This window comes from Candidatus Thermoplasmatota archaeon (assembly GCA_018814355.1).
Lineage (GTDB): Archaea > Thermoplasmatota > Thermoplasmata > UBA10834 > UBA10834 > COMBO-56-21.
The window spans coordinates 1-47,769 of record JAHIZT010000081.1; the positions used below are offsets into that span (position 1 = coordinate 1).

Consider the following 47,769-nt stretch of genomic DNA (forward strand, 5'->3'; position numbering starts at 1 on the left):
CGAAGTGGGCGGCCAGCCTAGCGGCTCCCTCCTGCGGGTGCCTCAGGACGATGACATCGCAGTAGGAATCGACCATCCGGATCGTGTCTGCCAGGGTTTCACCCTTAGCTACGGACGCTCCTGCTGGCTGGTCGAATCCAAGCACCCTTCCACCGAGGCGCGTCATGGCTGCATCGAAGGACAGTCTCGTCCTAGTCGACGGCTCATAGAACAGCGATCCCAGGACGTGTCCCTCCAGGAGCACGCTCCTTTCCTCCCCCTTCGCGATCGGCACCATCTTCTCTGCGAGCTTCAAGACATGCTCGATCTGCTCTCTTGAAAAATCACGGATGGAGACGATGTCCATCCCTTTGAAGTTAGTCGACATCGACAGATAATCAGCTGATAGAATTTAATCCTTTCATGAAAAAGAGTGACACGCACGGAGGAGTCGGGACGAATGCCGGGCGCCTTCACACGAGGTCAAAGTCGTCGATTGCGCTATTCATGTTGTCGAACCAATCATCAGCGCACTTGTGCAGCTTCGTCTTGAGAGCATCCGGCGATACGGCCGTGTACAAATGGTAGTATCCTCCGCGTTCGATCGATTTCGTATCCCTGAAAGCGAGCCCCGATGCCACCAGCTTCTGGAACGCGCGATAGACCGTGCTCCTGTCCCTCTTTACGACAGGGGCGAGGTCGTCCGCCCGGAGCGGCCCCTGTTTCACCAGCTTCTTGTAGATAGCCAGCTCAAAATCGGAAAGCCTGTAGAGGCACTTCACGATATCCCTACATGAGGCGTCTCCTGCGAGTATCTTCTGCGGATCGACCATATTGCACGGTATTGCCAAATTTATACTTAACCGTTTTCAATCCACGGCAGGCCAGCATCTGAGGATCGTGCAACGTGAAAACCTTTATCTAGAGGCTAGCAAATCGCCTATGCGCGGTATTGTCAATACCGTGGGAGAGATTCTCTTGGAAAAGCAAGCAACGCTTGATGCGAGAGGGCTCATGTGCCCCATGCCGATCGTGCATCTCGCAAAGAAGGTCAAGGAGATGAAGTCCGGCCAGGTGCTCGAACTCTTGGCCGACGATGTCGGAGCGAAGGAAGACGTCCCTGCCTGGTGCTCGAGGACCGGCAATCAGCTGGTCGGCACTGAGGAAGAGGGCAAGCTGCTCAAATTCTACGTAAGAATCAAGTGAGTCTTTGGTGTGAAAGGAGAAATGAACAGATGACAGACAAGTTTTGTATGGTAGTCAGCGAAGGGACTTTCGACAAGGCAATGATGCCGCTCATAATGGGAACGACCGCAGCCGCCATGGGCTCCGAAGTGCATGTGTTCTACACGTTCTTCGGAACCAAGCTCGTGACGGCCAAGGGTTCGAAACCCAAGCTCCCCGGCATGTTCAGGTTGTTCACCGGCATGTTCGTGAAGAAGATGAAGGCTGGGGGCATAGGCAGCTACGCAGAGACGATGCAGCAGGCAAAGGAGATGGGCATCAACTTCTACGCATGCAGCACCACGATGGGGCTCATGGGGATCAAGGAGAGCGACCTGCTCCCAGGTGTCAAGGTGCTTGGGGCCGCAGCATTCCTGAAGCTCGCATCGGAAGCGAAGACCACGCTGTTCATCGGCTGAGCGTGACAGAATGCCGAAAACCGCCTTCGTCGTCCTGAAATCCCCGCAGGAGCAGGACCCGACCCACTTCGTGAGACGATTCTCAGAGAAGCAGGACGCGAGCGTGATACTGCTCGAGGACGGCGTCTTTCAGGCGCTCGTGGCTCCAGCCGCAGACAGGCTGGCTAACGCAGCGGCCGAGGTCCTGGTCTCCAGAGGTGACATCGAGGCGAGAGGGTTCTCGGCATCGGACCTCAAGGTCGGCAAGTCAGCCGAATACGCAGACATCATAGACTGCATCATGGAGCGGACCGAGCGCACCGTGACCGTGTGAGGTGGAAAAATGCCAAAGACACTCACTATCCTGCTCAGGACCGGTTCCATGATGGCAATGGACGCGAATGTGGCGGTCGAACTAGCCAAGGCCGCCATGGCGAAAGGGTACAAGGTCAACCTGTTCGGCTACGGCGAGGGCGTCACGGCGGTGAAGAAAGGACAGAACCCGAAGAGGTTTCCAAACGTCGGAAAGGAACTGGAAGAGGCCCAGAAGGAAGGCGTCACCACTGCGATATGCGAGACTTGTTTCGCGGCCAGAGGCTTCGAGCGCGGAGAGGAGATACCAGGTGCCAAGGTCGGCAGCCTGACAAATGACTTTTTCAAGTTCGTGTCCGAGTCCGACAGGCTCGTGACCATTGCGAGGTGATCGAATGGCATCTTCAACTCTTGTGCTGATAACCAAGGCTCCATACGGCCTCGAGGATGCATTCGCCGGATTGAGACTTGGTCTCGCGATGAGTGTGAACGGCATGAAGACCTCGGTCATAATGCTCGAAGATGGCGTCTATAACGCGATCGGGAACCAGAAGCCTGAGGCCGTGCGGATGCCGTCCAACGTCGATGCCACCAAGGAGCTCTACGACTTCGATGTCCCAGTCTACGTAGTCAGGGAGGACCTGGCCGCAAGGGGGATTCCGGAATCGAAGCTCTTCGACGGGCTCAAGGTCGTTCCGGCGCAGAAGGCGAAGGAACTGCTCGCAGAGCACGAATTGATCACGACATTCTAATTTCTTGGGGAGGCTTTCCTCCCAGTCAATTCCTTTTATAGTTGCGTACACAATCACTTCGCGTGCATTTCGAGATCTTGGAACGGGACGGACTGGCCCGCATAGGCGTCATCGACATGGACGGTAAGAAGCACACGAGCCCGGTGCTGGCCCATATAGACACCGACCGCTACCCCGCGCCTGCTGGATCCCTCAGGCTGAAGCGCTCAGAAGAGGGAGGAAGGAGGGACCTGCTCATCAATCCTTCTGGCTTTGTGGAACCACGATCACCAGGGGAAAGACCCGCGGATCTCCATCCTGGATTCCGGGGGTCGCCATACGCAGATGCAACGCTAGAGGGCGGTCTAGCGGCAATCGAGGAAACCGCATCATCGCTTCTGGATTCCAGGAAGTTCGTCGACTCCATCTTGCGACTGAAGCATGGACAGAGACTGCTGCAGCCCGCCTTCTGCTCTGTCATGGGCCTCCCCAACAGGTTGGCATTCCTCTCATACTGCGGGTTCGACGTTTTCGACTCGCTCCCGCTGATAATGGCCGCCGAGAACGGCGGCTTCTTGACAGGGACAGGCATGCTCGACTATGGCAAGATCAAGGACCTTCCATGCTCCTGCCCTGCCTGCGCCTCAGGCAGGCGCGGGCGAGAAGAGCTCCTTCAGCACAATTACAGAACTGCCGAGATCGAGTTGAGACTGGTCAGGCACACCATATCGGAGGGACGGCTAAGGGAGCTGGTGGAGTCGAGGATCAGGAGCGACCCCTGGCTCGTGCAGAACTTGAGGCTACTCGACTTTGAGCACTACGACCTCCAAGAGCTGCACACGCCGATCAGGGGCGCACCTTTTCATGCGGGCTCGAAGGAGTCTCTCACACGGCCGGACATCGTCAGATGGAGGAGGCGGCTCGAGCAGAGGTTCAAGAAGCCAGCAGGGACGAAGGTCCTGCTCCTGATACCGTGTTCCGCCAGGAAGCCATATTCCCTATCACAGTCGCATGTCAGATTCAGACAGGCGATCTGGTCAAGCGGAAAGGCGGATTTCGTGCACGAGGTCATCGTCACTTCCCCGCTGGGCCTTGTGCCGAGGGAGCTAGAGCTTTTCTATCCGGCGCAGGACTACGACATACCAGTGACGGGGCACTGGGACCTGGACGAGAAGAGGATGGCGGAGGATATGGTCTCATGGCTCGTGTCCACACAGAAGTATGATCTCGTCATCTCCCATCTCGCAGATGAGAGGGAGCCCGTCAACTCCGTGCTCAAGGACTTCGTCGATACATCACTTGGTCATCCGGGATCGAAGGAGAGCCTGAAACGATTGGAGGACGAGCTGAGAGAACGCGTTTCGGACGCGACAATGAATCACCGCAGAGCGCGGGATCTCGAGGACATGCGGTCGCTTTGCAGGTTCCAGTTCGGCCAGGCTGGCGAAACTCTGTGCGACGATGCCAAGATAGTCGGTCGCTGGCCGAACCTGAAGATACTGAAAGGTCAGGAGCAACTGGGGATGCTGACGGGTGACCGCGGGATGATCTCTCTAACATTGGAGGGAGCCAAGGTGCTCGCCGCGTCCGGAACATACTCTGTTGAGATAGAGGACTTCAAACCCAAGGGCAACTTGTTCGCCGTCGGCGTGGAGAAGGTGAGTCCGGAGATTCGCATCGGAGACGACGTCGCTGTGGTGCACAAGGGTGATGTGAGAGCAGTAGGCGTTGCCACGATGAGCCCAGCGGAGATGGCGCTTGCGGATCGGGGAGAGGCCGTTCACATCAGGCATGCACTCTGAGACGCACTTTCCAGAGGCCAGACTACTTTCGCGCATCTCCTGATGTAAGGTTATTGACCTTCATTTCCACTAGAGGTCATTACAGGAAAGGTGACATGAATGGTGGATGCCGATCATTACAGCTGGGAAGAAGTCTACGACCTTCTAGGATGCGAGCCGGAGATCGAACCAGCAGCTGAATATTAACAAACATCCCGGATAGGTAGGATCACATGCTCCTCCTACCTATCACCCCATCTCTCTTTTTCTCTCATCCTTTTTCGCTTCTGACCCATGATGCTGATGAAGCCGCATCGGAATATTCCCAGAGCTATGATGAAGTTTGACGAGTTGTGCTGAACGTGATGCTCCTAGAGGAGACGGTGGTCTTTGGCTCACGAAAAACTTAAGACTGATAGTGAGTATCCCCGTCTGTCAGGAAATATGGGATGCGATGCTTCTGTGGTTCTGCAGGGCGTCTTCGAGAGCCATAGGCCTAGCACTATTCCTGTCTCAGGCGTGCCGATGAACCTGGACAAGCCCGAGGTGAGGGCGATGGACGCTAAGTCGGGTGGGTACACCACTCAACCTCAACCTAGCGGAAGCAAGGCCGTCGCGCGCGTGGTGGTCGTCGACGACCAGGACTTCATTAGGGAGCTCTACAAGGACTTCCTGGAATCAAAGGGTATCACGGTCTTCGCGGCAAGGGATGGAGATGAGGCAGTCCGTGTTTTCAAGTCCATGACAAACAGGCCTGACGCCATCATCATGGACCACAGGATGCCGGGTAAGGACGGCATAGAGACCACCAAGGAGATCCTCAGGATAGACCCTCGGGTCCCAATCATATTCTCTAGCGCAGATGAATCCGTAAGGGAGGATGCACTAGCAGCTGGAGCGGTCTCGTTCTGGGCGAAGCCGTTCCCAGTAAGCCTTCTCGTGAACGCGATGCTCGACATCGTGCAGGCCAGGAAGAGAACCTTCCAGTAGGCGATCAGGACATCCTGTACCTGAGCAATGCTGCAACTCCCCCGAGCGAATCCAATCTCCTGCCCGCTTCGTGCAGGGAACTCACGATCACGAACTCGCCCTTCGATCCCTCGACCATCCGAATAAGTCCGTCCGCAGCTGAGGACCTAACTTTCGTGTCAAGCACCAGCAAGACACTGACCGCTCCAGCCACAACTGCGGACTTGACGGATTCATCGCCATAGGCAAACATGCCGTTCTTGCCGATCTCGCTGAACAGCAGCTCCATGAGTCGAGTCTCCCTAGCGACCCTCGTCTCATCGAGCACTTTGCCCCCGATTCCTTGCTTCATGATCTCGTTGATGCCTGCCATCCCTGCCTGACCTGTGTGATGTATTACCATGGAGCTGGAGATACCGGGTGCTTTCTCTCGGAGCCGTTTTGCAAGCGCCTCCTTCACAAAACCAGGACCGAGGACAATCAGCGGTTCCCCGTGCATGACCATCTTCAACTTCTCCACGACCTCATCCAGGAACTCCAACTCATTCGGTTTAGAATCGTACATCTTCCCGCCGGGGTTGCGAGTGATGGTCGCAAATTCCTTGAGCCCGTACTCGCGCGCAGTCGCGATCACAGCGTCCGTGTCCTCTATGGCCACGAAGAACATGGACGGTTTCTCGGACATCTCGATCGCCCGCTTAATCCTGTCAAAGTGCTGAGGCTTCCAATCTGGTTTTATGATCGTCAATGGCTCCCCGACGGAGATCATTAGCGTGTGATGCTGTCCCATGTCCTGCGGGCCCTGCTCGATGGCCCCTAATATCCTGAGGACATCCTCGGATTCGTGGAATTCCACCTTCTGCACCCTGATTCCAAGCCGCATCCGTACCTTCTCGACCCTCTCCGCTCTGAGCTTGTCCGTCTTCTCCTCGCCCCGACGGTAAGTGCTCGCGAAGACGAGGTCTCTGTCATCCACTAGGTTATACAGATGCCAAAGATCGTCCAACGTCTCGGGGAACAGCTTGATCTCGTTGGTCCTGGTGTCCTGATGGAGAACCTTCATCCGTCTCTTTCGCACGCATTACTCTGGCCTGATATCAAAGCATCGTAGAGTCCCCAACTCGACCCGAGAAAGTTTATATTCTCATCCGGTCATGCTGAGTCAGTAGGTCAGATGGGAAGCTGGATTCAACATGGTCGAGTACTTGGCCCTTGAGGAGATTCTAGACGAGATCCGCTCTGTCCCTTCGATTTACGAAGCGACGGTCGTCTCGAGGAGCGGGATGCATATTGCCGGAGATGCCCCGAAGGGCGTCCATCTGGAGACATTCGTTGCCATGTCCGCAATCCTGCTTGGGGCAGCGGAGACGGCCACCGCCGAGCTCAAGGACAAGCTCCTGTATATCGCTGTGGAGCTCGCTAGGGGCAAGATGGTTCTTGTCAGTGCTGGTAGCAGGGCTCTGCTCGTCTTGACTGCGTCAAAGGATATGAAGACCAACGACCTAGCGGAGAAGGCAAAGGCGTTCGCCGCGAAGATCGATGACAAGATCTAGGCGTGAGTCAGAGTCTCTTGAAGTCCCCTCGAAGCCATTCTATCAGAGTCTCGATGGAATAGCGGGCGCCTTCCGATCGCGAACGGCTGCGTCCTCCGATCTGGGTCCGTCCTCTGCGAATACACTCGAGGACATCCTCCTCAGTCGATGCGGACTCGACAATGGTGAATGATTTCCCAACGCTCTCGATTTCGTGCGCGTCGCTGCCCGCTGTCACGGGCGATCTTTTCTTGTCGGCCATCCTTCGTGCAAGCGCGTTGTCTCGCCGGGACGATCCGCCGTTCAGGACCTCGATAGCATCGAACTTCGCCGCCTTCGCGGCTTTCAGGCCCATTCCGGATGGGAACCGCTTGGGGTGGGCGGCGACTGCGATCCCCCCAACGGAATGGATCTTCTCTATCGTGTCCGCTATCGGCAGTCCTTTGGGGATAGTATCAGCCACCCCATAGGCCAGAACGTGCCCTTCCATCGCAGAGATCTCGACCCCTCTGACGATGATGAATCCGGCCCTGGGTGCGAGGGCGAACGCCCTTAGAGAACCGCCGATGGCGTTGTGATCGGTTATCGCGATCCCGTCCAAGCCGTTTTTCACAGCGAATGCGATGATGTCCTCAGGTGTTGCCGTCCCGTCCCTGGAGAATGTCGAATGGATGTGAAGGTCGAGCTTCATCGTATCTTCGCACCGACCGGTATGTCCGAATCTAAGATGATCTTGACCTCGTCCGGCCCATGGAGGACGAGGGCCTTGTCACCCGATACGAAAGCGGCGTACTTCACGACAGGGTCGGGCTTGTCTACAGTGCACTTCAGCTTCCTCGAACCAAGATCCAGCATCGGGGGATCTCCAGCCGATACAATCCCAGCGCGGATATCGAGCTTCTGGAACTCCTTGAAGCTCACCTGCTTCTGCCCTGGCTCCATGCCACTCGATATCGGAGTGCCTGCCGCAAGGTCCTTCTCCGGGGTCAGGAGAGCGAGCTGCTTGCCCTCCTCGGCCGCCAGCAGCATCCCCTCCGATTTGACGCCTCTTATCGTCGCAGGTTCCAGGTTCGCCACGATGATCACGGTCTTCGTCTTCAGCTGGTCCGCGGTGTAGAACTCCTTGAGCCCGCTGACCATGGTGATTGGCTTGCCGATGTCGACCGTCATCAAGTAGAGCTTGTCTGCGTTTGGGTGAGGCTGGACGTCCAACACCTTTCCCACCTTGAGGTCCAGAGCCGCGAACTGCTGGAACCCGCCCGAGCTTGTCGCCTCGACCTTGGCGAACTGAGGCGATGGCTTCTCCATCTTCTCTCCCGCTTTGAGAGGAAGCTCGATGCCCTTCCATCCGACCTCCTCGATCGTAGCGTCCATCCTGAGCTGCTTCCATACGCTCTCGGAGGAGAACGGCATGAACGGGTGGGACATGACGGCCAAAGCCTTGCCGATGAGGAGGCTGACATGGAGCACCGTCCCGCACTTGACCTTGTTCGTGCCAACAAGGGACCACGGCGCAACGGAATCGAAGTACTGGTTTCCGAACTGCGCGAGATCCATGACGGCCTTGAGGGCCCTTCTGAACTCGCATCCGGACAACGCAGTCCTGACCTCCATGTCCGTTTCCGAAATCCTCGCAAGAGCGGCCTTGTCCCTTTCATCTAGGTCGGCCTTTGCGGGGATCTCGCCGTAGTTCTTGAAGGAGAAAGAGAGGGCTCTGTGAAGGAAGTTGCCGTAGGTCGCTACGAGTTCGTTGTTCACCCTGGTCGCGAGGTCGTCCCAGGAGAATTCGCTGTCCTTGGTCTCTGGCATATTCGCTGAAAGATAGTACCTTATCACATCGGGTTTGAACTTGGTCAGCATGTCCGGGATGTCAATGCTGACGCCCATGCTCTTGGAGAACTTCTGACCCTCAAGGGTCATAAACTGGTTCGCAGGCACATCGTACGGAAGGTTGAGACCGCCGTAGCCCAGGAGCATCGCGGGCCAGATGATGGTGTGAAAAACGATGTTGTCCTTACCGAGGAAATAATAGCTCTTGCACGAGCTGTCGGTCCAGTACTTCTTCCAATCGTCCGGCCTGTCCTCCAGCTTCGCCCACTCTCTGGTAGCCGACAGGTAGCCTATCACGGCGTCGAACCAGACATATATCCGCTTGCTCTCGAACCCCTTGACTGGCACGGGCACACCCCAGGAGATGTCCCGGGTGATTGGTCGATCAACAAGGCCCCCTTTTAGGACTTTCATGGTGAACATCCGCACATGCGGGCGCCAGTGGGCGCTCGCCTCAACGTATCTTACGAGCTCCTCGGAGAAGTCCGACAGCTTCAGGAAGAAATGCTCTGTCTCCTTGAGCTCGGGCGTGGAGCCACATATCTGGCATCTGGCATCTAGGAGCTCCTCCGCGTTCAGGTCCTTGCCGCAAGAGTCACACTGGTCTCCCCTCGCCCGCTCGTAGCTGCAGTGTGGGCACTTTCCCTCGACATACCTGTCCGGCAGGAATCGCCTGCAGTTGTCGCAGTAGAACTGCGGTGTCGACTTGCGCTCCAGATGGCCCTTCTCGAGGAGGCGGTTGAACATGTCCTGGGTGACGATCTCGTGGTTCCTTGTGTGGGTGCTCGTATAGAGGTCGAAACTGACCCCGAGGTCGGCGATCGCCTTCGCGTTGATTGCATGGTACCTGTTGGCGATGGTCTCGGGAGACACCTTCTCCTTGTCAGCGCTGACGGTGATAGGTGCCCCGTGCATGTCGGAGCCGGAGACCATGATGGTCTCGTTGCCGATCATGCGGTTGAACCGGACGAAGATGTCTGCTGGCATTAACGAACCGGCAACGTGACCGACGTGTATAGGCCCGTTGGCATAGGGCCAAGCGCAGCACACCAGTATCCTTGCCATTGTGACCAGCCGCCCATCATGGAATGTGGCACACTTAAATGTAGCGTGCTCCGTTGTTGTATGAAAGACAGCCAGACGAGGGAAATGAATATCAACGATGAGCGACATTATTCGTGCATGGCCCAGCTGGACATCGGCCGGCTAAGGGAGGATGTCGAGCCTTTCCAGAGCGAGCTCATGGAGGAGTTCTACCAGAACTACGCAGGCCTCAAGGACGACATGAGCACCGCGGCGATATACGACAAGTTCGCGCACTTGTTCTCAGAGGATGCACTGGGGGTCATTCAGGGCGCGATGGAGAGAATCGAAGGCTCGGATGACTCCCGATGGCTTCGTTATCTCAGGACCTTCTCCACGATGGGATACATGGACAGCGCCGTCAAGGCGCTCACCGACAAGGCCAACACCTTCGAGGCTAAGTCGGTCGTGGATGTCGGAGGAGAGAAGATACCGTACCGGTTCGTTCCGGTCAAGCTCAGGAACGAACCAAATCCCGAGAGGAGGCGCGAGCTCTTCGAAGCGAAACTCGTTCAGACTGACGAGCTGAACCTGGTACTGCACGAGCGCATGGCCACCGCCCATGACCTATCGGTCGTCCTTGGCTTCAAGAGCTATCGCGACCTGTGTCAAACCCTCAAAGGAGTAGACTACATGGCCCTCGAGGAGCAGATGGGGGAGATGCTCAGGAGGACCGAGAATCTGTACGTCGAAGTGATGGGAGAGCTTGTGGAAAGGCGCATTGGCGCACCGATCTCGGAGGCCTGGAGCTACGACATACCCTACGCGTTCAGGGGAGAGGAGTATGACAGGTTCTTCGACAAGGACAAGCTGGTGGCAGCGTTCAACGCTACCTTGAAGGGCCTGGGGCTTGACCCGGAGGAGACCCAGAACATACATCTGGACATCGAGGACAGGCCCAAGAAGACCCCGAGGGCGTTCTGCGCACCTGTGAGGGTGCCTGACGACGTCCGGCTTGTGATCCGACCTACTGGCGGATACAAGGACTATGACGCCTTCTTCCACGAAGGAGGGCACGCGTGGCACTTCGGATGCACCAAGAGGACCCATCCAGCAGAGTACAGGTACCTGGGAGACAACTCGGTCACTGAGGCTTTCGCGTTCGTGTTCAACTACCTGCCATCCGACAAGCTCTGGCTGAAGAAGACCCTTGGAATGGACGACACTGATGAGTATGTGAGGTTCACACTCGTCAACAAGCTCATGTTCCTTAGGAGATATGCGGCGAAGCTGATCTACGAGCTGAAGCTGCACGGCGCGAAGGTGTCCCCTGAGTTCCAGGATGTGTACAGGATTTGCCTTCAGAAATCGCTCAAGTTCAGGCACACGGGGAAGCACTATCTCGAGGACGTGGACGACGGGTTCTACTGCGCCGAGTACCTGAGAGCCTGGATACTAGACGGGCAGATCAGGGCGGCCCTGACCGACCAGTTCGGCGAGGACTGGTTTCAGAACGAGAAGGCAGGTGCGTTCCTGAGGGAGCTGTGGTCGTATGGACAGAAGTACACGGCTGACGAGCTCGTGAAGACCATCGGGTATGTCGACCTGGACATCGAGCCCTTGCTGCAGGAGATCGAGCGGGGCCTGAGGCAGTCCGGCTGATAGTTTTTTAAACGGTCCCTTCATTCTCCCGCACGATGAGGATAGCAGTCCTCCTGAAGGACCGTTGCCAGCCGAAGAAGTGCAGTCACGAGTGCATCCACTACTGTCCGCCAGTGAGGACGGGAGTGGATGCGATAGCAATGGGCGCCAAGGGCAAGCCCGTGATAGCTGAGGACCTGTGCGTAGGCTGCGGGATATGCGTTCACAAATGTCCTTTCGAGTCGATCAAGATCATAGGGCTTCCAAAGGAATTGGCCGGGGAGCTCGTCCATCAGTACGGCAAGAACTCCTTCCGCTTTTACAGGCTGCCCGTTCCCAGGAAAGGCCAGGTCATAGGGCTGCTGGGTCCGAACGGTATCGGGAAGACGACCGCGATGTCCATCCTCTCAGGCCAGATAGTTCCGAACCTGGGCGACTATGAGAAGCCAGGCGATTGGGTCAAGGTGCTCGAGAGATACTCCGGGACCGAGATACACGACTATTTCGAAGCTCTCTCGAAAGGGAAGCTAAAGACCGCCATGAAGCCGCAGTATGTGGACAAGCTCCCGGCGGTCCACAAGGGGCTCGTGAAGGATCTGCTCGGCAAGGTGGACGACCTCGGCAGGATGGCGGAGGTGGCCCAGAGGCTCGGGATCTCCGGCGTGCTTGCCCGAGATGTGAGCAAGCTGTCAGGCGGAGAACTGCAGAGGGTCGCACTGGCGGCCACCCTGTTGAAGGACGCCGACGTATACTTCTTCGACGAGCCGTCCTCCTACCTCGACATATACCAGAGGCTCGAGGTGGCTAAGGTCATCCAGGAGCTCAGCGAGCACAAGCAGGTGGTCGTGATAGAGCACGACCTGGCCGTGATGGACTTCCTGGCGGACCTCGTGCATATCATGTACGGTGACGAGGGAGCTTATGGTGTCATGGCCCAGCCGAGGGCCGTAAGAACCGCGATCAACGTATATCTCGACGGCTACCTACGCGAAGAGAACATCAGGTTCAGGGACACGCATATCGTATTCGAGAAACGGCCCCCGAGGAAAGACTGGCAGTCAGAGGTATTGATAAAGTTCCCAGCCCTTACGAAGAGGTTCAAGACGTTCACGCTGAAGGTCGGAGAGGGCGCGATCAAGAAGGGCGAGGTGGTGGGAGCCGTTGGCCCGAACGCAACCGGCAAGACCACATTCGTGAAGATGCTCGCGGGAGAGATCGAACCGACCACTGGCAAGGTCATGGGCGAGGTGTCCGTAAGCTACAAACCCCAGTACATCAAGCCCGAGTTCGAGGGTTCCGTGAGGGAGATGCTCGGATCCAGCATTGGCGGGGATTTCGAATCAGGCTTCTTCCAATCTGAGATCGCACACCCGCTCAATCTCAAGCATCTCATGGAGAAGGATGTGCAGACGCTCTCGGGAGGGGAGCTGCAGAGGGTTTCGATAGCTGAATGCCTCGGCAAGACAGCGGATATCTATCTGATAGACGAGCCGTCCGCGTACCTCGACTCGAACCAGAGGATGATCGCCTCGAAGACCATCAGACGGGCGATCGAGAAGATAGGCAAATCAGCACTGGTGGTCGACCACGATGTCTATATGATCGACCTCGTTTCAGATTCGCTCATGGTGTTCACTGGGGATCCTTCGGCCAAGGGTTTGGCGGAAGGGCCGATGGGCATGCGCAAGGGGATGAACCGATTCCTGAAGGACGTCCAGATAACTTTCAGGAGGGACCAGGACTCCAGCAGGCCGAGGATAAACAAGAAGGATTCGAGGCTTGACAGGGAACAGAAGTCGAAGGGCGAGTACTACTACGGCTGAGCGTTCCTACCATCGTTCCTGACCCTTCTCCAATAAAAGTAGCCGATCACGCCTGCAATGGTGATGAGTACAGCGTAGAGGTCGACGTTCCCAACGGTCTCCGCAAACCTGACCCACTCACCGAGTAGCAGGTAGCCCGCAACTGCCAGAACCGTGGTCCATATCAGAGCGCCCACGGTCGAGAATACGACGAAGTTCCTGACCCTCATCCTGCCTATGCCGGCGGGGAATGAGATGAACGACCTCACGCCAGGTATGGAGTGGCCGAGGAGAATGCCGACGTCGCCGTACTTCGCGAACCAACGCTCCGCAAGCCTGACGTCCTTCTCGCCGAGCATGATGTATCTTCCGTACTTAGTGATTAGGGGCCTTCCCACGCGGTATCCGATGTAGTACGCAACGGCATTCCCGAGCGCGGCACCGGCTGTCCCGACGAGGATCACCGGGAGGAGGCTCAGCTCGCCCTCTGCGGCAAGATATCCAGCGAAAGGTATGATGATCTCGCTCGGGATCGGCGTCAGAATCCCCTCAACGATCATCAGCATGAACACGCCCGGGTACCCGAGCTCACTGATAATCTCCAAGATCGTATCAGTGGCCCACCCGAGGAGGCTCATTGCGGACTGGCAACGCTATGGGTCTTCAAGAATCCTTCGGTGAACCCCATCGCTGGGGATCCTCGTTCTCACGGGATCGCCATTCTCTTCTGGACTCCTCACCGGGGATCGCACTGCCGAGACATCATGCACAACATCCGAATGAGCATCATGGACCGCTACGGAGGGTGACCCAGGTTTATGCAACAAGCCAAGTTCATCTTTGCAGTACCGGCTGGGAGGGACATGACCGTTCGGATCACAGGAAGCAGCCTGGCTTTGAAGGTAGCCTTGTCTCCCCAATTCTCGAACCACTCCTTCGCAGCGACGAGGTGCTTCTCCCGGATGAGGATGTACTTCCCGTACCGGAGTATCAAAGGTCTTCCAGCATGGAATCCGAAGAAGCAGGCAGCTATCGAACCAATCCTGCAACCCAAGGATCCAGCGATGGTGACGCCGAGAAGACTCGTGCCACTATCCCCCTGGGCGACAAGGAATCCCGCGAAGGGCATGACGATCTCACTCGGGACGGGCATGCAGGCGCTCTCGAGCGCCATGAGGAACATGATGCCCAGGTACTGGTAGATGGAGATCCAATCTGGGATCAGGTTGGTTCCCCACTCGATGATACTCTTCGGGCAACAGTAGGAATGGGCATCGTGAAGAGCCTTGGGTTCAATCTGATCAGGCATCTGGCCCCAGAAGTCTATTTGTAGTGTCACCCTGATTCTCGCGGTGATGAGGCCAGCCAATATCCTGGAAAGCTACGCTGTCATGATGACTCTGGGGCTGGCGCTTGGCCTTCTCACAGGTGGGTTCCCATCGAACACCAAGGAGATCTCGATGGCGTCACTCGCAGTCCTCATGACGCTATCCCTGTCCACCGTCAAGCTGGGGGATGCTAGGGGCAGGGAGCACCTGGAACACGCCTCGAAGTCGCTGTTCCTGAACTACGTGCTGCTCACAGGAGTGATACTCACAATCGGCTTGTTCTTCTCCAGAGACTACTGGTGGGGTTGGGTGTTGATGGCAGCGTCTCCCTCTGCGATCTCAGTAGTCCCTTTCACAAGAGTCCTCGGGGGAAAGACCACCAAAGCCCTCTTCTCAACTTCGGCGAACTACGTCGCCGCCCTGATCCTGATGCCCGGTTTGACGCTCCTGATGATCGGTTCATCGGTCTCCACAATCAGCCTCGTCTACTCACTTCTGATCCTGATCTTGCTGCCGATGGTGGCCTCCAGGTTTGTCATGAAGCTCCGGATAGGCAAGCCTGCAAACACATCAATGATAAACATCTCCTTCGCAGTTCTGATATTCGCAGTCACGGGCGCCAACAGAGAGGCGTTCATAGGGGACCCGTGGATAGTGCTCGCAATCTCCGCTGGGTGCATCATCAGGACCTTCGGGACCGGAATGGGCACCGAGCTCCTGCTCAGGAAGATGAGGATCCCCAAGGAGGAAAGGGTCGGCTACGTCCTCTTCGCGAGCTACAAGAACCTTGGACTCACCGCCACCTTGGCCATCGCACTCTTCGAACCTATCGTGGCGGTCCCCGCAACGATATGCATCGTTTTCGAGGTACTGTGGGTGATATTCCTCATCCGGTACTACCCAGGAGTTAGGAGATAGACTTCCTGAAACCCGATAGGATTGATCTCACCCGGCTGTGGAGATATGCTACGTACTTTCTGAAATCGGAATCCGGTCTCAACTCTCTCCAAGTTCTGTACTGAACGAATATGATACCAGTACAAGCACCAGCGAACACGACAGTTTCCAAGGGTGTGGAGTACTTGACCACCTCAATCTGCAAGTAGTCCATGCCGAGATGGACGCTCCAGAACAGCAAAGGGACCATGAACCTCCAGCCGATGGCCAGTGGGGCGACGAAGAAGAATCCGACCGGATAGTGAAGCAATGATTTCCAAGTATGGCCGGAACCGTCGTCCCACGTCGGGCTCAGTATGGCCGCGTAACCGTTGTCCGAGATGTACCTCGGAGCTGCGAACAAGTGATCACCGTCTATGAAGACCCCGAAAAGCAGCGCAACGAACCATTCGTCCCTGTTCAGGTTCAGGACGAGACCTATCAGGAGGAAGACCGCGATGTGCGTGGTCGTTAGCGTCAGATCACCTTTGGGCGGCAGACTGGTCCCTGCGGCACTGCCAATACGTCCGTGCGTCTATCTCTCTGTTTCTGCCGTGATATGATGCACCGGCTCCTCTTCGAGCCGTTAATAACGGTCCAGATACTAGGCTTCCCCGTTATTAACGATGGCGAAGATTTTATTAACAATGCATTAGCTGAATGTGCGGGTTCAGATGGCACATATCCACCTGGAGGACGGTGCATTCACACTGTTCTGGGTAGCGGTCTGGTCGCTCATTGCAGCGGGAATCATATCCGCAGCGCTATTCCGGCAGGGCGGCAACAAGATACCGACCCGAAAGCTGGCAATAGCCGCGATGTGCGTCGCGGTCGGGTTCGCGATCTTTCAGGTCGAGATCCCGGTCTTCGGCGGGGTCCACATAAACCTCACCCCACTGATGGGCATCCTGCTAGGACCATCCCTAGGGACTCTATCCGTGCTAGTGATTAACATATTCAGCGCCGCCATCGGCCACGGCGGCTGGGGGATGATCGGGGCCAACACCATAGTGAATGTGGTGGAGGTCGTCCTTGGATACTATGCGTACAAGCTGCTCAGGTCAGGTTTGAGACTAGGGCGATTCCCGTCAGGCTTCGGATCAGCAGCAATCGCTTTGACCGTAAGCGCATTCGTCGTCGTAGGAATTGTCAGCGTGTCCGAGCTGCAGGATTCCGCGCAGACCAGAGACCAGACATTCAATAACATGCTCGTGCTCGCGGCGGCGAACATCGTGACCGGCTTGGTGGAGGGGGTGGTGACAGGATACATGGTATCATTCATCGGCAGGGTCAGGCCAGACCTTCTGGAGGGGTCTGAGGGCGGCGGGCGGCAAGAAGGACCCACACAAGCTCCCGGGGAGGCAGCGCATGTCTAGGAGGTCTTACACAAGACACATTCCCGACTTCAGGCTCGTCACGTTCCTGGCGGAGAACGGCCGCAGCGCCGTCCACATGATGAGCCCGTGGACTAAGGGGGTCTTGCTGGTCATGATCATACTGCTCGTCATCGTCTTGACCGATCTCTACCTCCTCCTGATCATGTTCGGTGTCGTCCTCACCTTCTACATCATAGGGAGGCTCCCGATCCGCCTCCTCATAGGCTGGTACTCGATTCCAGTGCTGTTCGTGGTCACTCTCTCTGTCATGTTCATGTTCACTGAGCCGGGGACCATCATCGTCGGGACAAGATTCTTAGGGATCCACATCGCGCTGACTGACAATGGGGTGTTGCTGTTTGTGAAACTGCTGGTGAGAGCACTGGTTGTTGTCACGTTCTCCCTCGCGGTATTCATGACCACCAGGTACTCGTACATAGCCCACATCGCCTCGAGGACGCTCCCAAGAACCCTGGCAAACATCTTCCTCCTCTCTTACAGGTTCACTTTCGAGACCTCTGATGAGATGTCCGATGTTCTGGACGCACTGCATGCGAGGAGCGGAAACCTAGCGAAGGGAGCTTCGAAACAGACGAGGATGTTCGCGGGGATATTCGGACTCGCATTCGTGCATGCCTTCGAAAGGGCCGAGAGGATAGCCAAGGCGATGGAAGCGAGGGGATTCTCAGGCGAGTTCCCGAGATACGAGAAGCTCCCTCAGCCCGGCCCCGGAGGATACGCCCTGATAGCGCTGGCGGTCCTCGCATTTGGAATCGTCTCATACTCGAGATACGTGAACAATCTATTCGGATGGTGATATGAATGGTGTCAGATGCTGCCTGCGTGAAGTGTCCTCCCGGAGAGGCAAATGAGATTGTACATGTCGACTGCGTGACGCACAGGTATCCCGACGGGACGGAAGGGATACACAACATGTGTTTCAGAGTCTACGAGAGAGAAATCGTCGCCGTCTGCGGCCCCAACGGCGCTGGGAAATCTACTCTGATAGAACACATAAACGGCCTGATGATGCCCGATGTCGGCCGCGTGAGAGTGTTCGGGGTCGACATCGACAAGAAGAATGTCGGCGAGATCCGGAAGAAGGTAGGGCTGGTGTTCCAGGATGCGGACTCACAGCTCTTCTCTCCGACCGTCCTCGAGGATGTCATGTTCGGCCCGCTCAACCTCGGCATGTCGGTAGAGGACGCGAGGAAGCGTGCGGAATGGGCACTCGGAGTGGTCGGGATCAAGGAGCTGAACAAGATCCCACACTACCTGAGCGGGGGACAGCAGAGGCTCGTGGCAATCGCTGGAGTCCTCGCGATGGACCCGAAGATACTCGTGGTGGACGAACCAACGGGCGACCTCGACCCATCGAACGCGCTCAGGATAGAGGCGCTCCTCAGGTCGCTAAGAAACGAGCATGGGATCAGCGTTGTCGTCGCGCTGCATGACATGGACATGGCAGCCCGTCTCGCGGACAGGATCTGCATTGTGAAGGACGGCGCTGTCATCGCCGAGGGCAAGCCGGAGGATATACTCTACGACGAGAAGCTCCTGCACTCCGCGGGCCTCGAGCTCCCTGATGTGGCCAGATTGTACCGCGACCTCGGGCTCAAGGCGAAGGGCGCGAAGAAGCCTCTCAGCCTCGACGAGCTCGTCAGCACACTGAAGAAGTGAAAACTAGAGGTTTGGGAAAGGGTTTTCCTTAGGCGGTTCGCCTATCTCTTCCTTCTGGATGCGACGATCACAACGGCCGCGATGAGCATCACCGGGATAAGCAGAGTCGGGAACTCGGGTATCCAGCCGCTCACGTTGACGGTCATCGTGTCGCTATCGGAATTCCCATCACCGTCAGTCACGGTCAGCGTGACCAAGACGGTCTCCGGGTCGAGGCCGAAGATGAACGATACATTTTCGCCCCAGAGCGTGTGGTCCACGCCGTCTGACGTGAATGTCCAAGTCCAGTTGACAATCCCGACATTATCCGAAGATGCCGAAGCGTCGAAGTACACGAGTTCACCGGACATGACGAACTGGTCAAGCCCCGCCTCAGCTATTGGGGGCACGGTGTCCGAGGCCGTCACCGTCAGTGTATCGGAGTCCTCGTTGCCGGCTGCGTCCCACACGGTCAGCGTGACGTCATACGAGCCGCTCGCGTGGAAGGTAGTCGACACGGTCTCACCAAACAGCACGACTGTATCGCCGAGGTCGTCGACGTACTCCCACCTGTAGATGGCCACGCCGACGTTGTCACTGGAAGCGGTCCCATCTAGCAATGTGGGGATGTTCGTGTCGGCCGATTGATCAGGGCCAGCGTCAGCCACTGGTGGATCAGTGTCGACCGCTATCAGCCGACTGTCACCCATTCCGTGGTTGCCCCAGTCACTGACTCCGAACACCATCAGGTACTCTCCACTGGCGACTGTCGTGTCGAAGGTGAACTGCAGACCCGATACGCTCCATTGGCCTATCTGCTGGCTTCCAATCCACATCCACCACGAGCTGCCGGGATCCTTCTGCACTACCTGACCTTCAGGAGCGAACACGCCCGTCGGATCCGAGAGATCTGCTTGGCCTCCGCCCATGTCGAACTGGTAGGTATAAGGAGTACCAGTGTCTCTATCGAAGTACATCGTACCGCTCTGCCAGAAGGGTGCGGATGCGTTCATGTACGATCCCCTCAACGCGTCGTACGTGTCAGGACCCCAAGTGATGGTCCAACATGGCAGATACTGGCTGTCCGTGCTGTTCCAGAGCAACCCGCCTGTGGTCTGAGCTGACCATTCGTAGTGGATTGTGTAATGGTCTCCGACGACCGAATACGGTACACTGTCGCTCGGCCAAGCAAGAGGATCGAGATTGGTGTACAGGAACTGTACGTTGATGAAATAGTCCCACATGCCGTCGTTGTACCAGAAGCCGAAGTGCCACAGTTGAATCGAGGAAACATCCTCCTCGTCGAACTCGATGTCCGTGACGGAAGGCCTGACAGTTGAAACGTTCTCTAGCGGAGCCTGGTCCCAAAGCGTTACGTTCGGCATCCAGGTGTCTGGCACTAGCGAAGTGCTGACCTCGACCTCCGTGAGACCTGTTGCATTGAGAACCCCGCTCGCGTGTTCGTGGTCCGTCGCATTCGCAACCCATATGAGGGGTATCGCTGGGATCCACATCTCGTAGTAGCCAGAGCCATCGGTCATCATCGAATTCGTCTCGCTATGATCCTCTGGACCGATCCCGATTTCCATCTCCGCACCGCTCAAGGGACTGCCCGTATCACTGTCATTGATCCAGCCGTAGAGCTTGCATGTATCAGGGACATCCCAGGGAGTAAGTTCCACTACCCAGTAGTTTGCACCGGGGACAACAGTCACAGGCTCGTTGTAATCACGGTAATTCATCGCCCAAACCTGAAGCGTATAGTCACCTGAGACGAGTGATGTGAAGTTGTACTCGCCCATTCCGTCCGCATTTACCCAGTCTTCATAGACCATGGAGCGCACCTGAAGGTTGGCATTGGGAACCGGCAAACGGCTGTACTTGTCTATGACCGTCCCGTTCATCCACGCATCGACCGGCCAGAGGACGAAGTCCATCCAAAGGGTCTCTCCAGGAGCGATATCTATCATCGACCAGGTCCTGGAGTAGCCATCCGACTCAGCCCCAATCGCGATGTCAGTACCGTCGAACGTGTCCAGAGTATACTCTCCCAAAGAGTCTGTGATCGTCATTGACACATTGCCGAGGAAGTCATTCGTATAGACCCTGGCCATTCCGATACCTAGTCCTGTGCTCCCGTCCGTCACATTGCCCATGATTGTGGCGGAATGTGGAACTAACCATGCATCGAGGACGATGTCATCGCTCGGGTTGACGTCGATCTCCTCATACATATTCATGCTGTAGCCAGACCTGGAAAACCACACGTCCGCAGTCCCGTTCGTGACATTCATCTCGTAGTACCCAAAGGAATCCGTAAAGGTGAAGTTCGAGTACCCACCGCGTTCCATCCACTCATTGTAGGAATCATACTGAACTACCGCGTTTGCGAGAGGAAACCCAGTATCGGCGTCATATACATGACCGCTGATCCTCGCGTCGTCCGTGTTGACAGGTGCGGCGAGGGTCAGATTCATCCAGTAGGTCATGCCCGAGACGAGTGGGTCATCTGTCTGGTTCTCGCTGCTGTCGTATCCTACGAAGTCGAACGCCCCGACACCGCCACCAACCGTGCCTGGAATGACATTCACTGAAAACAGACCGGTCACATCAGGTTGCGTCATGTTACAATAGAGAGGCATGCCATCGCCCATACTCGCGGGGTCGTTGATGTACCCGATGATGTTGCCTCCGGTCACCGGGTTCCCGTCGGTGTCCTTGACAAAACCAGTTATCACAACATCTGCGACCAACGGGGCTATCGGAGTCAGCGTGATGTCCGCCCGGACCTCCTCATCTGCGACCGAAATCGCGATCGTGCTGTTAAGGTAATATGAACCGTTGGCGGCCAGAACAATGAATTCGAACCCACCATACACCGTGATGTTGAAGTTCCCGCTCGGGTCGGTCCAGAAACCTCCAGATGGGCCCCCGCCGGACATCATCATCATAGCGAGTATGTAGGCCTCAACCGGATTCGATGATTCGTCCGTGACGGTACCTACAATCCATCCCTCCAGGCCCTGTGCTTCGGAGTTCTCCGGAGCGAGCACAAGGAATCCTGTCAGCATCGAAGCACACAGCAGCAAAGCCGCAAAGATGTTCATACGGCGTCCTAGCTCGGCCATTTTCAGAATCCTCCTTACAATGATCAAACCAGCGGCACCCAAGGGGGGCAAGGGTGCCCAGGTCCGCAATAGTACAGCTTTGTTCAATATTTAGCCCTGTCGTTCCTGACACGCTCATAAGCAAGTCTCCAAGAGGATGGTTTGTAGAGGGTTCCAGCAAGCGTTCCCCTAAGCCATCTCAGTTCGGGAGCAGCTATATTGGTGAAGGAACGGACTCTCGCCTCACAGCAAGGAGGGGAAGACCTCGCCTGAAACCGATACGATCCGATGGAGGGAATGGTCTAAGGAGGCGTTCGACGAGGCCTCGAGGACGGACAAGCTAATCATGCTCGACCTCAGCGCTGTCTGGTGCCATTGGTGCCACGTCATGGACGAGACGACCTACTCCGACACTCGCGTCATCAAAACCGTCAACGAGCGTTTCGTTCCTGTGCGGGTCGACATAGACCGCAGACCGGACATATCTGAGAGATACAATCGAGGCGGGTTTCCAACCACCACGTTCCTATCCAACAAGGGTGAGTTCGTCTGGGGAGCGACATATGTGCCGCCTCAGGACATGATCAAAGTACTTCAGGCGATCCTGGACGCAAAGGCTTCCGGGGAGGTCGACAAGGCGCTGGAGAGAGGACGAATGACCTATCTGGACATCTCGAAGGTGTGGGAGAAACGAGCAATACCTGATTCCGAGTTCGTCGACGCGATCTTCGAGGACATATTCTCCGCGTACGATGTTGAGTTCGGCGGGTTCGGACTTCAACAGAAGTTCCCGCAGCCGAATGCAATCGACCTAATGCTCAGAAGATACTCCAAGGACTGGGACCAGGAACTCGTTGGAGCAGTCGAGAACACGCTGGACCGGATGGCCGGGGGGTTGTACGACAGGGAAGAGGGGGGAGTGTTCAGATACTCGGTCACGCGAGACTGGCGAGAGCCGCACTACGAGAAGATGCTCGAGACGAACATCGGCTTCCTCAAGAACGCAGTACACGCGTTCAAAATACTCAAGAGGGAGCGCTACGCCGACCTTGCGCGGGGAACGGCTAGCTTCATAGTCAAGGTGCTATGGGACACGGATCCAGGCGGCTTCTTTGGGAGTCAAGACGCCGATGAGGAGTACTACAAGCTGTCTATCAAGGAACGATCCATGAGAAAGGCGCCGGCTATTGACAGGCGTATCTACGCGGGGTGGAATGCGGAGGGAGTGAAAACGATGATCGAGGCCGGGGCGCTCTTGGGAGAAGAGAATTGGGTCTCAGCTGGCAGATCCGCATGGGAGTACTCCAAGGAGCATCTGTGGAACCCTGATGCGGGACTGGTCAGACACTTGGAAGGCAATGAGGTCTACCTTTTCGAGGACCAGGTGTCCTTCCTCAAGTCGCTAATCGCGATCCTGGAAATCACAAACGACCCCCATTTACTGGCAACGGCTGATTCCCTTGTCAAGAGTGTGGAGAGAGACTTCTCAAGTCCTGAGGGAGGCTACGTGGACGTCCTGAAGTCAGACGAAGCCGTGGGCGAACTCGGTTCGCCCAGGAGGTCGCTCATGGCTAACGCCGAATGGGCCGAGGCGATCGCGCTTCTAGGGGGCGTGAGTCGCAACCTCGATCTCACGAAGAAGGCATGGGATACTCTGCAATCATTCTCGAGAAAGGACGTCGAGGCACACGGAGTCTTCGCGGCTCCCTATGTCTCAGCTTGGTGGACCCTGGCCCAAGGACCGATGGTTGTCGAGATCCACGGCGCTGCCAAGATGGATCCACTCTCACTTCCTCTTTGGATCGCCGCAAAGGAGGCTCTGAACCCAGCCGCAATTGCTGTTGTGGCCAGAGATAAAATGGACTTCGCGGCGCGCCATGATGATCCGTTTGCGGTAGTATGCACGAGCGTGGGTTGCTCGAAAGAAATCACGAACGCGGACGAGCTCAAGCAGAAGCTCAGGCCAGTCATGGCCAGTCAAATCTAAATATCCGTGAACTGCATAACAGCGTCCTGGGCTTGCCATGGCGAGGAAAGCGAAGCTGATTCCGAAGAAGATGTTGTCAAGTGATGAGAGAGTCATGTTCGAAATGCGCCCGAGCGCTTGGCTCTACATGAAAGCGGCCTCGATGGCGCTGCTGATCGCGATGGTCTCCCTGATCATCTTCCTTTGGAAGTGGATCCCCAACGCCCCGTCGATTCCCTACTTGAGCGACTATCTGGACGGGAGCGACGGCGACCTTGTTCAATGGGCCTTCGGGGGGCTGTTCTTCGTAATGTTCATCTTTTTCTCGTACAGGTACCTGAAATGGGGGAGCACCGTCTATGCTGCAACGGATGAGCGCATCATTACTCAGCATGGGATCCTGAACAGGACTTACGAGGACATCCCTGTCACCATGATCACCAACGTAGACCTCGCACAGTCCATAGGGAAGAGGGCGCTCGGGTACGGCACCATAGTCTTCTCGACCCAGGGATTGTCGGGCGCCAAGAAGGCAGGCATGGTGTGGGAAGCGGTCCCCAACCCCTTCGCTGTCAGAAGAAAGATCCAAGAGGTCATGGACGTCAGAGTCAAGCCGAAGTGAGATCGCTAGATTCTTTCGAAAACCTCATCTGTTCGGGGGAAGGACAATCCCCCGGAATGCAATCGCAAATGCAATCAGCCCCAGGGACGTTACCGTGTCCTGAAAGGGGATCGGAGGAAGACCGTATGAGTTCTATGGAAGTCGCTATGGACGGGCCGGGGAAGGCGTTCATGATCTGCAACGAGGCGATCGTCAGAGGCGCCCTCGAAGCTGATGTCAAGGTGGTTTCGGAATATCCGGGGTCGCCCACGACTGAGATTCTCGACACCTTCTCGGAGATATCGCCGAAGTTCGACTTCAGAATGGAGATATCAGTGAACGAGAAGGTTGCGCTCGAGACCTGTGCTGGGGCCTCCATGGTCGGACTCAGATCGATGACCGCGATGAAGAGCGTGGGCATGAACGTCGCGTCGGACTCATTCTTCTCGCTCTCATACACAGGGGTCAAGGGCGGCATGGTGGTTGTCGTCGCAGACGACCCGCACGCGCACTCCTCCCAGACAGAACAGGACGGACGGCCTTTCGGGCCAAACGCGTATGTACCGATGCTGGAACCCTCCGACCCGGCAGAGGCAAAGAGAATGGTGAAGTCTGCCTTCGAGCTGTCTGAGAAGTACAGCGTGCCCGTCCTGATCCGTACGACTACAAGAGTCAACCATCAAAGCGGCATTGTCGAGCTCGAGAAGCTTGACCGGAAGCCTTTCGCCAAGATACCGTGGACTCATCCACCCGGACGGTACGTGACCGTCGCCGAAGCGGCGAGACAGTTCAAGCACAAGCTCCTGGATCGGACAAGGTTGATAGAGCAAGAGTTCGAAGCATCTGACCTGAATATGGTGAAGGACACTGGCTCTGACCTGGGAATCGTGACTGTCGGCGCGGGTTACAACTACGCCGTGGACGCTGTTAGGACCCTCGGGATCAACCCGTCAATCCTGAAACTGGGCACTACATACCCGCTCCCCAAGAAGCTGATAGGCGACTTCTTGAAGAAACTGAAGACGGTGGTGGTGGTCGAGGAGCTCCAGCCGTACCTCGAGTTGCACGTGACCGCGATTGCGAAGGACGCCAACCCATCGATCAAAATCTACGGCAAATGGACGGGCCATTTCAGCGAATCACTGGAGTACAACCCGAACATAGTCGTCGACGCCCTTGCCAAGGTTGTGGGCAGGAATCCCCCAGTCGACTACTCCGCCATCATGGCCAAGGCGAAGGAGATGAAGGCAGGCCTACCTGATAGGTGGCCAACGTTCTGTCCTGGATGCCCACACCGAGCGACGCTACATGCACTCAAGCAGGCGGCGAAGGGAATGAAACACATCCTATCGACCGACATCGGCTGCTACTCGATGAGCTTCCTCGACCCGATCAACTACGGCGATTCCCTGCTCAGCATGGGCGCATGCCTTGGAGTTGCGGCGGGAATGCAGTACGCGGCCCAGGAGAAGGTGGTCGCGATGATAGGTGACTCCACCTTCTGGCATGCGGGCCTCCCAGGGCTGGTCAATGCAATCCATCACGGTGACGATTTCACGCTCGTGATCCTCGACAATGAGGTCACTGCAATGACTGGGCAACAGCCGGACCCTGGTAGGGACTACAACGCTGGAGGCCAGCCCGCGAAACCCCTGATCCTAGAGGATGTCATCAAGGCCATGGGCATCTCGGACATCACGATAGTGGACCCATACCAGGTCAAGGCCGCTGTCGAACCAATGAAACAGGCGCTCTCCCGGAAGGGGCCTAACGTGATCATCTCGAGGAGAGCGTGCGCCCTCTACGCCGATAGGAACAAGAGAGGGCGGGGCGAGGTCATCCAGACGAGCAAGGTGGACAAGAACGTATGCAAGAAACCTTACACATGCATCAGGGAGTTCTATTGTCCTGCGATCTCAATCGACGACGAAGATAGAAAGGCGTTCATAACGAAGGAGTTGTGCGACCGGTGCGGTGTGTGCGCGAAGCTCTGTCCGTTCGGATCGATCAAGTTGAGGGAGGGTGACTGAGCATGGAACACAAGGAGTTCAGCGTGTACCTGTCAGGTGTCGGAGGACAAGGCCTCGTCCTCTTGTCGAATGTGATTGGATCTGCGTGCGCAGCAGCAGGGATCCGCGCTTTGACAGGTGAACAGCACGGGTTGTCGCAGAGGAGCGGGTCCATCAACGTACATATGAGGATAGGCGAGGAGATACGCTCGCCGCTTATCCCCATCGGAGGCGCGGACGCACTCCTGGCGCTGGATTCGCTTGAGGCCCTCAGGTGCGTAGAGTACCTGAGACCCGGAGGCGTCGTGCTGATGAATTCGCGCGTGCAACACCCCATCATCGAGACGGAGGCGCACATGAAGGACAAGGTGGCGAAGTACATGTCAGCCGAGGATGTGCGCTCGCGCCTGGCTCAGGTCACGGACAAGATCGCCGTGCTGGATGCGCTCGGAATAGCGAAGAAGGCTGGCAACCCTCTGACCGAGAACATGGTGATGCTCGGGGCAATGAGCGCGTTGGAGGCGTTCCCGGTCCCGATTGATGCGCTGAAGCAGTCGATCGCGGAGAACGTCCCGAAGAAGGCAGTCGATGTCAACTTGAAAGCGTTCGATTTGGGAAAGCAGGCAGCCTTCGAGTTCCTCTGCAACATAGTTAAGTGCAGAGAGTAGATTCCTCACCCGAACCCATGAAGAAGGCCAGGTACGTGCGCGTCGACGTGTTCGCAAAGAAGCCGTTCGGGGGGAACCCACTTGCGGTGTTCCCGGAAGCGGAGAACCTCACGTCGCGGGAGATGCAGCTCCTGGCAAAGGAGATGAACCTCTCGGAGACAACTTTCGTCCTACCGCCGACCAAGGGCTCCGGGGCCGACTTCAGAGTCCGGATATTCGTCCCCGACATGGAGGTCAGGTACGCAGGCCATCCGACTCTGGGGACTTTCTATGTGCTCGCGCGAGAAGGCCGGATCAAGCTGAAGGAACCGGTGACCACTGTGGAGATGGAGGTCAAGGCGGGCGTGATGCCAGTCGAGATTCATTCGTCAAATGGAAGGGTCACGGAGGTCGTGACGGTCCAGAACAGGCCGGAGTTCATGCGCACTTTCGAGGACTCGGACATATTCGCGGAAGCGCTTTCGCTCAACAAGTCGGACTTCGACACCAAGAGGATGCCGATACAGCTCGTGTCCACCGGCCTGCCGTGGGTGATTGTGCCTGTGAAATCAAGAAGGGCAGTGGAGAACGCTTCAGGGAACATTCCAGCTTTCACGGAGGCAATCAGGCCTCTCCCGAAAGGCGTTGTGGACCTTTACGTGACATGTTTGGACCCGGTCGAACGCTCATCTACCACGCACTCGAGAGGCTTCTCCCTTGTCTCAAAGAACGTCGTCGAGGACCCGGCGACCGGAAGCGCCAGCGGTTGTCTGGGAGCCTATCTCGTGCACCACAGACTCGTCCCAGTGAAGAGAGTGACAAAGATGATCAACGAGCAGGGGTATGAGATTGAAAGGGCGAGCAAGATCTCAATCGAGGTCAGAACATCGAGCACAGGCGATATCGAATCTGTGCGCGTTGGCGGGACGATCGTCCACATGATGGACGGGACTGCCTTCCTCTAGACGCTATGATCACACGACAGCTGGGAGCTTCACCTTGAATACAACGCCCTGGGCGAAGTCCCCTTGGACACGGTCCTCCACCCAGACGTTCCCATTGTACCTCTTGGCAAGGGTCTTCACGATGTGTAGGCCCATGCCCGAGCCTTTCTTCTCGGGGGCTTTGGAGAACCTGTCGAATATGACGTCCTTGACATCGTCAGTGATGCCCCTTCCATGATCCGCGACGGACACCACCCAGTACCTTTTATCTCTCTCGAACATGCTCTCGATGGCTATCTCGATCAGGAGCGGCTCGTGCGAATCGTACTTCACGGCGTTCGTGAGTATGTTGATGAACATCTCCCTGACGAGTTCATCAGCCTCGGTGAAGTACTGGTTCCTAGTGAAGTCTGTCTTGCAGGTGATCTGACGTGCGGGATAGTACTGGGACACGCTCCTAGCGCACTCATGAAGGACCGCGCCCAGGTCGGTTTTGGTGAGCTCAACATCCCCGAAGGTCACCCTGGACATCGTCCTCACATTGCTCGCGAGCCAGCTGGTGTTCATGACCTGCTCCGCGATCCTGTCAATCATGGCGATTTTCTCAGGTTTGTCCACTTTCATCCGGAGCAGGTCGAGGTAGCCTAAGATCGCCTGGTTGAAGTTCTTGATGTCGTGTGAGAGAACATCGGAGTACAGCTCCGCGTCCCTGCGGCTGTCAATGTGCTCCTGAAACATGCGCGCGTTCTCGATGGCGATGCCGGCCAAGCTCGCGAATATCTCTATGACCTCGATTGTATCTGGGTCTGGTATGCGATCGTCCCGTGGCTTCAGTATCTCGATGTACGCGATGGGCAAGCCGTTCTTGTCCAAGATGAGCGTGTCTATCCAATCCAACTCGTGCCACTTGCCCTTGCCACCTCTAGGAAGACGTATCTGCTCAGGGTCGGGGTAGTAGGGCAGCTCCTCGGGCGAGATGCTCCTCTGACCCTCGGCCGGCATATAGTAAGAGACGCGGCCGATCTTGTTCCTCCAGTTGACGGCCGACCCGCGTGGAGGCATTGGACCTGTGTCGATGATCGAGTCGACATAGTCGACCGGGTACGTCATCTGCTTGATCGCCGCTGTGGCCTTCGGGGTGTAGCCGTACACCGCCTCCACTCTGTAGGCCCCCTCGTCCGCGTGCTTGATGCCCATCACCATGCGCTTTATCCCGAGCAGGCGCGCAAGAGTCTTGAGCAGGCTGTCGAGCATCTGGTCTAGGTCGCGGACATACATGATGCCAGTGGACAGGTCGAGGATCCTGGATAGCTGCTCGGTCCTCTGGCTGCTGACTCTGAGCGCTTGCTCCTTCTCCTGGGCCAGTCGGGCGTTCTCGAGGGCCACCTCAGCCAGTGAGGTGAATATCTCGACTGTCTCGATCGCATCCTTGTCCGGGACCTTGCCGTCCTTAGGTTCAGATGGGTAGATGACACCCACGATCCTGCCAGCGGAGTCGTGCAGGGCGAATGCCAGGAAATCGTTCGGCCTCATCTCTCCCTTCGTCCTCGGGACCTTGGACTTGTAGGAATCGATCTCAGAGGGGGAGATGTGATAGGCATAGTATCTCGGACTGACATCCTCAGCGAACGTGAGGTAAACGGACCTGCCGATCCGTTTGCTCTCTCTGAGGTCTTCGAGTATGACTTCGGTCGGGATCGACCTGGATTTGATTGACTGGTCTGCCTCCGTGCCGTATCCGAACACGGCCATCCATTTGAAGGACCCTTCAACTTCGTCGTATACGACGAGAGTAACCCTGCCAAAACCAAATAGGGAAGAGACCGACGCAAGAATCATCTGTGACAGCTTCTTGAGGTCCCTCTCAGATACGATCGAGGACGCGATCTTGAGAACGTCCTCGAGCAGATCGGTCTTCTGGGTCGTCGCCTGGACCTCTGGCATCGGTCTTGCGTTCTTCCTGTCCCTCAGAAGGGCGAGCCCTATGATCTCAGTGAACATCTCGATCGCGGACACAGTCTGCTTGTCAAGGAGCTTCTCGTCGAGCGCGTAGCCTATGTCCACCGAAGCCATCAGATCACCCGAGCCATCCCTCACCGCGAACCAATAGTAGTCCGCCGCATGCCACTGGTCCGGGCTCTTGCGCGGCAGACTTACGCCCTCGGGGTGCCTGTAGTAGGCCGGGTGATCGCAGAGAGGATCTGCTTCAGCGAGCTTCTGCCAGTCCTCCGCGTTGATGTAGTAACCGTTCCTCGAGACCCTGAACTTCTCATCCATCAGCTTGTGGATGAGGTCCTTCGGGTGGTAATCGGAAGTGATGCGCTGGATTATCGCATCTGCCCTTTCACGGCTGTAGCCATATGTGACGAAACGCATCGTTTCCCTGAGCTCCTTGTCCTGGACCTCCACGACGATGTCCGTCAGCCGGAAGAATTCAGCAATGCTCATCACGACTTCCTCGATCACCTTGCCAACTGGCGTTCCATCAGCTATCGTCCTGACGAGCTCGCCCAGCCTGGAGTTCACCTCTTCCTCCGCGATCTTGCGAGGGTGCTTGCCCAGCTTCTCTGGAGGGAGTTCTGGAAGAATCACTAGTTCAGCATACGATCCGTCCGCCATGCGACGATTCACCGCTCGATTCTCATATCTGGCCACTGATGAGATGGATTTGCCGCCTATTTAGGCTCGCCCGTCCGGTCTTAAGTATTGACTAGTAAGGAAGGATAACAAAACTGCCCCAGAAATCGTACATCGGAGGCGCCCGAGTTCAAGAGGATTTTCTGCGCAACAATTAATACATAGCAGGCGTTCGATTGGCACAAGCAGTCGGTGATTAGACATGGCGAATGTGAAGGATATCCTCGCGACGGCCATCGAGTTCGAGAAGTTCGGCGTCGAGTACTACATGCGCTTCAAGGATATGGTTGCGGACGAAAAGGCAAAGCCGCTCATGAAGGGCTTGGCAGATGACGAAAGGGAGCACGCCAACATACTGGAGAAAGAGCTCAAAGCGCTCGGAGGAAAGGCAGAAGCGCCCTCCAAGGCAGATGTGGAGAAGGGGCTCAAGGAGATATTCCCCGAGGCATCCCGAAAGGGTTCAATCGCGACAAGGGATGCAATCTCAGCTCTGAAGCTGGGCATCAGGACCGAGGAGCGCTCGATCGACTTCTACACCAAGAACGCCAATGTCGCAGGGCCCGACCTCAAAACGATCTTCGACAGGCTGGCGAAGATGGAGAGAGGCCACAAAGAGATGCTCGTGGAGAACCTGCGGTTCCTCGAGGACGACGGTTCCTGGTACGGCTATGTGCCGTTCCTAGACTGAATCCCCATAGGGCGTCTGGGCTAGAAAGATGCCAAGCTTTTTTAGATGCCCGTGGCATCATGCCGTTCTGGGAAGTAGAGTCAGTTGGCTACAGTCGTCCCGTTCAAGGCCTTCAGATATGACACCGATAGGTACGGCAAGGATGTCACGAGGTTCGTTGCTCCTCCATACGACATCATAGACCGTGTCATGGAGAAGAAGCTGAAGGATGACAGGCTAAACATCGCACATGTCACCTTGGGGGACGAGGGCGATTCCTACACGGTCGCCTCGCGACGCCTCCAGAGATGGATCAACGACGGCGTCCTGGTGCACGATCGCGAGGAGTGTTACTACCTATACGAGCAGACTTTCAGCAGCCCTGACGGGGGGCCGAGGGTCAGGTCCGGCATCATAGGGCTCGTGAAGCTGGAGGATTTCTCAAAAGGAGTGGTCTTGCCGCACGAGAAGACCATCCCGAAACACAAGGCCGACCGAATGCAGCTCATGTCGGCCGTTGCAGGAGACACCGAACAGATATTCATGCTCTATGACGACCCCTCGGAAGAGATGGAAGGCATCCTTCTGCGGGCGAGGAAGAAGGAAGAGGAGCTCCGGTTCCTGGACAATGACGGCGTGCATCACAGGATCGTCAGAATCTCGGACCCGGAGATGACCGGCAGGATAACCATGTTATTGGCGCCTGCCAAGCTGCTGATTGCGGACGGACATCACAGGTATGAGACATCGCTGGAGTACCGCAATAGCAAACGAGCCGAGGACGGCTCCGATGAGGGAACCATGCCTTATGACTTCATCATGGCCACACTAGTGAGCTTCAGGAACCCTGGCCTTGTCGTATACCCGACCCACAGGCTGGTCCAACATGTGGATGAGTCGCTCCTGTCGCACCTCCCGAAGGCTCTGGAAGAAGAGTTCGAGCTCAAAGCGCTGTCCGGGCCCGACGAGCTCGCGGCGGCGGTCGAGGGGTCTCCAGTGAAGGCCTTCGGCGTGTGGATACCTTCCTCTGGGACTTTCTTGTATGCGACGCCGAAGAAGAAGAGGGCTTCTGACAACCCTATGGAGGACCTGCCGGTGTACATCGTCCAGGAGAAGGTGCTGAAGAAGCTACTTGGCTACACTGCTGAAATGCTGGATACAAAGGTGAGCATCGATTATGTGAAGGGCACTGATCCGACGAGGGCCGCGATGGAAACGGGAGAGTACCAGGCGTGTTTCTTCGTCAAGCCTCCGACGGTCGGTCAGGTCATGCAGGTGGCGGAGACTGGGCAGAAGATGCCTCACAAGTCCACGTATTTCTTCCCCAAGATCTGGTCCGGAACGCTCTTTTACCTATTCGGCCGCGCCTGACCGCAGTCGGTCAACCGGTAAATAGTCCTAAGATAATACGCCGGCCGGCGGTCACATGAGATTCGAGTTGGGCATCACAGGCGGACGCATCGTGGACGGCGCGGGGAATCCTTGGTTCTACGGCGACATAGGCGTTTCCGGCAAGAGGATCGTCAAGGTAGGAAAGATCGAGAGGACCGAATGCGAGCGGACCATCAACGCGAAGGGGCTCTATGTCTGTCCCGGATTCATAGACATCCACACTCACTCAGATGTTACGGCCATCGTCTTCCCGGGCTGCGACAGCACCCTGAGGCAGGGGGTGACGACCCACCTGATAGGCAATTGTGGATCTTCCGTCGCGCCGCTGAGAGAGCCCTATGTGGAGGTCATGAAGAACTACTGGGGCGAATGGGCAGGTAAGTTCGAAGGATGGAACTGGCGGAGCTTCGGGGAGTACCTGAGGGTCCTCGAGAGGAAGGGCGTGGGACACAACATCGCAGCCCTGGTCGGCCACGGCGCGATCAGGACCGCCGCACTTGGCGCCGAGAGGCGAGCGCCCTCGCCCAAGGAGCTCAAGTTGATGAAGGACCTGACCGCGGAGGCCATGAAGAGCGGAGCCTTCGGCCTCTCCACCGGCCTGGTGTATCCCCCGGGGAGCTTCGCAAAGACCGATGAGATCATCGAGCTGTGCAAGGTGGTCGCGAAGTACGGCGGCATGTACACGTCTCACATACGCGGCGAGAGGGAGACTATCGCGGAGGCGATCAAGGAGGCCATACTCATAGGCGAGAAGAGCGGCGTCAGGGTACAAATCTCTCACAACTGCCCGAAGATAGGGGCGTGGGGCAGGACCAAGGAGACCCTCGGCTTAGCCGAGAAGGCCAGAGAGCGTGGACTCGATGTCACGGTTGACAACGATGTGCACACAGACCTCGCACCCAACCTCAGCCACGCCCTGCCGCAGTACATGGCGGAGCTGAATAGGGAGGATCTCCTCGAACACGTCAAGTCCAAGTCCAACAGAGCCAGGATCAAGCGGGAGATCATTGAGGACAAGCTGCCTGCGTTCGGCCCGTCCGGACTGCTCAAGCACGGCCATTTCGAAAGGATATTCCTGATGCACTGCCCCAAGCAGAAGAGCCTCGAGGGCAAGACGATCGCCCAGGTCGCGAGGGAGCGTGGCAAGGACGTCTTCGAGACCTACTTCGACCTCATGGTGGAGGAGAACGACGATATAATCGCGATATTCGACTACATCAGCGAGGACGACATCAAGAAGCTCTTGGTGCACCCGCTGGTCATGGTTTCCTCGGACTGTGCCACTTGGTCTGAAACTGGACCGCTCTCTGACCCCGCACCCTACATACCGTGCGCGTTCGGTGAGTACCCCGGCATATTCGAGAGATATGTCAGAGACGAGCCGCTATTGACCATCCAGGAGGCCGTCAGGAAGATGACCAGCTTCCCTGCTCAGAAGATGGGCCTGTACGACAGAGGACTGCTCAGGCCAGGGTTGAAGGCGGACATAACCCTCATCGACCTCGAGAACATCAAAGACAGGGCCACGAACATGTGGCCGCACGAATACCCGTTCAAGAACTACCCGCACAGATACCCTGACGGCGTGCCATTCGTCATCGTGAACGGGACGGTCGCGGTCGACAACGGGAAGCAGAAGAAGGTCCTCGCCGGAGAGGTCCTGAGGCACAGGCGGCCCTGATCAGAACTCGTACTTCCTGTAAGAGCCCTGGCACGGATTGCCTTTGCACACCCAAACGACCTTCTCGGTCAGGTTGAATACGATTGAGAAGATCGACATCGTCTGGTCCTCAGGGTCGAGCGCCGGATCGGGGTGCCTGCAGATCGATTCGGGGTACCCCACATGGTCCGAGAGCACCCTCTTGAAGACCTCCAGGTCGAGCTTCCCCAGCTCCTTCTTGAATAGCTTCTTGGCCCTGTTGTATCGCACTATGGACGAGAACCTCGTGTGCATGTTCTCCTCGAACTTCCACATCTTCGGGGAGAGGTAGTGGTTGGTGTGAACGAGCCAGCCGTCTTCCGCGTACAGGGCATCGAAGGTGGTCGCCGACCCCTCCATGCTGTATATCTCGCCGTTCGAGTCGGAGACGATGTTGTTGTAGCTGTGGCCCCTCTCCTCAGGCATCGATGCCGTGAGCGCTTGGTAGATGCCATTCTCTTTCAGGATCTTGCGCACCGGCAGAGCCTTGGGTATGCCCACGCGCGTATCGTTCGGGACCAGGGCGTTCCCGGTCACGCTGACCCCAGCTGCGTTGAGGCCCTCGGTAGGCCAGATGCCGCCGTAGTTCATGCCTATGTATCCCGGCTCGTCGGTGGGTTTGATCTTGGCGACGCATATTTCATCGATCTGGTGTGGGGACACGTCCTCATTGTGCGCGACATAGACGCAATCGTCCTTGGTCCAGCTGGCGTTCGCGGCAAGGTCGGTGCATGCCTTTCCCCTGCCTCCGGGGAAGTCGCACGTCATGGCGTAGACCAAATCGAACCTTAGGCCCGATCCCTCCGCGTATCCCTCCAGCTCCTCGATGAAGCCAGGATACCACTTCCTGCTCATGGGAAGGCTTCGCTTTGAGTACGCAATGGCCTTCTTCATGTCGAAGCCAGGAGTGGATACCGCGCTCTCTCTGAACCGCTTCGCCATTCTTGCTGCCTGGTCCCTGCACTGCTTTCCAATCGAGACGCCTATCTGGTAGTGGCTCCCTGAAGCAGAGACCAACCTGAATTCACTGGAACCGTCCTTTTTCGGCAATGATTATCCCCCTGACTTTGACCGAGGGCATCTGGAAGAAGCTAGAACATCAAAAGCCTGCCGATTGGATTACAGGGATTGGTCAACAAGGTTTATCAATCGGTTCGCCAGTCCACGGGACCATGCCTAAAGTGGAGCTCGAGTACAAGTGCAAAAAGTGCAAGAAAGAATACCCAGCGACGGTCAACTACGCCGGCAAGATAGATGATCTTGACCTCGATGAGAACCAGTCTAGGTGCCCATTCTGCGGCGAGTGGAACTGCGCGGACCCGATCTCGATCCAACAGGCGATCACGGACGCGAAGAAGAAGTAGCGGCAATCACTGATAGTCCGTCGAATCATGGCGCAGTCTGACGATTCTTCTCCGATGAAAAGGATTCCAACGGAGCGCGTCCATCGAGACGCACAGTCATCAAAGGCCAGATTCGTGGATGGATGCCCAAGTTTTCGCTGCGGAAACGACCGTGCTAACGCTTGAGCCAGACATCTCTCGGTTTTCCGATTTGCGGAAACCATATATACTATTGAAGACTGTCTCTAGTCGAATTGGGTCTGTTGAGGGGATTTTCTAACGGACCGAGACATGAGACATTAATACAAGGAGGACATGCCTAATGGAAGCTAGTAAAGAAGGCGAGATGCCTAGTGAGCCAGCTCCGGAGACACTTCCTACCGAGATCAAGGAGGAGGGGCCCAAGAAGACGAAGCTCCTCGCAGTGATCATCGTGGTGATAGTCGTTATCGCCGCAATCGCTGCAGCTTTTGGCCTTGGTCTCATCGGAGGGAAGAAGGAGGAGACAAACTTGGCTCCGACTGCCGGAGCGAGAGCCTTGACCAGCACCACGATACCAATAGGTGGTACGGTCAAGTTCGAGTCCCTAGCGACTGACCCTGACGGCACGATTGCCAAGTACTGGTGGTACTTCGGTGACGGCACGAATGTCAGCGGTGACGCCGCAGCGGCGAAGAACGTGAGCCACACATACGCTTATGGTGGACACTACTGGGTATACCACATTGCGACTGACGACAAAGGGCTCAATGGAAGCAACGAGGCAGCGATGGTCGGTGTCGACGTCCTGCTCTACATCATACCACCTGACCCCACCAACACGACTGCACCATTCGCGTTCTTGACATCTAATGTAGATGTCATCGACCAGAACACAACGGTCAATTTCAACATGACCAGCTCGGCCGGCGTGAACTATACCGTAGCCGATGACCTGTGGGAAGAAGGCTATGACCGCCTGACGGGAACGACCCTAGACTATGGTGTCGGAACCGCAGCCGTGTCAGTTGCTCCAGCGGAGTACATGACCGGATCGCACAAGTATACCCAGAGCGGACACTTTGCTGCGAAGTTCGTCGCAACCGCCTGGAATGAGAACTCAACGACCGTCATGAGGACGATCCACGTGCTGACCCCGAAGGCGACGTTCACCGGCGTGATCAAGAACCCGAATGCGTTCATCATGGTCACGATTGGTGAGCCTGACTACCTCGACCCGGCAGTAGACTACGAGACGGCCGGCGGCGAGGTCCTGCAGAACTGCTACGAGTCACTTGTGTGGTACAGCGGTACGAGCGCTTCGACTCTGGTGCCGCAACTGGCGACCAAGGTCCCGACAGTGGGTGACGGTATCACAGCTGACGGATTGTACTACAACTTCACCCTCAGGACCGGCGTGAAGTTCCACAACAACCAGACCATGACCGCAGACGATGTCGTGTACTCCGTCCAGAGGGTAGTGAGGATACACGACCCCGACGGACCTGCTTGGATGGTCGAGCAAGTGCTGACGGACGGCATGTCGGCATACATCGGTGACACGCGGGTCAACTGGACAGACAGCGTGACGACCCACACGATTCCCGCATGGTTGCTTGCGACCGTCGGAGGCACTGACCCGTACTACATCATCACGGAACTTGACAACCAGAACGCTAGCGAGGCGGCGGTCAAGGCGATCGACCCGACACACGTGAGCTTCCGCCTGACACACGCCTATCCAGCGTTCTTGTACATCTGCGCATACACTGTGATGGACGTTGTCAGTAAGGTCTTCGTTGAGGCAAACGGCGGAGTTTCCAATGGGAACCACAACGATGTGATGGATGTCAAAGTGTGTGGAACAGGCCCGTACTACATGGAGAAGTGGGAGAAGGGCGTCAAGATCCACCTGGTTAGGTGGGACAGCTGGTGGAACAGCGCTAACCAGTCAGTCAAGCTGCAGGACGTGTACATCGTCAAGGCCAACGACCAGAACACCAGGATACTGATGCTTCAGGCCGGAGATGCGGACTGCGCAGTCATACCGATGGACTTCGAGTCGCTGTTCAGCGACACTTCGAAGTTCACGGTCAAGAAGGGGCTGCCGACGTTCGACATAACCTTCGCGGGTTTCAACATGAACATCAACACGACCGCGGCGGCATTGTACGGTAGCACCGTGCCTGCTGACTTCTTCACGGACATCCATGTAAGGAGCGCCTTCGTGCACCTGCTGAACTACACGCAGTTCATCACGAACGTCCTGAAGGGCAACGCGATCCAACCCAACGGGCCGATCCCGAAGGGCATGTTCGGCTACGACCCCTCGGTACCGGTGTACGACTACAACCTCACGGCTGCACAAACGGAGCTGACGGCTGCCATCAACCCGGCGACTGGACGCAGCTGGTGGATCGACGGCTTCACGATCGCCTTCATGTTCAACTCGGGCAACGCCTACAGAGAGGCGGCCTGCACGTACATGAAGTCGGCATTGGAGTCCATGGGATCGCAGTTCCACGCGACAATAAACGCGCTGGACTGGCCTACATACCTGGCGAACCTTAGGAAGGCCCCGAGCCCGTTCCCGCTGTTCTACCTCGGGTGGGCACCAGACTACGCGGACCCCGACAACTACTGCAACCCGTTCCTCCTGACCGGCGGGACGTTCGCGTACAGGACCCAATATTCCAACGCGACGATCGATGCGCTGGTGAAGAGTGCGAGCAGCGAGCTGAACTTGACCTTGAGGGCGCAGATGTACTCCGAGATCACGTGGTTGACGCACAACGACACGCCATACATATGGCTCTACCAGTCGAACAACTTCCACGTGGAGAGATCCTGGATCAAGGGTTACTACTACAACCCGATGTATTCAGGATTCTACTACCCGTCGTTCAGCAAGGGTTAGTGAATCTGTAGAACGCCGCAAACCCTTTCGCGAAACCTCTTACATTTCTCATATTTCACACGGGAGCGGACGCTTTTTAGCCATTGGTAGAGTCGACTGACGCACCCTGTGACGGAGTACGCTGTTATGATTCAAGGGAAAACCTAGAAATAGAGTCAATCGGGTATGGTGGAACTGTCTCAGGGTGATGGTTCCTGCAACTGTGGACATACATCTTCAGGCGGCTCCTATTGCTCATACCGGTTCTCCTAGGTGTGTCCATACTCACATTCGTGATCATGCGTGCGGCGGGCGACCCGGTCACAGCCTACCTGCAGAACCCCGAAAAGGCTACCGAGGCACAGATACGTCTGATCGAACAGAAGTATCACCTTAACGAGCCGGAGTACATACAATACTGGTATTGGTTGAATGGGGTCCTGCATGGCGACATGGGCTACAGCCGCATGGCTGGTTTACCCGTGACGCAAGCGATTGCTTTGAAGTTCCCTGCCACTTTCGAGTTAGCGCTGATCTCTGTGTTCTTCGCTGTGGTTGCGGGCATAGGGTTGGGCACGAGATCCGCGGTGAAGGCGAATTCGGCATTCGATCAAACGACCAGGGTGACTTCCCTTGTGGCCGTTTCGATCCCGGTCTTCTGGCTAGGGTTGATCCTCCTGATGATATTCTACAGAGGATTGGGGTGGCTGCCCGGTCCTACCGGTCGCCTAGGCACGACACAGGAGCTTCACGTGGTGACAGGGTTCTTTCTAATCGATTCCATCCTCAGCGGCAAGCTTAGTCTGTTCGTCGATGTTGTCGAACACCTGGCATTGCCGTCCATCACGCTCGCCTTTGCGTCTACAGCACTCATCGTGCGCATGATGCGCTCAAGCATGCTCGAGGTGCTCGGGGCGGAGTATGTCAGGACTGCCAGGGCCAAAGGGCTACCTGAGAAAGTCGTCATCAATAGGCACGCGCGCAGGAACGCGCTCATACCGACGGTCACAGTTGTCGGCCTCAGCTTCGGTGGGCTCTTAGGCGGGGCCGTCCTCACTGAGACGGTCTTCAACTGGCCTGGACTTGGACAGTGGTCCGCTCAGGCTGCTCTGAACCTCGACACCGCAGGCATCATGGGATTCACCTTACTCACGGCGTTGATCTACGTCCTGTCGAACCTCGTAGTGGACATCATCTACGCTTACCTCGATCCACGCGTAAGGCTTGGCTGAAGAACTCAAAAGGTATGGTCAATGACTTCGAAACAAACGAGCGGGACCACGAAAAAAGGGGCGACAGCACCAGCCAAGGCGGCCAAAGCCAAGTCCAAGAAGGGAGGGGTCGTAGACGACCTCAAGATGGCGCTCAAGCCGCACATAAGGGAGTGGAAGTTCGACCTGCACCTGATGTCCAAGAGCCTCACCTCGATAGTTGGCATGGTGCTCCTGGTCATTCTGGTGATGCTGGCAGCTGCACCGTTCCTGTTCATGCCACCGCAAGGACAAGGAGACCCGTTCGAGATACCAATCGACCTGACGAAGCGCGACCCGTTGCCACCAGGGACCCCAGGCTATCCACTCGGGAGCATGGTAGATGGCAGGTCGGTACTCTACGGCATTGTCTGGGGCGCGAGGACATCGATGGCCTTCGCAATACAGGTCGTCCTTGTGGGAGCCGCTATAGGATTGGTCCTGGGCCTTGTATCAGGATACAAGGGCGGTATCCTCGACGAGCTTGTCATGAGGTTCACGGACATCTTCCTCTCGATACCCGGGCTCATACTCGTGATGGCAATAGCAGCCGTCCTGGGAAGGAACCTGAACGCCACCAAGCTGGCACTGATGGCGGTCTGGTGGTCAGGGTATACTAGACTGATCAGGGGACAGGTGCTGTCCGTTAGGGAGAACACCTACATCGACGCTGCCAGGGCCTCGGGCTCGGGCGAGTTGAAAATCATGTTCAGGCACGTGTTGCCGAACTCGTGGGCCCCGATGGTAGTTGCGGCCACGATGGACATGGGGACCGTGGTGCTGGTCATGGCTGGCCTGAGCTACCTCGGACTCGGAGCACCTCACGGATACGCCGAGTGGGGCATGATGATCAACGACGGCCAACAGAGGTTCGTTTACGGCGACTGGTGGATGATCGTGTTCCCCGGACTCGCGATACTGATGTTCGTGCTTGCGTTCAATCTAATGGGGGACGGGCTGCGCGATGTGCTCGACCCGAAGATGAGGAGGTGATCTCGTGGCCGACAACGAGGACAACATTCTTGTGGAGATCAGCAACCTCGTTATCAACTTCTACACTTACCAGGGCATAGTCCGGGCAATAGAGGGAGTGGACCTGGTAATACGCAAGGGTGAAACGCTCGGGCTGGTGGGAGAGACCGGCTGCGGCAAGAGCGTCACCGCGAGCGCCATCATGAAGCTCATCCTGAGCCCACCAGGAAAGGTCGAGGGAGGACACGTCTACTTCATGGAGCCACCAGATGTGCGCGCCCGGAGAATCCAGTTCGAAGCGGACGCGCAGCGGTGGTACGAAAGACTCCCTGAGAGCGAGAGGAAGAAGCTCGTTGCTACTTACGGGTTCAGATGGACCGGATTCGTGAAGCGTCCAAAACCGGTGACCAAGTCCGCGGTGGAGAAGACCGTCCCGCCGGAAAGGGTACCTCCACGATTGGTGGATCGATACCTCGCGACCAAGCTTCCTTCGATCCCCAAGGATGATAAATCGTCGCAGGACGCCGTCAAACGGAGCTACGACATGCTCACGAAGTCCATCCAGTACATGCAGAAGATCAGGGGCAAGTTCATCTCGATGATATTCCAGGAGCCCACCAGTGCCCTTAACCCTGTGTTCACTGCTGGCGATCAGATTGCCGAGGTTATTCTGCTCCACAGAAAGGGCGATATGGCCGCGCGGGCCGCCAAGAGGATCGCGGATGAGCTGAAACCTTTCAAGAAGCCGACCAAGCAGCGCATGGATGACGCGCGCCAGTGGTACTCGGGATTGTCGGACCTGGAGCGAAAGAGAATGGTCGCTGCCTACAGATCTTGGTTCTCGCGCTTCAGGAAGAGGGGGAATCCCTTGACTCTGGCTCAGATCCGGAAGACCGTGGCTCCCGGGGAAGCCCCCGCGAGCCTCATAGCAGCGTTCATGAGGAAGAAGAGGCGGAGGCCAATGATGCTTACCTCGCGAATCCAAGTGAGAGTAGAGCCCTCGAAATCCTCATACAAGACGATTAGCAGATGCTCTATGTGCAACGCCAAAGTGGAAGAATCGGACGAGTGGTGCGACAGCTGTGGCAGCAGATTCTACGGACCGATATCCTGGTTCTTGAGACTTACCGCATTGAAGACGAACCAGAAGATGCTTCAGTTCATCGTCAAGAAGCCGGAGTCTAAGGAATTCTTCTCAGCGAAAATCCCATTACTGAATCGATATCGCAAGGACCTCTACGAGGAAGCTCTCAAGGAAGCCGTCAGGATGCTTGAGGTAGTGAGAATCCCGGACCCAAAAGGTATCGCTCGCAGGTATCCCTTCGAGCTCAGCGGGGGGATGCAGCAGAGGGTCATGATAGCCATCGCCCTTGCGTGCAACCCGAAGCTGCTCATAGCCGATGAGCCCACGACCGCACTCGATGTCACGATCCAGGGGCAGATTCTCAAACTGATGAGAGACCTCAAGCAAGCCTACGGCGGCTCGATCCTGCTGATAACGCACAACCTAGGCGTGGTTGCGGAGATGTGCGACCGCGTTGGGGTGATGTATGCCGGGTCGATGGCCGAGATCGGAGTGTCCAGGGACATATTCAAGAAGCCCCTCCACCCGTACACGCAGGGACTGATGAAGGCCGTCCCCTCGATCCAGATGGAATCGGAGAGGCTGTACACCATCAGAGGTTCGGTCCCCAACCTAATCTACCCGCCAAGCGGGTGCAGGTTCCACCCGAGATGCGACTACGCCAGGAAGTACTGCGAAAAGGTTAAGCCCGATCTGATCGAGATAGAACCGGGACACAAGGTTTCATGTCACATGGTGGCGAAGGCGGAGGGGTATGTTCGAGAATAAGGTCGAATTCGACAGAAACCTCATCGATGTCGTCAACCTGAAGAAGTACTTCCCAATCCGGGGAGGCCTTCTCAAGCGGTCAGTGGGAGTGGTGAAGGCCGTCGACGACGTCACCTTCTTCATCAAGAGGGGTGAGACCCTCGGCCTAGTTGGAGAGTCCGGCTGCGGCAAGACCACTGTCGGAAGGTCCATCATGATGCTAACGCCGCCCTCGTCTGGCTATGTGTTCCTCGAGACCCCGAAGGACATCGTCAGGACCTTCACTGAGCTCGTGAATCTCGTGAACGGCACCAACGTCGGCAAGATGACGCCCGAGGTGGCACTGGCAATCGCGGACAAGATCAACAAGATGTTCGGGTCCCACAACTGTGAGATAACCGAGGGCAAGAAGAAGCACTTCTGCATCGACGCCGGGAAGATCACAAAGGCGGTCCAGCCCATCCGGTCCGGGACAAGGTTGGGAAGCGAGGAAAAAACAGTCAGGGACCTCGCGGAGGACGCGATCGAGGAGCTCACCCGGAGGTATTGCATCAACTTCAAGATCAAGAGCCAGGTCCGGAAACTGAGGGGAAGGATCCAGTTCGTGTTCCAAGATCCGTTCTCATCATTGGATCCGAAGATGCTGATCAAGAACATCGTTTTGGAACCGATGGTCGCTCAGAACAGGTATCGGGGAAGAGGGGGCGCGAGCGGCAAGAAGCTCTCGAAGGAGGAACTTAGGATGCGAACGATACAGCTGCTCGAGAGGGTGGGTCTGAACGTCGAGCACATGTACAGGTTCCCGCACGAGTTCAGCGGGGGGCAGAGGCAGAGGATAGGCATTGCCCGGGCACTCTCCGTCAATCCGGACTTCGTCGTCCTCGACGAGCCCACTTCCGCACTGGATGTGTCAGTCCAGGCGCAGATCCTCAACATGCTGAACCATCTCCAGAAGGACTTCGGCCTCACCTTCCTCTTCATATCCCACGACCTGAGCACGATCAGGTACATGTGCGACCGGGTCGCGGTGATGTACCTGGGCAAGATCGTTGAATACTCCGAGAAGCACGAGCTTTTCAACAAGCCGACGCACCCGTACACCGAGGCGCTCTTGTCGGTCATACCTGTCCCAGACCCCGACCTGAAGAGGGACAGGATCATCCTCCCAGGAGATGTGCCGAGCCCGGCGAACCCGCCCTCCGGCTGCAGGTTCCACACAAGATGCCCCCTGGTCATAGATGTATGCCACACGATCGACCCGCCCCTGACGGACAGGGGGAACGAGCACTTTGTCGCGTGCCATGTCCGCTGACGGCAGTTCGGAAGGCCCAATCGATTCGGCCTCCAAGAAGCGCGAGGCGGCTTACCGAGCCCTCGAAGAGGACTCCGACCTCCCGGAGGAGCAGGCGGTCAAGCTGGTCCGCAAGCATCTGCCATGGAAGGACTGGCTGCTCGCTGATTTCCTGAGATACTGGTATGTCCTCGGCTGCCTCGCATTGGACGTCTTTTTACCACTCCGAATCGCCCGTTGGCTCCACGCGGACTCGGCCTATAGCATCCTAGGACTCGTCGTTCTTCTGTTGGTGCTAGTCTACCTTGAGACGAGGACATACATATGGATCTGGCCCAGTGGCGTCAAGACTAGAATCGAGACGCAGCGAAGGGCGTTCCGCAGGGCGTTTCGCAAGCTGACAGCAGCGTTCCGCAGGGACTAGACCTGTCAGAGCGTTCATATCGCCGCTCGTCGATTCCAGACAATCGAGGGGGGCAACAACTGAACGGCTACCTCATTGCCATTCTGGCATCGGCCGCGTACGCGGTGATACTCCTCGTCGGCTGGCGAGTGAAGCTATGGAATCGGCACGGCATCAAGCTCTATGGTCCGATCATGATGCTCAGGACAAGCAGAGGCCGGGCATTCATCGAGAGGCTCGGATCGCACGCGCGCGGATGGAGCCACTATGGCCTTGCCTCGGTGGTCATATGCGCACTCACGACCACAGTCGTTGCCGCCTTTCTGATATGGGAGGTCTTCACGACCTTCAGCGCGCCGTCCCAGATGGACCTGTCGAACGACCTCCCCTTCGGCCAGACCGGCATCAATCCAGCAGTGACCGTGACATATGCCGTCATAGGAATAGGGGTCGCAGTCGTCGCCCATGAACTATGCCACGGGGTTCTCTCAAGCGTCGGCAATATCAAGTTGAGGTCCATCGGACTCATGCTTCTGGTGATCCCGATAGGCGCGTTCGTCGAGCCAGACGAGGATGCCCTCAAGGCCACGAAGCGGACGAACAGGCTGAAGGTCTACGCCGCAGGGCCTGCCACCAACGTCATTCTGGCAATCGTCTTCCTGGCAATCCTACTGGGGTTACTGATGCCTTCGGTCAGACCAATCGCAGATGGGGCGGTCGTCACGAGCGTCGCGCCCGACTCCCCTGCAGAGACCTCCGGCATAAGGGTTTGGAGCGACATCACCGAATTGAATGGGGAAAAGGTGAACACCACCTCGTTCAGGTCAACCTGGTTCAGCAATCCCGGGGAGCTTGTCAGCATCAACCTGACCTACAAGCAGCAAACGCAGATCATCGCGCTCCCGGGAGGCGTCGTGATTAGTTCGGTGACGGACGGACCCGCGCTCAATGCTGGCATACGGCCAGGGATGATGGTGACGAGCCTGAACGACACCGTGATCCACAGCGTTGAGCAGTTCGAGTCAGTGGTAGAGGCTTCAACGCACGACGCACCGGTGAACATAACCGTGCTGAAGCTGGGACATGATACCACCGGAGGCGTCAGCTGGTTCGTCCAGGATCCGTCAATAAGGAGCGTGAACCTGACAACCAAATGGCTGTACTACCGCCTGCATTTCCCCAACCAGAACAAGGAGGAGTACAGGAACATCAGCTTCATGGGTGTTTCGAGCTCTCCCCTAGGCATCAGCGTCGAAGACCCCGACACGATCCTGAAGCCGGTGGCGCATCCGTTCAGCGCAACCGGGGATATTGACGCCGCCATGAGGGACTCCCTTAGGTACCTAGGACTTCCGTTCTTCGGTTACGCCCCGATCATGTCGCCCGAGGCTGACCTCTTCGAACCATCAGGAGTCCTATCACCCCTGCCAACCAACGTGTTCTGGACGGTCTCGAACCTATGCTACTGGATCTTCTGGATGAACCTCATGTTCGCCCTGACGAACGCAATACCGGCCGTGCCCATGGACGGCGGGATGGTGATGAGCGACCTCATCAAGGGGCTGACCAGACGCCTGGGCGAGAGGCTGAGCGGGTTCGACCTCCTGGTCGGGAAGAAGCCCATATCGGACGTGCAGGTTGACCGTTTCATGATAGCGCTCACTGCGGTGTTCGGAGTATTGGTCGCCTACCTCGTGCTATGGCAACTGCTCTTGTGACCAAGCAAGCCTCCCTACGTTGTTAGGCAACAGGTTATTTCGTCCACCGGGCAATCCCAAACACGCCGAAGGGACGACAGTGAAGTGATCAAATGGTCAAGAGAAAAATCATCGAGATAGACGAGGACAAGTGCAATGGATGTGGCGCATGCGTCACCAAGTGCGCGGAGGGTGCGCTCCAGATAATTGATGGCAAGGCCAAGGTCGTGAATGAGGTGTTCTGCGACGGCCTCGGTGCATGCATAGGTGAGTGCCCTGAAGGGGCGCTAGAAATCGTCGATAGGGATGCCCCTGAGTTCGACGAGGAAGAGGTCAAGAAGCACATCGGCCACGGAAAGGCACACGAGAAGGAGCCGATCGGGCTGGAGCCGTGCGGGTGCCCATCCCATAACCCGATGGTCCTAACTGCGGGAGGAGCGAAGGGAGGGCATGGGAAACACCACGGTCCAGAGCGCGAGGAGCTGCCCCCCGAGCTGACCAACTGGCCGGTTCAGTGGAGGCTCGTGAGCCCGTCGATGCCTTTCTTCAAGGGCGCTGATGTCCTCTTGGCGGCGGACTGCGTACCGTTCGCTTTCCGAGACTTTCATGGCAAGTTCTTGGAGGGCAGGCCGGTCATAATCGGATGCCCGAAGCTCGACGATCAGAAGGCCTACCTGGACAAGCTCACAGACATCTTCAGGGACGCCACCCCGAAAACCGTCAACATCGTCCACATGGAGGTCCCGTGCTGCCACGGGCTCCAGAAGATCGTGGACGAGGCCGTCAGGCGGTCGGGGAGGAACATTCCTGTTCGAACAACAGTGGTCGGTATCAAGGGAGATATCCTGAAAGCCGGCTGAACCTTTCACGCGGATAGACTATTGAACCGGGAAGCCATACGCCGCATCGATGCCGCTGGACATAACTTGGACCAGGCGCGCGATGCGGCTTCCTCCCGAGGTCCGGGAGGAGCTTGCAAGAATGCTGGACAAGGTCCACCCGCACTTCGCGGAGATCAGGCGGCCCATGAAGGTCGGCATAACGCGGTTCTATGACGGCCTCGTGTTCCAGTCCAACGCCGGCAAAGTCAAGCTCATGGTGGACGTCCACAGATCCAGAAAAGGCGGTTGGAAGTTCCCCACCTACTGGACTCTGGTGCACGAGTTCATGCATCTGGTCCAGTTCAACGACGACGGAATCCCAGGAGGAGAACGCGCGATCGACATCCAGGCACTGACCAGGGTGCCCCCGGGGTTGATCGACGACTCCCCGTGCTATCTGGTCGTCCCGGAGGAGATCAGAGACTCCTGGAACGATAAGTACGCAGAGCTCGCCCACGTGCTCGCCAAGGAAGCTTTGAAAAAGAGGCGTGATGGACTCAGACGCTACGCCGTCTGGTGGGAGGATGAGTTCGAGAAGAGGGCGCAACCGGGCAAATAGGCACTCACTAAGTCACCCTCGGCTCTGAGATCGACGATCGACCGAATGTGGTCCCTGAGCTCAGAGCGACTTTAGGAAATTCTTCATGGAAATGTCGAATCAATCCGTCTCTATCTCCAGCTTCGTTCTCCTGCCGAATCGGCAAGCAGTAAGAGTCGCATACCCGTCGGCAATGTTCAGGCAGATCGTGTTCTTGCCCTTCGATGTGACAGCCAGGCCCAAAGAGCGCTCAGCGAAATGCCTAGAGGCAAGGTCGACTACCTCGTCCGGAGACAGGTCCGTAGTCGTTGAGTATTTCAATATCACTCCCTCTTGGTCACGGAATGGGAAGGCAGGACCATATCTGTTCCGACGTCGGGGAGATGCATCTATCAGAGCTTCTTTTGCGAAGATGCCTCCAGGCCAGATCTCACGTTCAACAGTATCTCCTGACTCCTCCGGAGGTAGTTAGCTCCTATGATTCCAAGGGATGTGAAC

The 47,769-nt window shown here is 56.8% G+C and carries 44 protein-coding genes and 2 pseudogenes; 34 read left to right on the forward strand and 12 right to left on the reverse strand.

Annotated features, from left to right (window positions below):
• On the reverse strand, positions 1-367 hold a 367-nt coding region (locus KJ653_05915), incomplete at its 3' end, for an aspartate carbamoyltransferase (protein MBU0685365.1).
• An 85-nt stretch (positions 368-452) separates the two neighbouring features.
• Positions 453-812 (reverse strand): TrmB family transcriptional regulator, encoded by a 360-nt coding sequence (locus KJ653_05920; protein ID MBU0685366.1) that lies wholly within the window; start codon positions 810-812, stop codon positions 453-455.
• A gap of 109 nt (positions 813-921) precedes the next feature.
• On the opposite strand from KJ653_05920, the gene KJ653_05925 reads away from it, so the two are divergent.
• From KJ653_05925 to KJ653_05955, 7 genes are all read left to right on the forward strand, one after another.
• Positions 922-1,185, forward strand: coding sequence for a sulfurtransferase TusA family protein (locus KJ653_05925; GenBank protein ID MBU0685367.1), 264 nt, complete (start codon positions 922-924; stop codon positions 1,183-1,185).
• 29 nt (positions 1,186-1,214) lie between these two features.
• Positions 1,215-1,622, forward strand: a complete 408-nt coding sequence (locus tag KJ653_05930; protein ID MBU0685368.1) for a DsrE/DsrF/DrsH-like family protein — start codon at positions 1,215-1,217, stop codon at positions 1,620-1,622.
• A gap of 10 nt (positions 1,623-1,632) precedes the next feature.
• On the forward strand, positions 1,633-1,935 hold the full coding sequence (locus KJ653_05935; protein MBU0685369.1) for a hypothetical protein: 303 nt from the start codon (positions 1,633-1,635) through the stop codon (positions 1,933-1,935).
• Positions 1,936-1,944: 9 nt separating this feature from the next.
• The gene (locus tag KJ653_05940) at positions 1,945-2,304 is read left to right on the forward strand and encodes a DsrE family protein (protein MBU0685370.1); all 360 of its coding nucleotides are present in this window, start codon (positions 1,945-1,947) and stop codon (positions 2,302-2,304) included.
• Positions 2,305-2,308: 4 nt separating this feature from the next.
• On the forward strand, positions 2,309-2,665 hold the full coding sequence (locus KJ653_05945) for a DsrE family protein (protein MBU0685371.1): 357 nt from the start codon (positions 2,309-2,311) through the stop codon (positions 2,663-2,665).
• Positions 2,666-2,727: 62 nt separating this feature from the next.
• Positions 2,728-4,446: a DUF5591 domain-containing protein gene (locus tag KJ653_05950; protein ID MBU0685372.1), complete on the forward strand. Its 1,719-nt coding sequence runs from the start codon at positions 2,728-2,730 to the stop codon at positions 4,444-4,446.
• Positions 4,447-4,950: 504 nt separating this feature from the next.
• Positions 4,951-5,415, forward strand: a complete 465-nt coding sequence (locus KJ653_05955) for a response regulator (GenBank protein MBU0685373.1) — start codon at positions 4,951-4,953, stop codon at positions 5,413-5,415.
• A gap of 4 nt (positions 5,416-5,419) precedes the next feature.
• Here KJ653_05955 and KJ653_05960 read toward each other — a convergent pair whose 3' ends face one another.
• Entirely contained in the window at positions 5,420-6,457 is a 1,038-nt protein-coding gene (locus KJ653_05960) for an mRNA surveillance protein pelota (GenBank protein MBU0685374.1), read from the reverse strand.
• Between the two features lie 130 nt (positions 6,458-6,587).
• Here KJ653_05960 and KJ653_05965 point away from each other — a divergent pair, with 130 nt between their 5' ends.
• The gene (locus tag KJ653_05965; GenBank protein MBU0685375.1) at positions 6,588-6,947 is read left to right on the forward strand and encodes a roadblock/LC7 domain-containing protein; all 360 of its coding nucleotides are present in this window, start codon (positions 6,588-6,590) and stop codon (positions 6,945-6,947) included.
• A gap of 7 nt (positions 6,948-6,954) precedes the next feature.
• Here the strand turns inward: KJ653_05965 and KJ653_05970 are convergent, their stop codons facing one another.
• The gene (locus KJ653_05970) at positions 6,955-7,617 is read right to left on the reverse strand and encodes a CehA/McbA family metallohydrolase (GenBank protein ID MBU0685376.1); all 663 of its coding nucleotides are present in this window, start codon (positions 7,615-7,617) and stop codon (positions 6,955-6,957) included.
• On the reverse strand, positions 7,614-9,821 hold the full coding sequence (metG, locus tag KJ653_05975; GenBank protein MBU0685377.1) for a methionine--tRNA ligase: 2,208 nt from the start codon (positions 9,819-9,821) through the stop codon (positions 7,614-7,616). Before metG ends, KJ653_05970 begins: the two co-directional genes overlap by 4 nt.
• 117 nt (positions 9,822-9,938) lie before the next feature.
• Here metG and KJ653_05980 point away from each other — a divergent pair, with 117 nt between their 5' ends.
• Both KJ653_05980 and KJ653_05985 read left to right on the forward strand, forming a co-directional pair.
• Positions 9,939-11,441, forward strand: coding sequence for a hypothetical protein (locus KJ653_05980; protein ID MBU0685378.1), 1,503 nt, complete (start codon positions 9,939-9,941; stop codon positions 11,439-11,441).
• A gap of 35 nt (positions 11,442-11,476) precedes the next feature.
• Positions 11,477-13,243 (forward strand): ribosome biogenesis/translation initiation ATPase RLI, encoded by a 1,767-nt coding sequence (locus KJ653_05985; GenBank protein MBU0685379.1) that lies wholly within the window; start codon positions 11,477-11,479, stop codon positions 13,241-13,243.
• On the opposite strand, the gene KJ653_05990 is transcribed toward KJ653_05985, so the two are convergent.
• Both KJ653_05990 and KJ653_05995 read right to left on the reverse strand, forming a co-directional pair.
• Entirely contained in the window at positions 13,234-13,860 is a 627-nt protein-coding gene (locus KJ653_05990; protein MBU0685380.1) for a DedA family protein, read from the reverse strand. The two genes, KJ653_05985 and KJ653_05990, sit on opposite strands and share 10 nt — an antisense overlap.
• 158 nt (positions 13,861-14,018) lie before the next feature.
• Positions 14,019-14,531 (reverse strand): DedA family protein, encoded by a 513-nt coding sequence (locus KJ653_05995; protein ID MBU0685381.1) that lies wholly within the window; start codon positions 14,529-14,531, stop codon positions 14,019-14,021.
• A gap of 46 nt (positions 14,532-14,577) precedes the next feature.
• On the opposite strand from KJ653_05995, the gene KJ653_06000 reads away from it, so the two are divergent.
• On the forward strand, positions 14,578-15,468 hold the full coding sequence (locus KJ653_06000; protein MBU0685382.1) for a hypothetical protein: 891 nt from the start codon (positions 14,578-14,580) through the stop codon (positions 15,466-15,468).
• Here the strand turns inward: KJ653_06000 and KJ653_06005 are convergent.
• Positions 15,458-15,850 (reverse strand): hypothetical protein, encoded by a 393-nt coding sequence (locus KJ653_06005; GenBank protein MBU0685383.1) that lies wholly within the window; start codon positions 15,848-15,850, stop codon positions 15,458-15,460. The genes KJ653_06000 and KJ653_06005 overlap by 11 nt on opposite strands.
• A 310-nt stretch (positions 15,851-16,160) precedes the next feature.
• Between KJ653_06005 and KJ653_06010 the strand changes: the two genes are divergently transcribed.
• The 3 genes from KJ653_06010 to KJ653_06020 are packed head-to-tail and all read left to right on the forward strand — an operon-like array spanning position 16,161 to position 18,542.
• The gene (locus tag KJ653_06010; protein MBU0685384.1) at positions 16,161-16,862 is read left to right on the forward strand and encodes an energy-coupling factor ABC transporter permease; all 702 of its coding nucleotides are present in this window, start codon (positions 16,161-16,163) and stop codon (positions 16,860-16,862) included.
• A complete protein-coding gene (locus KJ653_06015; protein ID MBU0685385.1) occupies positions 16,855-17,679 on the forward strand; it encodes an energy-coupling factor transporter transmembrane protein EcfT in 825 nt (274 codons plus the stop codon). Before KJ653_06010 ends, KJ653_06015 begins: the two co-directional genes overlap by 8 nt.
• 5 nt (positions 17,680-17,684) lie before the next feature.
• A complete protein-coding gene (locus KJ653_06020) occupies positions 17,685-18,542 on the forward strand; it encodes an ATP-binding cassette domain-containing protein (protein MBU0685386.1) in 858 nt (285 codons plus the stop codon).
• Positions 18,543-18,583: 41 nt separating this feature from the next.
• Here the strand turns inward: KJ653_06020 and KJ653_06025 are convergent, their stop codons facing one another.
• Positions 18,584-21,649, reverse strand: coding sequence for a carboxypeptidase regulatory-like domain-containing protein (locus KJ653_06025; GenBank protein ID MBU0685387.1), 3,066 nt, complete (start codon positions 21,647-21,649; stop codon positions 18,584-18,586).
• A gap of 262 nt (positions 21,650-21,911) precedes the next feature.
• Here KJ653_06025 and KJ653_06030 point away from each other — a divergent pair, with 262 nt between their 5' ends.
• The 5 genes from KJ653_06030 (at position 21,912) to KJ653_06050 (ending at position 27,816) form a co-directional block, all read left to right on the forward strand.
• Positions 21,912-23,615: a DUF255 domain-containing protein gene (locus KJ653_06030; GenBank protein ID MBU0685388.1), complete on the forward strand. Its 1,704-nt coding sequence runs from the start codon at positions 21,912-21,914 to the stop codon at positions 23,613-23,615.
• A 37-nt stretch (positions 23,616-23,652) separates the two neighbouring features.
• A complete protein-coding gene (locus KJ653_06035; GenBank protein MBU0685389.1) occupies positions 23,653-24,216 on the forward strand; it encodes a PH domain-containing protein in 564 nt (187 codons plus the stop codon).
• 125 nt (positions 24,217-24,341) lie between these two features.
• Positions 24,342-26,225, forward strand: a complete 1,884-nt coding sequence (gene iorA, locus KJ653_06040; GenBank protein MBU0685390.1) for an indolepyruvate ferredoxin oxidoreductase subunit alpha — start codon at positions 24,342-24,344, stop codon at positions 26,223-26,225.
• A gap of 2 nt (positions 26,226-26,227) precedes the next feature.
• Positions 26,228-26,872: an indolepyruvate oxidoreductase subunit beta gene (locus tag KJ653_06045; GenBank protein MBU0685391.1), complete on the forward strand. Its 645-nt coding sequence runs from the start codon at positions 26,228-26,230 to the stop codon at positions 26,870-26,872.
• A gap of 17 nt (positions 26,873-26,889) precedes the next feature.
• Complete coding sequence (locus KJ653_06050) at positions 26,890-27,816, forward strand: PhzF family phenazine biosynthesis protein (GenBank protein MBU0685392.1); 927 nt, start codon at positions 26,890-26,892, stop codon at positions 27,814-27,816.
• A gap of 9 nt (positions 27,817-27,825) precedes the next feature.
• Here KJ653_06050 and KJ653_06055 read toward each other — a convergent pair whose 3' ends face one another.
• Positions 27,826-30,414, reverse strand: a complete 2,589-nt coding sequence (locus KJ653_06055; protein MBU0685393.1) for a hypothetical protein — start codon at positions 30,412-30,414, stop codon at positions 27,826-27,828.
• 220 nt (positions 30,415-30,634) lie between these two features.
• Here KJ653_06055 and KJ653_06060 point away from each other — a divergent pair, with 220 nt between their 5' ends.
• From KJ653_06060 to KJ653_06070, 3 genes are all read left to right on the forward strand, one after another.
• Positions 30,635-31,120, forward strand: coding sequence for a ferritin family protein (locus KJ653_06060; protein MBU0685394.1), 486 nt, complete (start codon positions 30,635-30,637; stop codon positions 31,118-31,120).
• 84 nt (positions 31,121-31,204) lie between these two features.
• Positions 31,205-32,470 carry a DUF1015 domain-containing protein gene (locus KJ653_06065; protein MBU0685395.1) on the forward strand — a complete coding sequence of 422 codons (1,266 nt, stop codon included), beginning with the start codon at positions 31,205-31,207 and terminating at the stop codon, positions 32,468-32,470.
• A 55-nt stretch (positions 32,471-32,525) separates the two neighbouring features.
• A complete protein-coding gene (locus KJ653_06070) occupies positions 32,526-34,172 on the forward strand; it encodes a D-aminoacylase (protein ID MBU0685396.1) in 1,647 nt (548 codons plus the stop codon).
• Here the strand turns inward: KJ653_06070 and KJ653_06075 are convergent, their stop codons facing one another.
• Positions 34,173-35,240, reverse strand: a complete 1,068-nt coding sequence (locus tag KJ653_06075; GenBank protein ID MBU0685397.1) for a C45 family peptidase — start codon at positions 35,238-35,240, stop codon at positions 34,173-34,175. It abuts the gene before it with no gap.
• A 122-nt stretch (positions 35,241-35,362) separates the two neighbouring features.
• Between KJ653_06075 and KJ653_06080 the strand changes: the two genes are divergently transcribed.
• The 12 genes and pseudogenes from KJ653_06080 to KJ653_06135 all read left to right on the forward strand — a co-directional run bounded on the left by KJ653_06080 (position 35,363) and on the right by KJ653_06135 (position 47,292).
• Complete coding sequence (locus KJ653_06080) at positions 35,363-35,554, forward strand: hypothetical protein (protein MBU0685398.1); 192 nt, start codon at positions 35,363-35,365, stop codon at positions 35,552-35,554.
• Between the two features lie 301 nt (positions 35,555-35,855).
• Complete coding sequence (locus tag KJ653_06085; GenBank protein ID MBU0685399.1) at positions 35,856-38,429, forward strand: PKD domain-containing protein; 2,574 nt, start codon at positions 35,856-35,858, stop codon at positions 38,427-38,429.
• A gap of 194 nt (positions 38,430-38,623) precedes the next feature.
• Complete coding sequence (locus KJ653_06090; protein ID MBU0685400.1) at positions 38,624-39,640, forward strand: ABC transporter permease; 1,017 nt, start codon at positions 38,624-38,626, stop codon at positions 39,638-39,640.
• A 21-nt stretch (positions 39,641-39,661) separates the two neighbouring features.
• On the forward strand, positions 39,662-40,651 hold the full coding sequence (locus KJ653_06095) for an ABC transporter permease (GenBank protein ID MBU0685401.1): 990 nt from the start codon (positions 39,662-39,664) through the stop codon (positions 40,649-40,651).
• 25 nt (positions 40,652-40,676) lie between these two features.
• Positions 40,677-40,886 (forward strand): annotated as a pseudogene (locus KJ653_06100) (ATP-binding cassette domain-containing protein).
• Positions 40,887-41,333: pseudogene (locus KJ653_06105) on the forward strand (hypothetical protein).
• Positions 41,334-41,567: 234 nt separating this feature from the next.
• Complete coding sequence (locus tag KJ653_06110) at positions 41,568-42,482, forward strand: ABC transporter ATP-binding protein (protein MBU0685402.1); 915 nt, start codon at positions 41,568-41,570, stop codon at positions 42,480-42,482.
• Positions 42,469-43,773: an ATP-binding cassette domain-containing protein gene (locus KJ653_06115; protein ID MBU0685403.1), complete on the forward strand. Its 1,305-nt coding sequence runs from the start codon at positions 42,469-42,471 to the stop codon at positions 43,771-43,773. Before KJ653_06110 ends, KJ653_06115 begins: the two co-directional genes overlap by 14 nt.
• On the forward strand, positions 43,751-44,176 hold the full coding sequence (locus KJ653_06120) for a hypothetical protein (GenBank protein MBU0685404.1): 426 nt from the start codon (positions 43,751-43,753) through the stop codon (positions 44,174-44,176). The genes KJ653_06115 and KJ653_06120 overlap by 23 nt, the downstream gene beginning before the upstream one ends.
• Positions 44,177-44,280: 104 nt before the next feature.
• On the forward strand, positions 44,281-45,873 hold the full coding sequence (locus KJ653_06125; GenBank protein MBU0685405.1) for a site-2 protease family protein: 1,593 nt from the start codon (positions 44,281-44,283) through the stop codon (positions 45,871-45,873).
• 92 nt (positions 45,874-45,965) lie between these two features.
• Positions 45,966-46,712 carry a 4Fe-4S binding protein gene (locus KJ653_06130; GenBank protein ID MBU0685406.1) on the forward strand — a complete coding sequence of 249 codons (747 nt, stop codon included), beginning with the start codon at positions 45,966-45,968 and terminating at the stop codon, positions 46,710-46,712.
• Positions 46,713-46,761: 49 nt separating this feature from the next.
• Positions 46,762-47,292 (forward strand): hypothetical protein, encoded by a 531-nt coding sequence (locus tag KJ653_06135; protein ID MBU0685407.1) that lies wholly within the window; start codon positions 46,762-46,764, stop codon positions 47,290-47,292.
• Between the two features lie 99 nt (positions 47,293-47,391).
• Here the strand turns inward: KJ653_06135 and KJ653_06140 are convergent, their stop codons facing one another.
• On the reverse strand, positions 47,392-47,592 hold the full coding sequence (locus KJ653_06140; GenBank protein ID MBU0685408.1) for a hypothetical protein: 201 nt from the start codon (positions 47,590-47,592) through the stop codon (positions 47,392-47,394).
• Positions 47,593-47,769 lie beyond the last annotated feature (177 nt).

Coding starts and splice junctions, on each gene's coding strand:
- KJ653_05985 (MBU0685379.1), top strand. CDS start 11,477: ATGAGGATAGCAGTCCTCCTGAAGGACCGTTGCCAGCCGAAGAAGTGC.
- KJ653_05930 (MBU0685368.1), top strand. CDS start 1,215: ATGACAGACAAGTTTTGTATGGTAGTCAGCGAAGGGACTTTCGACAAG.
- KJ653_06045 (MBU0685391.1), top strand. CDS start 26,228: ATGGAACACAAGGAGTTCAGCGTGTACCTGTCAGGTGTCGGAGGACAA.
- KJ653_05940 (MBU0685370.1), top strand. CDS start 1,945: ATGCCAAAGACACTCACTATCCTGCTCAGGACCGGTTCCATGATGGCA.
- KJ653_05925 (MBU0685367.1), top strand. CDS start 922: ATGCGCGGTATTGTCAATACCGTGGGAGAGATTCTCTTGGAAAAGCAA.
- KJ653_06085 (MBU0685399.1), top strand. CDS start 35,856: ATGGAAGCTAGTAAAGAAGGCGAGATGCCTAGTGAGCCAGCTCCGGAG.
- KJ653_06010 (MBU0685384.1), top strand. CDS start 16,161: ATGGCACATATCCACCTGGAGGACGGTGCATTCACACTGTTCTGGGTA.
- KJ653_05960 (MBU0685374.1), bottom strand. CDS start 6,457: ATGAAGGTTCTCCATCAGGACACCAGGACCAACGAGATCAAGCTGTTC.
- KJ653_05935 (MBU0685369.1), top strand. CDS start 1,633: ATGCCGAAAACCGCCTTCGTCGTCCTGAAATCCCCGCAGGAGCAGGAC.
- KJ653_06055 (MBU0685393.1), bottom strand. CDS start 30,414: ATGGCGGACGGATCGTATGCTGAACTAGTGATTCTTCCAGAACTCCCT.
- KJ653_05920 (MBU0685366.1), bottom strand. CDS start 812: ATGGTCGATCCGCAGAAGATACTCGCAGGAGACGCCTCATGTAGGGAT.
- KJ653_05990 (MBU0685380.1), bottom strand. CDS start 13,860: ATGAGCCTCCTCGGGTGGGCCACTGATACGATCTTGGAGATTATCAGT.
- KJ653_05980 (MBU0685378.1), top strand. CDS start 9,939: ATGGCCCAGCTGGACATCGGCCGGCTAAGGGAGGATGTCGAGCCTTTC.
- KJ653_06115 (MBU0685403.1), top strand. CDS start 42,469: ATGTTCGAGAATAAGGTCGAATTCGACAGAAACCTCATCGATGTCGTC.
- metG (MBU0685377.1), bottom strand. CDS start 9,821: ATGGCAAGGATACTGGTGTGCTGCGCTTGGCCCTATGCCAACGGGCCT.
- KJ653_06110 (MBU0685402.1), top strand. CDS start 41,568: ATGAGGAAGAAGAGGCGGAGGCCAATGATGCTTACCTCGCGAATCCAA.
- KJ653_06080 (MBU0685398.1), top strand. CDS start 35,363: ATGCCTAAAGTGGAGCTCGAGTACAAGTGCAAAAAGTGCAAGAAAGAA.
- KJ653_06130 (MBU0685406.1), top strand. CDS start 45,966: ATGGTCAAGAGAAAAATCATCGAGATAGACGAGGACAAGTGCAATGGA.
- KJ653_06025 (MBU0685387.1), bottom strand. CDS start 21,649: ATGGCCGAGCTAGGACGCCGTATGAACATCTTTGCGGCTTTGCTGCTG.
- KJ653_06060 (MBU0685394.1), top strand. CDS start 30,635: ATGGCGAATGTGAAGGATATCCTCGCGACGGCCATCGAGTTCGAGAAG.
- KJ653_06095 (MBU0685401.1), top strand. CDS start 39,662: ATGACTTCGAAACAAACGAGCGGGACCACGAAAAAAGGGGCGACAGCA.
- KJ653_05970 (MBU0685376.1), bottom strand. CDS start 7,617: ATGAAGCTCGACCTTCACATCCATTCGACATTCTCCAGGGACGGGACG.
- iorA (MBU0685390.1), top strand. CDS start 24,342: ATGAGTTCTATGGAAGTCGCTATGGACGGGCCGGGGAAGGCGTTCATG.
- KJ653_06000 (MBU0685382.1), top strand. CDS start 14,578: ATGAGGCCAGCCAATATCCTGGAAAGCTACGCTGTCATGATGACTCTG.
- KJ653_05955 (MBU0685373.1), top strand. CDS start 4,951: ATGAACCTGGACAAGCCCGAGGTGAGGGCGATGGACGCTAAGTCGGGT.
- KJ653_06020 (MBU0685386.1), top strand. CDS start 17,685: ATGGTGTCAGATGCTGCCTGCGTGAAGTGTCCTCCCGGAGAGGCAAAT.
- KJ653_06050 (MBU0685392.1), top strand. CDS start 26,890: ATGAAGAAGGCCAGGTACGTGCGCGTCGACGTGTTCGCAAAGAAGCCG.
- KJ653_05965 (MBU0685375.1), top strand. CDS start 6,588: ATGGTCGAGTACTTGGCCCTTGAGGAGATTCTAGACGAGATCCGCTCT.
- KJ653_06135 (MBU0685407.1), top strand. CDS start 46,762: ATGCCGCTGGACATAACTTGGACCAGGCGCGCGATGCGGCTTCCTCCC.
- KJ653_05995 (MBU0685381.1), bottom strand. CDS start 14,531: ATGCCTGATCAGATTGAACCCAAGGCTCTTCACGATGCCCATTCCTAC.
- KJ653_06035 (MBU0685389.1), top strand. CDS start 23,653: ATGGCGAGGAAAGCGAAGCTGATTCCGAAGAAGATGTTGTCAAGTGAT.
- KJ653_06015 (MBU0685385.1), top strand. CDS start 16,855: ATGTCTAGGAGGTCTTACACAAGACACATTCCCGACTTCAGGCTCGTC.
- KJ653_06070 (MBU0685396.1), top strand. CDS start 32,526: ATGAGATTCGAGTTGGGCATCACAGGCGGACGCATCGTGGACGGCGCG.
- KJ653_05945 (MBU0685371.1), top strand. CDS start 2,309: ATGGCATCTTCAACTCTTGTGCTGATAACCAAGGCTCCATACGGCCTC.